General features: G+C 40.9%; 57 protein-coding genes and 3 pseudogenes (1 of these 60 cut by a window edge). 38 read left to right on the forward strand and 22 right to left on the reverse strand.

Translation table 11 applies throughout. The features are described 5' to 3' along the window. From HHO47_RS10725 to HHO47_RS10740, 4 genes are all read left to right on the forward strand, one after another. The coding region (locus HHO47_RS10725) for an HlyD family efflux transporter periplasmic adaptor subunit (protein ID WP_169020306.1) at positions 1–811 on the forward strand (811 nt) is incomplete at its 5' end. A gap of 215 nt (positions 812–1,026) precedes the next feature. Then, positions 1,027–1,239, forward strand: coding sequence for a hypothetical protein (locus HHO47_RS10730; RefSeq protein ID WP_248290984.1), 213 nt, complete (start codon positions 1,027–1,029; stop codon positions 1,237–1,239). A gap of 260 nt (positions 1,240–1,499) precedes the next feature. Then, a complete protein-coding gene (locus tag HHO47_RS10735; protein ID WP_169020308.1) occupies positions 1,500–1,850 on the forward strand; it encodes a hypothetical protein in 351 nt (116 codons plus the stop codon). 221 nt (positions 1,851–2,071) lie between these two features. Further along, positions 2,072–4,207: a peptidase domain-containing ABC transporter gene (locus HHO47_RS10740; RefSeq protein WP_169020309.1), complete on the forward strand. Its 2,136-nt coding sequence runs from the start codon at positions 2,072–2,074 to the stop codon at positions 4,205–4,207. Between the two features lie 48 nt (positions 4,208–4,255). Here HHO47_RS10740 and HHO47_RS10745 read toward each other — a convergent pair whose 3' ends face one another. Both HHO47_RS10745 and HHO47_RS10750 read right to left on the reverse strand, forming a co-directional pair. Continuing rightward, the gene (locus HHO47_RS10745; RefSeq protein WP_169020310.1) at positions 4,256–5,566 is read right to left on the reverse strand and encodes a short-chain fatty acid transporter; all 1,311 of its coding nucleotides are present in this window, start codon (positions 5,564–5,566) and stop codon (positions 4,256–4,258) included. Between the two features lie 165 nt (positions 5,567–5,731). Then, entirely contained in the window at positions 5,732–6,682 is a 951-nt protein-coding gene (locus HHO47_RS10750; protein ID WP_169020311.1) for a chemotaxis protein CheV, read from the reverse strand. 169 nt (positions 6,683–6,851) lie between these two features. On the opposite strand from HHO47_RS10750, the gene HHO47_RS10755 reads away from it, so the two are divergent. After that, a complete protein-coding gene (locus tag HHO47_RS10755; protein ID WP_169020312.1) occupies positions 6,852–7,919 on the forward strand; it encodes a potassium channel family protein in 1,068 nt (355 codons plus the stop codon). Further along, the gene (locus HHO47_RS10760) at positions 7,919–8,158 is read left to right on the forward strand and encodes a hypothetical protein (protein WP_169020313.1); all 240 of its coding nucleotides are present in this window, start codon (positions 7,919–7,921) and stop codon (positions 8,156–8,158) included. Before HHO47_RS10755 ends, HHO47_RS10760 begins: the two co-directional genes overlap by 1 nt. A gap of 46 nt (positions 8,159–8,204) precedes the next feature. Here the strand turns inward: HHO47_RS10760 and HHO47_RS10765 are convergent, their stop codons facing one another. Beyond that, positions 8,205–9,236, reverse strand: coding sequence for a cytosolic protein (locus HHO47_RS10765; protein ID WP_169020314.1), 1,032 nt, complete (start codon positions 9,234–9,236; stop codon positions 8,205–8,207). Positions 9,237–9,320: 84 nt separating this feature from the next. Next, positions 9,321–9,779 (reverse strand): EVE domain-containing protein, encoded by a 459-nt coding sequence (locus tag HHO47_RS10770; RefSeq protein ID WP_169020315.1) that lies wholly within the window; start codon positions 9,777–9,779, stop codon positions 9,321–9,323. Positions 9,780–9,854: 75 nt separating this feature from the next. On the opposite strand from HHO47_RS10770, the gene tesB reads away from it, so the two are divergent. Beyond that, the gene (gene tesB / locus HHO47_RS10775) at positions 9,855–10,712 is read left to right on the forward strand and encodes an acyl-CoA thioesterase II (RefSeq protein ID WP_169020316.1); all 858 of its coding nucleotides are present in this window, start codon (positions 9,855–9,857) and stop codon (positions 10,710–10,712) included. Positions 10,713–10,726: 14 nt separating this feature from the next. On the opposite strand, the gene plsB is transcribed toward tesB, so the two are convergent. Continuing rightward, entirely contained in the window at positions 10,727–13,171 is a 2,445-nt protein-coding gene (gene plsB, locus HHO47_RS10780) for a glycerol-3-phosphate 1-O-acyltransferase PlsB (RefSeq protein WP_169020317.1), read from the reverse strand. Positions 13,172–13,590: 419 nt separating this feature from the next. Here plsB and rpsJ point away from each other — a divergent pair, with 419 nt between their 5' ends. The 11 genes from rpsJ to rpsQ are packed head-to-tail and all read left to right on the forward strand — an operon-like array spanning position 13,591 to position 18,557. Next, positions 13,591–13,902: a 30S ribosomal protein S10 gene (gene rpsJ / locus HHO47_RS10785; RefSeq protein WP_002957900.1), complete on the forward strand. Its 312-nt coding sequence runs from the start codon at positions 13,591–13,593 to the stop codon at positions 13,900–13,902. Between the two features lie 27 nt (positions 13,903–13,929). Further along, positions 13,930–14,565 (forward strand): 50S ribosomal protein L3, encoded by a 636-nt coding sequence (rplC, locus tag HHO47_RS10790; protein WP_054206125.1) that lies wholly within the window; start codon positions 13,930–13,932, stop codon positions 14,563–14,565. Positions 14,566–14,582: 17 nt separating this feature from the next. Next, complete coding sequence (gene rplD, locus HHO47_RS10795; protein WP_077536677.1) at positions 14,583–15,188, forward strand: 50S ribosomal protein L4; 606 nt, start codon at positions 14,583–14,585, stop codon at positions 15,186–15,188. After that, the gene (gene rplW / locus HHO47_RS10800; RefSeq protein WP_054206127.1) at positions 15,185–15,487 is read left to right on the forward strand and encodes a 50S ribosomal protein L23; all 303 of its coding nucleotides are present in this window, start codon (positions 15,185–15,187) and stop codon (positions 15,485–15,487) included. Before rplD ends, rplW begins: the two co-directional genes overlap by 4 nt. Positions 15,488–15,504: 17 nt before the next feature. Further along, entirely contained in the window at positions 15,505–16,329 is an 825-nt protein-coding gene (gene rplB / locus HHO47_RS10805; RefSeq protein ID WP_169020318.1) for a 50S ribosomal protein L2, read from the forward strand. A gap of 15 nt (positions 16,330–16,344) precedes the next feature. Beyond that, positions 16,345–16,623 carry a 30S ribosomal protein S19 gene (gene rpsS / locus HHO47_RS10810; RefSeq protein WP_010561269.1) on the forward strand — a complete coding sequence of 93 codons (279 nt, stop codon included), beginning with the start codon at positions 16,345–16,347 and terminating at the stop codon, positions 16,621–16,623. 14 nt (positions 16,624–16,637) lie between these two features. Next, positions 16,638–16,970, forward strand: coding sequence for a 50S ribosomal protein L22 (rplV, locus tag HHO47_RS10815; protein ID WP_004588690.1), 333 nt, complete (start codon positions 16,638–16,640; stop codon positions 16,968–16,970). Positions 16,971–16,981: 11 nt separating this feature from the next. Then, complete coding sequence (gene rpsC, locus HHO47_RS10820; RefSeq protein WP_054206128.1) at positions 16,982–17,683, forward strand: 30S ribosomal protein S3; 702 nt, start codon at positions 16,982–16,984, stop codon at positions 17,681–17,683. Positions 17,684–17,695: 12 nt separating this feature from the next. Further along, positions 17,696–18,109 carry a 50S ribosomal protein L16 gene (gene rplP, locus HHO47_RS10825; protein ID WP_016709052.1) on the forward strand — a complete coding sequence of 138 codons (414 nt, stop codon included), beginning with the start codon at positions 17,696–17,698 and terminating at the stop codon, positions 18,107–18,109. Then, positions 18,109–18,300, forward strand: coding sequence for a 50S ribosomal protein L29 (gene rpmC, locus HHO47_RS10830; protein ID WP_004588692.1), 192 nt, complete (start codon positions 18,109–18,111; stop codon positions 18,298–18,300). The genes rplP and rpmC overlap by 1 nt, the downstream gene beginning before the upstream one ends. Continuing rightward, a complete protein-coding gene (rpsQ, locus tag HHO47_RS10835; protein WP_016709053.1) occupies positions 18,300–18,557 on the forward strand; it encodes a 30S ribosomal protein S17 in 258 nt (85 codons plus the stop codon). The genes rpmC and rpsQ overlap by 1 nt, the downstream gene beginning before the upstream one ends. A gap of 240 nt (positions 18,558–18,797) precedes the next feature. Here the strand turns inward: rpsQ and HHO47_RS10840 are convergent, their stop codons facing one another. The 4 genes and pseudogenes from HHO47_RS10840 to HHO47_RS19365 form a co-directional block, all read right to left on the reverse strand. Then, the gene (locus tag HHO47_RS10840) at positions 18,798–19,166 is read right to left on the reverse strand and encodes a hypothetical protein (RefSeq protein ID WP_169020319.1); all 369 of its coding nucleotides are present in this window, start codon (positions 19,164–19,166) and stop codon (positions 18,798–18,800) included. Between the two features lie 249 nt (positions 19,167–19,415). Further along, positions 19,416–19,664 (reverse strand): annotated as a pseudogene (locus HHO47_RS10845) (endonuclease); the annotation flags it as partial. Positions 19,665–19,684: 20 nt separating this feature from the next. Further along, positions 19,685–19,954, reverse strand: a complete 270-nt coding sequence (locus HHO47_RS19360; RefSeq protein ID WP_248290985.1) for a hypothetical protein — start codon at positions 19,952–19,954, stop codon at positions 19,685–19,687. A gap of 440 nt (positions 19,955–20,394) precedes the next feature. Continuing rightward, a complete protein-coding gene (locus HHO47_RS19365) occupies positions 20,395–20,811 on the reverse strand; it encodes a M23 family metallopeptidase (RefSeq protein WP_248290986.1) in 417 nt (138 codons plus the stop codon). Positions 20,812–21,115: 304 nt separating this feature from the next. Here HHO47_RS19365 and HHO47_RS10860 point away from each other — a divergent pair, with 304 nt between their 5' ends. From HHO47_RS10860 to envZ, 3 genes are all read left to right on the forward strand, one after another. Beyond that, positions 21,116–21,982, forward strand: coding sequence for an alpha/beta hydrolase (locus HHO47_RS10860; protein ID WP_169020320.1), 867 nt, complete (start codon positions 21,116–21,118; stop codon positions 21,980–21,982). A 140-nt stretch (positions 21,983–22,122) separates the two neighbouring features. Beyond that, on the forward strand, positions 22,123–22,842 hold the full coding sequence (gene ompR / locus HHO47_RS10865; protein WP_169020321.1) for an osmolarity response regulator transcription factor OmpR: 720 nt from the start codon (positions 22,123–22,125) through the stop codon (positions 22,840–22,842). A gap of 5 nt (positions 22,843–22,847) precedes the next feature. Next, on the forward strand, positions 22,848–24,155 hold the full coding sequence (envZ, locus tag HHO47_RS10870; protein ID WP_169020322.1) for a two-component system sensor histidine kinase EnvZ: 1,308 nt from the start codon (positions 22,848–22,850) through the stop codon (positions 24,153–24,155). Here envZ and HHO47_RS19370 read toward each other — a convergent pair. The 5 genes from HHO47_RS19370 to HHO47_RS10885 form a co-directional block, all read right to left on the reverse strand. Further along, positions 24,132–24,359 (reverse strand): hypothetical protein, encoded by a 228-nt coding sequence (locus tag HHO47_RS19370; protein WP_248290987.1) that lies wholly within the window; start codon positions 24,357–24,359, stop codon positions 24,132–24,134. The genes envZ and HHO47_RS19370 overlap by 24 nt on opposite strands. Positions 24,360–24,428: 69 nt before the next feature. Next, complete coding sequence (locus tag HHO47_RS19375; RefSeq protein WP_248290988.1) at positions 24,429–25,037, reverse strand: NAD(P)/FAD-dependent oxidoreductase; 609 nt, start codon at positions 25,035–25,037, stop codon at positions 24,429–24,431. Then, positions 24,997–25,320 (reverse strand): FAD-dependent oxidoreductase, encoded by a 324-nt coding sequence (locus tag HHO47_RS19380; RefSeq protein WP_248290989.1) that lies wholly within the window; start codon positions 25,318–25,320, stop codon positions 24,997–24,999. The genes HHO47_RS19375 and HHO47_RS19380 overlap by 41 nt, the downstream gene beginning before the upstream one ends. A 4-nt stretch (positions 25,321–25,324) precedes the next feature. Further along, positions 25,325–28,345, reverse strand: coding sequence for a LodA/GoxA family CTQ-dependent oxidase (locus HHO47_RS10880; RefSeq protein WP_169020323.1), 3,021 nt, complete (start codon positions 28,343–28,345; stop codon positions 25,325–25,327). Between the two features lie 73 nt (positions 28,346–28,418). Beyond that, positions 28,419–29,831: a hypothetical protein gene (locus HHO47_RS10885; protein WP_169020324.1), complete on the reverse strand. Its 1,413-nt coding sequence runs from the start codon at positions 29,829–29,831 to the stop codon at positions 28,419–28,421. 506 nt (positions 29,832–30,337) lie between these two features. Between HHO47_RS10885 and HHO47_RS10890 the strand changes: the two genes are divergently transcribed. Beyond that, complete coding sequence (locus HHO47_RS10890; RefSeq protein WP_169020325.1) at positions 30,338–31,939, forward strand: methyl-accepting chemotaxis protein; 1,602 nt, start codon at positions 30,338–30,340, stop codon at positions 31,937–31,939. A gap of 65 nt (positions 31,940–32,004) precedes the next feature. Here the strand turns inward: HHO47_RS10890 and speE are convergent, their stop codons facing one another. Continuing rightward, the gene (gene speE / locus HHO47_RS10895) at positions 32,005–32,868 is read right to left on the reverse strand and encodes a polyamine aminopropyltransferase (RefSeq protein WP_169020326.1); all 864 of its coding nucleotides are present in this window, start codon (positions 32,866–32,868) and stop codon (positions 32,005–32,007) included. Between the two features lie 202 nt (positions 32,869–33,070). On the opposite strand from speE, the gene speA reads away from it, so the two are divergent. From speA to HHO47_RS10910, 3 genes are all read left to right on the forward strand, one after another. Continuing rightward, entirely contained in the window at positions 33,071–34,948 is a 1,878-nt protein-coding gene (gene speA, locus HHO47_RS10900) for a biosynthetic arginine decarboxylase (protein ID WP_169020327.1), read from the forward strand. A gap of 36 nt (positions 34,949–34,984) precedes the next feature. Then, positions 34,985–35,860 (forward strand): acyltransferase, encoded by an 876-nt coding sequence (locus HHO47_RS10905; RefSeq protein ID WP_169020328.1) that lies wholly within the window; start codon positions 34,985–34,987, stop codon positions 35,858–35,860. A 147-nt stretch (positions 35,861–36,007) separates the two neighbouring features. Then, positions 36,008–37,267, forward strand: a complete 1,260-nt coding sequence (locus tag HHO47_RS10910) for a mechanosensitive ion channel family protein (protein WP_169020329.1) — start codon at positions 36,008–36,010, stop codon at positions 37,265–37,267. Here the strand turns inward: HHO47_RS10910 and chrA are convergent. Continuing rightward, complete coding sequence (chrA, locus tag HHO47_RS10915) at positions 37,230–38,378, reverse strand: chromate efflux transporter (protein WP_169020330.1); 1,149 nt, start codon at positions 38,376–38,378, stop codon at positions 37,230–37,232. The two genes, HHO47_RS10910 and chrA, sit on opposite strands and share 38 nt — an antisense overlap. 218 nt (positions 38,379–38,596) lie before the next feature. Here chrA and HHO47_RS10920 point away from each other — a divergent pair, with 218 nt between their 5' ends. Continuing rightward, on the forward strand, positions 38,597–39,229 hold the full coding sequence (locus tag HHO47_RS10920) for an OmpA family protein (RefSeq protein WP_169020331.1): 633 nt from the start codon (positions 38,597–38,599) through the stop codon (positions 39,227–39,229). 54 nt (positions 39,230–39,283) lie between these two features. On the opposite strand, the gene HHO47_RS10925 is transcribed toward HHO47_RS10920, so the two are convergent. Beyond that, entirely contained in the window at positions 39,284–41,065 is a 1,782-nt protein-coding gene (locus HHO47_RS10925) for an ABC transporter transmembrane domain-containing protein (RefSeq protein WP_169020332.1), read from the reverse strand. 88 nt (positions 41,066–41,153) lie between these two features. On the opposite strand from HHO47_RS10925, the gene HHO47_RS10930 reads away from it, so the two are divergent. The 3 genes and pseudogenes from HHO47_RS10930 to HHO47_RS10935 all read left to right on the forward strand — a co-directional run bounded on the left by HHO47_RS10930 (position 41,154) and on the right by HHO47_RS10935 (position 42,938). Then, positions 41,154–41,552, forward strand: coding sequence for a DUF3224 domain-containing protein (locus tag HHO47_RS10930; RefSeq protein ID WP_169020333.1), 399 nt, complete (start codon positions 41,154–41,156; stop codon positions 41,550–41,552). A 31-nt stretch (positions 41,553–41,583) separates the two neighbouring features. Continuing rightward, a pseudogene (locus HHO47_RS19780) lies at positions 41,584–41,795 on the forward strand (LysE family transporter); the annotation flags it as partial. Between the two features lie 228 nt (positions 41,796–42,023). Beyond that, on the forward strand, positions 42,024–42,938 hold the full coding sequence (locus HHO47_RS10935) for a DMT family transporter (protein WP_169020334.1): 915 nt from the start codon (positions 42,024–42,026) through the stop codon (positions 42,936–42,938). An 88-nt stretch (positions 42,939–43,026) separates the two neighbouring features. Here HHO47_RS10935 and HHO47_RS10940 read toward each other — a convergent pair whose 3' ends face one another. The 3 genes from HHO47_RS10940 to HHO47_RS10950 all read right to left on the reverse strand — a co-directional run bounded on the left by HHO47_RS10940 (position 43,027) and on the right by HHO47_RS10950 (position 46,090). After that, positions 43,027–44,808, reverse strand: a complete 1,782-nt coding sequence (locus HHO47_RS10940; RefSeq protein WP_169020335.1) for an alkaline phosphatase D family protein — start codon at positions 44,806–44,808, stop codon at positions 43,027–43,029. A 79-nt stretch (positions 44,809–44,887) separates the two neighbouring features. Continuing rightward, positions 44,888–45,232, reverse strand: a complete 345-nt coding sequence (locus HHO47_RS10945) for a rhodanese-like domain-containing protein (RefSeq protein WP_169020336.1) — start codon at positions 45,230–45,232, stop codon at positions 44,888–44,890. A 180-nt stretch (positions 45,233–45,412) separates the two neighbouring features. Continuing rightward, complete coding sequence (locus HHO47_RS10950; protein ID WP_169020337.1) at positions 45,413–46,090, reverse strand: nitroreductase family protein; 678 nt, start codon at positions 46,088–46,090, stop codon at positions 45,413–45,415. 202 nt (positions 46,091–46,292) lie between these two features. On the opposite strand from HHO47_RS10950, the gene HHO47_RS10955 reads away from it, so the two are divergent. From HHO47_RS10955 to HHO47_RS10975, 5 genes and pseudogenes are all read left to right on the forward strand, one after another. Continuing rightward, on the forward strand, positions 46,293–47,174 hold the full coding sequence (locus HHO47_RS10955; protein WP_169020338.1) for an ABC transporter ATP-binding protein: 882 nt from the start codon (positions 46,293–46,295) through the stop codon (positions 47,172–47,174). Between the two features lie 9 nt (positions 47,175–47,183). Further along, positions 47,184–50,762, forward strand: a complete 3,579-nt coding sequence (locus tag HHO47_RS10960; RefSeq protein WP_169020339.1) for an ABC transporter permease/M1 family aminopeptidase — start codon at positions 47,184–47,186, stop codon at positions 50,760–50,762. A 305-nt stretch (positions 50,763–51,067) separates the two neighbouring features. Then, positions 51,068–51,382, forward strand: a complete 315-nt coding sequence (locus HHO47_RS10965) for a Bor family protein (RefSeq protein ID WP_169020340.1) — start codon at positions 51,068–51,070, stop codon at positions 51,380–51,382. Continuing rightward, positions 51,379–51,711 (forward strand): Bor/Iss family lipoprotein, encoded by a 333-nt coding sequence (locus tag HHO47_RS10970; protein ID WP_169020341.1) that lies wholly within the window; start codon positions 51,379–51,381, stop codon positions 51,709–51,711. The genes HHO47_RS10965 and HHO47_RS10970 overlap by 4 nt, the downstream gene beginning before the upstream one ends. Before the next feature lie 179 nt (positions 51,712–51,890). Beyond that, a pseudogene (locus tag HHO47_RS10975) lies at positions 51,891–52,073 on the forward strand (aldo/keto reductase); the annotation flags it as partial. Positions 52,074–52,268: 195 nt separating this feature from the next. Here the strand turns inward: HHO47_RS10975 and HHO47_RS10980 are convergent. Continuing rightward, positions 52,269–53,432 (reverse strand): hypothetical protein, encoded by a 1,164-nt coding sequence (locus tag HHO47_RS10980; RefSeq protein WP_169020342.1) that lies wholly within the window; start codon positions 53,430–53,432, stop codon positions 52,269–52,271. Positions 53,433–53,581: 149 nt separating this feature from the next. Continuing rightward, complete coding sequence (locus HHO47_RS10985; protein WP_169020365.1) at positions 53,582–53,743, reverse strand: helix-turn-helix transcriptional regulator; 162 nt, start codon at positions 53,741–53,743, stop codon at positions 53,582–53,584. 181 nt (positions 53,744–53,924) lie between these two features. On the opposite strand from HHO47_RS10985, the gene HHO47_RS10990 reads away from it, so the two are divergent. The 4 genes from HHO47_RS10990 to rplE form a co-directional block, all read left to right on the forward strand. Further along, entirely contained in the window at positions 53,925–55,865 is a 1,941-nt protein-coding gene (locus tag HHO47_RS10990) for an AsmA family protein (RefSeq protein ID WP_169020343.1), read from the forward strand. Positions 55,866–56,142: 277 nt separating this feature from the next. After that, complete coding sequence (gene rplN, locus HHO47_RS10995) at positions 56,143–56,511, forward strand: 50S ribosomal protein L14 (RefSeq protein ID WP_011329449.1); 369 nt, start codon at positions 56,143–56,145, stop codon at positions 56,509–56,511. A 10-nt stretch (positions 56,512–56,521) separates the two neighbouring features. After that, complete coding sequence (gene rplX, locus HHO47_RS11000) at positions 56,522–56,836, forward strand: 50S ribosomal protein L24 (RefSeq protein WP_016710194.1); 315 nt, start codon at positions 56,522–56,524, stop codon at positions 56,834–56,836. 16 nt (positions 56,837–56,852) lie between these two features. Beyond that, positions 56,853–56,908, forward strand: the 5' end (the start) of a protein-coding gene (gene rplE, locus HHO47_RS11005) for a 50S ribosomal protein L5 (RefSeq protein WP_004589209.1). It continues 484 nt past the right edge of the window; only the first 56 of its 540 coding nucleotides appear in the window; it begins with the start codon at positions 56,853–56,855; its stop codon lies beyond the right edge, outside the window.

Below are 56,908 nucleotides of genomic sequence, written 5' to 3' on the forward strand. Positions count from 1 at the left end.
TATCACTCTCGCACAACCGCTATCAATAAAATTAACTGTGTTTATTCTGGCTTGTGTGGCTATCGCAGTTATTACCTTCTTATTCACTGCTCAATACTCTCGTAAAGAAACTGTGCGCGGTTTTTTATCAAACATTGAGCGTGAGCAGCAACAGCAAGCCCTGCTAGATGCTAAACAAGAAAAACAAAATTTAGCGCGTTTGTTAATGCAGCAAGAAAATCAATTAAGCCAACTTAACTTTAGTATTGCCAACGTACCGCAGCAATACACGCTGCGCATAAATAGCCTTAAACGCCAACAAGCGGATATTCAAAACCAGCTCACACAAATTAAAAGTAACTATCAATACACCATCACTGCAAGTAATAGCGGTACAGTCACCGGTATTCAAGTGGTTGAAGGCGAAACACTCATCCAAGCTAAACCACTGTTACATATTATTCCTGAAGGCTCAGAGCTAGTAGCAGAGTTGCTGCTACCAACACGCTCTGCTGGGTTTATTGCGCTTGGTAACGATACGCGTTTGCGCTTTGATGCTTTTCCTTATCAACGCTTTGGTTTTATTAATAGCAAAATTAGTCGCATCGACAAAGCACTCATTACCCCAAACGAAATACGTTTGCCTATCGCTTTGCAAGAGCCAGTGTACCGTTTGCGAGCAATACTCAGCCAGCAGCGAGTGCAGGCTTATGGTAAAGCGTTTGAGCTAAAAAGCGGCATGTTGTTTGAGGCAGATATTATGTTAGAACAGCGCACACTAATTGAATGGTTGCTTGAACCGCTGTATAGCCTAAAAGGACGAGTAAGTTAATTGTAAATAGTAGGTCGTAATATATTACGATAAAAGAAAAAATTCATCTGTTTAATTTGCTGTAATAAGTGATATTAACCAGAGAATAGAGTGGCTGACTTTAGTCAAACTTTAGCGAGCAGCTAAAGCCAGCCTTATTAACCGCTCACTTTATTTTAAAGTGAGCATATTAACAAACCGACACGAAAAGTGTCGGATACATGGAGTATAACATTATGCGTGAATTAAACGTAAATGAAATAGAGTTTGTAAATGGTGGATATTCTACAAGAGAGTTAGGTGCAGCCGTTTTCGGAGGAGCATTAGCTGGTGGAGTGTTTGGATCTGTTGTCGGTGGTGTCGGTGCTGGTCCTGGTGCTTTAGCTGGAGGTCTTTCTGGTGGTATAGGTTATTTGGGTAGAGAATTATATCTCTACTATACAGCATAATTTAAAAAGACATAACTAGGAGATTGCATTATGACTAATAGACAAACTGCGTGGGTTTTTCTAATAGTAATAACGTCTATTATTGGGGTTTCTGCTTCTATTTTAAGTTTTTTGGAGGTAATTATTTTATCTATTTTACTAGGTGGAATAGGAGCCATTATTTTTCGTAGATTCTTCTCTACAAAAAAAGACACCTAGTTATTGGATACTTTCAAAAAGAGCATAAACGTTATGCTCTTTTTATTGATGTGAGATTAAATATGAATTTTGAAAAAGTAATTGAAAGCTATTATCGTGCTATTAATGACTCATCTTTATCAGGGATAAAAGATTGTATGCACAATAAAAACCCAAATAAAAATAAAGTTTTTGAAATATATGGTCCTGTTTTTAATAAATATAAATTAATTGCAAAGATTCTATCTTGCCGAGTATTAGGTCAAGATGGAAAACATGTAATCGTAAAAGAAAATACTGAAACAAAAAAAATATCAGGTGAAGAGTTTCAAGATAATGTAACCCAAAACATCCATATTTTAGAAAGTAACTCACAATCTGAATGGAAAATAGTTCATTCTCAACTGGTTGGAATTGAAGTGTTAGCTAAATAAAATAGGTTTATTTGGTCATGATAATAAATGAGCAGGTTATTTAATCTAAGGTTGTGTGATAATAATAGGTGATTTCTTAATGAAATATATAGATCCTTTTTGATTTTTAGGTTGATAATTATCCACTTGAATGATAGCTATAATATTTAGTTTTTTAGTTGCCTAAAGGCGTAAGTTCAAAGTGCTCGTTACCAAAAAAAGTAGCAAATATGATTATGTATATGAACTTAGATTTTACCCTATCAAAGTTAACCCCTCTCATCCTTCAATCCGAAATTGCAGAATGCGGCCTAGCCTCTATGGCTATGGTGGCGTGCTATCACGGCCATCAGCTGGACATGCCTGCTATGCGCAAGCGCTTTTCGGCTAATCTAAAGGGGATGAACTTACAGCAGCTGATTGAGCTGGGCGATAACTTAGGACTAGCCAGTCGTGCGCTACAATGCCCACTTGATGAAGTCCATAAACTACAAACGCCGTGTATTTTACATTGGGATATGAATCACTTTGTGGTATTGACTAAAGTATCAGGTAAAGGGGCTGCGGCTAAGTTTGCTATAAACGACCCTGCTGTTGGCAAGCGTAGTTTAAGCGCGGAAGAGTTCAGTAAACACTTTACCGGTATTTGTTTAGAGCTCACGCCAACCAGTAAGTTCGAAGCCAAACAAGAACAAGCAAGAATGAAGTTTACCCAGCTTTGGAGCACCATAAAGGGCTTAAAGGCAGGGTTGCTAAAACTGATTGCGTTGTCTCTGGTATTGCAGCTATTTGCCTTGATGACTCCTTATTATATGCAGTGGGTGGTGGATGAAGTATTAATCAGTTTTGATGAATCGTTATTAACGGTGCTTGCTATGGGTTTTGCGCTGATTGCTATTATTTCGGTGGTGACCAATGCGGTGCGCAGCTGGTTGATTTTACGGCTTTCAAGTTTGCTCAATATGCAAATGGGCGTGAACTTGCTCAGGCATTTATTGCGACTACCGATGAATTATTTTGAGTCACGCCATGTTGGCGATATCGTCTCGCGCTTTGGCTCTTTGGCGCAAATACGAGAGCGCATTACTACTGGGTTTGTAGAAACACTGGTCGATGGCGTGATGGCGATTACCGTATTGATTATGATGTTAATTTACTCGCTAAAGCTCACAGCGGTGGTTGTTGGCGCAATTGTGCTATATACCTTAGTGCGTTTGGCGCTGTATCGGCCGCTACATCAAGCCACCGAAGAAATGATTCAAAATTCAGCCAAAGAGCAATCAAACTTTTTAGAAAACATTCGCGGTATGCAAACTATAAAGCTGTTTGGCAATGAGTCGCAGCGCCAAGGCATTTGGCAAAACCGTTATGCTGAGGTAATAAACAGTGAAATCCGTTTAGGGCGGTTAAACATCAGCTTTGATTCATTCAATAAACTGTTATTTGGTCTTGAGAATGTATTGGTGATTTACTTTGCTGCATTGCTAGTTATGAGCAATAGCTTGTCGGTCGGTATGGTACTGGCGTTTATTGCCTATAAAAACCAGTTAACTAGCCGTTTTGCTAATTTAATAGAGCAAATTATTCAATTTAAAATGATGCGCTTACACTTAGACCGTATCGCTGATATTGCACTGACCAAACAAGAAGCTAATCGTGACGGTGAAATGGCCTATACCGGTGAGGAAGAGGGTAACGTTAAAGGTCAGCTTACCCTTGAAAATATTTGCTTTAGTTACAGTGATGACCAAGCCCCCATTCTAAATAACGTTAACTTAACGCTGGATGCAGGTGATTCTATTGCGATTACCGGGCCTTCTGGTGCTGGTAAAACTACCTTGATGAAAATTATGCTCGGGTTACTACAACCTACCTCAGGCAAAGTGCTGCTTGATGGTAAAGACATTACTCAGCTTGGCCTTAAAGATTACCGCAAACAAATAGCCGCGGTGATGCAGGATGACACGCTATTAGCAGGTTCAATCGCCGATAACATCAGCTTTTTTGACCCACAGCCTAATTACTTAAAAATAGAGCAGTGCGCCCATCATGCAGCAATTCATGATGATATTACCAAAATGACTATGGGCTACAACTCCTTGGTGGGTGATATGGGCTCAAACTTATCTGGCGGGCAAGTACAACGCTTACTTCTTGCCCGCGCACTGTATCAATCGCCGTGTGTGTTGTTTATGGATGAAGCAACCAGCCATTTAGATAAAGATAACGAGGCAAAAATAAGCGAACAAATTCAGCACTTACCTATCACACGGATTATGATTGCCCACCGCCAAGAAACCATCAATATGGCTGGCAAGGTCTATCATTTAAAAGCGGGTGAATTGGTGGATTTAGACCAGCAAAGTGAGAGTGCTTAAAGTGATCAAGGCGTGCATATATTGCACGCCTTTGCATAATGCTTGCAGCTAATAAAAACTCAATACAAACGATTTAAACATCCCTGTAATAATTAGCTGCACTAAACAAAAGCCCATAATGTCCTTGGCTTTTAAGCCGGCAATGGCGAGAACTGGTAACGCCCAAAATGGTTGGATCAGGTTAGTCCAGGCATCACCCCAGGCTACTGCCATGGCAACCCTAGGCATATCTGCGCCAAGTGCCTGTGCGGCGGGTATCACTATAGGCGCTTGTACCGCCCATTGTCCGCCGCCAGATGGCACAAATATATTTACTAAGCCAGCACTTAAAAAGCTCCAAAACGGCAGTGATTCTGCGCTAGCTATGGCGATAAAGCCTTGCGAAATTTGTTGTGCCAAGCCGGTATCAACCATTATTGCCATGATCCCGGCATAAAATGGAAACTGGATAATAATCCCTGCACCGCTGGGTACAGCTTGCTGCAGGCTATTAAGTAAATTATACGGCGTTTGATGCAATAAAATGGCAGAAAATAAAAACAGTGCAATTACACTGTTTAAATTAAGTGAGCCGCCACTAAACACAAAATAATTAACTAAATAAACTAGCCCAAGCACTCCTGTGCCTAATCCTAATAACTTACTGTGTTCAATTTTATCGGCAGGGCGAGTAGCATTGCTAGGTTTAGGTATGGCTTCTTTTAATAGCGTTTTATCAACATAAACGCTGTCTTTGGTGTTGGGTAACATATAACGATTAACCAGTGGCATAATGATAAATAAGCCAATAACTATGGCTATATTAAATCCTGAAAACAGTGTTTCGCTGGTGTTTATCACACCAATGCTTTGCTGTGAAAAATGCCCTGACGTTGCGATAGTTAAAGGAATTGAGCCTGCCAAGCCACCATGCCAAACAATGAAGCCAGAATACGCACTGGCAACCAGTAAGCGATAATCAACTAGTGTGTAGCGGGCAATGGCTTTGGCAAATAAAGCACCAATAACTAAGCCAAATCCCCAGTTAATCCAACTGGCGAGCAATGACACAAAGGTGACTAATAAAATAGCTTTTGGCGCAGTATTGGCAAGTTTCGCTAATTGGGTGAGCAATCGGCTCATAACTGGTGTGCTTGCCAGCATATATCCGGTGAGTAACACCAACAGCATCTGCATGGCAAAACTTAGTAAGTTCCAAAAACCACCGCCCCACGCGCTCAGTACTTGTTGTGGATTTGAAGGTGTCACTATACACGCAATTATAAAGGTAAGCAGTGTGAGTAAAATAACAAAAATAAATGGATCGGGTAGGTAACGTTCTACTAATTTAGTGAACGGTTTGGCAACATGATTTAGCATAGTGATTGTGTGTTTTGATTATTGCTATATATTGCCAATTAATCACGAAAGCGCTTAATTGGCAAATAGAGTTGTAGTGGTGGTGTTAAATCGCGTATTTCTTCGTCATTACAACAAAACGTTATTAAAGCACTAGCGTGGTATAAGCCACGCTTAGATGCAGTGCTATTTCTGTGGTGCTAGAACTGCTTTTAAACGTGTTTGCACTTCTTCTACTAGTAAATCTGGTTGAAACTTAGATAAAAACGCATTACAACCTACTTTCTCGACCATAGCTTGGTTAAAGCTGCCACTGAGCGATGTGTTAAGTACCACATGGAGATTTTTTAAGCGGTTATCGTTTCGGATCTCATGGGTTAAACGATAGCCATCCATTGCTGGCATTTCTGCATCGGTGATCACCATCAGTAACTCTTTCTCTACGTCTATGCCTTTATCAGCCCAGTCTTTAAGCATATTGAGTGCTTCAAGGCCATTGCTTGCTGGGATAATTTCAATACCCAGCTGCGTTAATGTATCGCTCACTTGCTTTCGTGCAGTGCGTGAGTCGTCTGCATGGAGTATTTTTCGGCCAACAAATTCGTTTACGATACTTTGATCAAGTACCTCATCAGAAATTTGTACCTCGTAGTCAATAATCTCTGCTAGTACTTTTTCTACATCAATGATCTCTACTAACTGCTCTTGACCATCACGTTGAATTTTAGTGAGCGCAGTTAGATAATGATTTTTACCGATAGAGGAAGGCGGTGGCATTATATCTGACCATGTCATATTAACTATTTGATCAACCTTACCGATTAAAAAACCTTGTATCGTGCGATTGTATTCAGTGATCACTAAGTTACTATCTTCAGTGTTCTTGGCGGCAGACATGCAAATCGCTTGGCGTAAATCAATAACAGGGATCGATTCACCACGAATATTGGCCACGCCTGATATTTTAGGATGGGCATGTGGAATAATACTAAGATGCGGCAATTTCACTACTTCTTTAACTTTAAAGACATTAAGAGCAAATAAGTGGCGACTGTGCAAATAAAACAATAATAACTCTAAGCGATTTTCACCAACAAGTTGAGTTCGTTGATCAACAGAAGCTAATACACCTGACATAACACGCTCGACTTTATAATTAATAATGCAAGTATAGCTTACACTGTTCTACTTTAAAAAAGCAGCCTAGATAATAATCTTGAGCCTGAAAGGGATTTCAAGCATTGCCTTCATTTCAGCATTACAGTAACTTATCGGATAATTGATAGCTGAATAACCAAGTGTGGGCATGCCTTTTATATTTAAACGATTATTTTTACTAGTCAGAAACCATATTGATCAGGTTAGCTGGCAAGCTGTGGCTATTGCCACTTTATTACATATGATCTTGATCTGGTTATTGTTAATCGTCGCAGAAGAAGTCACACTGAGACCAGTTAGCACCTTTGTTTATTACTATATCGTTACTACCTCAACGGTAGGATATGGTGATTTTAGTGCGAGTACAGATCTGGGCCGATGGATTGTAGCGATACTGCAAATTCCATTTGGTTTGGCTTTATTTGGTGTTCTGTTAGGTAAAACAGGGCAAACAGTTACTTATTTAATTAGGCGCGCTATGACAGGTGATAAGAGTTTTGCACATTTTCACAATCACATTATTATTTTTGGTTGGCATCAAGTTCGTACAAAAAAAATGATTGATTATATTCTCGCTGACCAAAAGCGTTTGGATCGACGAATTTTGCTTGCGGTCACCGAGCCAATGGAACATCCATTTTTAACGAATGCGCATGTTGATTTTGTGCGCTTATCGAGCTTTACCGACTGTGAGGAGCTTGAGCGTGTGGCGATCAAGCAAGCCGATAAAATTATTATTGATGGTCAAGATGACGATCAAACTTTTACCACTGCGTTGCGCATTAGTAAATTAGTTAAAGATGACTGCCATATAAGTGCGCACTTTAACGATGAGAGTAAAGTCGAAATGCTGCTCGAACATTGTTACAACGTTGAATGTTCAACGGCTAAATCAGCCGAAATTCTAGTACGTTCAATGCAAGACCCAGGCTCTAGTCGGGTGCAAGAAGAGTTGCTATCGACTTTACACGGTGATACCCAGTTTAGTTTAGCTATTCCTGACGATTTAGCGGTAATGGAATTTGGTAAATTATTTCATCATTTTAAACACGATCATGATGCTATTTTACTTGGTGTTGCTCACAACCTAAGTGCGCAAAATATGGATTTAAATCCACCGTTAGATTATCCGGTTAACAGTGGTGATATTTTACATTACATTGCAGTTGATCGTGTTTTAAGCAGCGAAGTTGATTGGCAAGGGCTTGCTAATTAATGAATGAAGTAACGTTTTTAATTTTACTTTTGAGTGCTTATATTTTACCAGTAGTAATTGTGCTTAACAGTAAACGCACGCAAGGGCATGAAAAAAATGGCTGGTTAATTGGTATTATCCTCTTCTCATGGCTGGCACTGATTATGTACTTTGCCATTATTCCTAAGCATGGGCGTAATAAGAAGCCGCAAGCTAAAAGTAATAAGTCGAAAGAATCAAAAGGCAAGACTAAAAGTTAAGTTTATACACCTTAATATATTTAGATGAACCTTGAGCCTTATTCCACTACTTTAATTGTTTTAGCTTGTGCTCTACTAAAGGATCATCAGGGACAAGTTGCTGAGCCACTTCGAGCAACTGAATGGCATCTTTAGGGTGCTCATCTTGGTGCTTTAGAGCGACATCAATCAATGGCTGAATATCAATTTTTGCTTGATGTTCTTGCACATGTGCTGCTTTTTCATCAATAAGAATGTTGTGCGCCTTGCTTAATAATGCTTGTCGGTGTGACGATTTAGCATTCGCCTTGTTGAGCCTTCTGTAATAATCTTCTTTAAAGCGCAGGGTTTTGGTTTGTAGGCGAAATTGCGCAATATCGACGTGCTGATGGCTAATAAAGTCGACAGCCACTTGTTTATAAAAGCCAAATTTATTTAAGTATGTGGCATGAGTACTGTGACCCATACCAAATACGCGTAAGTGGTTTAACTGACCGTAACGTTTAGCGTGAGCGCGGTCAATTCGATTAGTAGGGTCATAGATAATGTAGCCTTTAGCATGCCCCAAATCTAAGTCGTGGTAATCTCCTGTCCAATCAAACTTTTGGGCAATCTCGGTACTTGAGCGGTCATCCCAAGGAGCAATTGCTTTATTTTTGGTGCTAACAGGATGAAATAACAGTACCTTATCTAGCTTTAGTAAATTAGCAAATGCACCTACAGCAAAGCCACCTCGGCTTAACCCGTAGCCTAACCGTTCGCTAAAAGGTGTTAGCAAGGGAGCGAGCTGCTCGAGGAAAAACAGTAAGTTACGGTGTCTAAACCAATTACTTATTCCTAAGTGCTGAAATGAAATAACATTAACATGTTGTTTTTGCGCTAGTTGAAATCCCCAAGGGCTAAAATCATCAATGAGATCATGCTCTTGGTAATTAGTACCGGCAGGAGAAAAGGTGAACAATAAAGGTTTATTTATATCAATAAAGTGATATTTAACAAAAACATCGCCAAGTAAATCCCCCCCAGATATAGGCAACCTGGTTTGCTGTTCATCTTGAGGTAGAGTTAACCACTCATCTAACCAATACAGTAACTTCATCTAACCCCCTAACTAAAACAAGCTGTCTATTTTAGCAAACTTGGAAAAAGAAGGAAAACGTGATGTATAAGCAGCAAACTATTATTACTCTGCCATTTTTATAATTGCTTGCCAATCCGATTTAGTCACTGGCATTACCGATAATCGACCGCCTTTTTTAAGGGCTATTTCAGTAATTGTGGCATTTTCTTTAATCGCTTTTAAGCTGACTAGTTTATTTAAATGCTGCTGATAGGTCACATCAACGACAACCCATCTCGGTTTATCACAGGTTGATTTAGGATCGTAATACTCACTGCTTAAATCAAATTGGCAAGGATCTGGGTAGGCTTCAGCAGTCACTATTGCGATACCTGCAACGCCGACGTGTTTACAGCTAGAATGGTAAATCATCACTAAATCGCCGAGCTTTACGCCATCGCGCATAAAATTACGGGCTTGGTAGTTGCGCACACCTTCCCATGCAGTGGTTTGTGAGGGGGCGCTTTTTAAATCGTCGATCGAAAATGCATCGGGTTCAGTTTTAAATAACCAATACGCCATAACTAGGATCCTTGAAATATTTACATCATACTGTCTATAGTATCATTAAAATCTAAATGGGATTGAGGAGCAACTATGAGCCAAGTTTTAGATGATTTATTGTCGTTATTAACGTTAGAAGAAATAGAGCAGGGCTTGTATCGCGGGCAAAGCCAAGATTTGGGTTTTCGTGCGGTATTTGGTGGTCAAGTAATGGGCCAAGCACTGTCTGCCGCCAAAGAAACTTTACCTGAAGGGCGAATTGCTCATTCACTGCATTCTTATTTTTTACGCCCTGGCGATGCTGCAAAGCCAATTGTGTATGATGTGGAAACGATCCGTGATGGTAAGAGCTTTAGTACTCGGCGTGTTAGTGCGATTCAATATGGAAAACCTATTTTTTATATGACGGCATCATTCCAAGGTGCTGAAGAAGGCTTGTCACATCAAGCAACTATGCCTAATGTACCTGCTCCTGAGGAGCTGCGCTCATCACTGGAGTTTTATCAAGAGCACGCAGCTCATATACCTGAGGTGATCCGTAATAAGTTTATTCGTGAAATGCCGATTGAAATGCGACCGGTGAACTTTCATAACCCCTTTAAACCTGAAGCCATAGAGCCAGTAAAACATATTTGGTTCAAAGCCAATGGCGAGATGCCTGATGATCAACGTATTCATAACTATTTATTGGCGTATGCGTCTGACTTTGAGTTTTTACCAACAGCACTACAGCCTCATGGTGTCTCGTTTATGCAGCCTAATATGCAAGTAGCGACCATTGACCATGCGATGTGGTTTCATCGTCCGTTTCGAATAGATGATTGGATTTTATATACCATTGATAGTCCAAGTGCGAGCTCAGGACGTGGTTTGGTACGTGGTCAGTTCTTTGACCGTCAAGGCAATTTAGTGGCCTCAACGATCCAAGAAGGGGTAATGCGTCAGCGCTGATAGGCGACATGTAACTATTTTTGGTTACATTGCCCTTGTACAATATCACTAATCGACTGCCAGACTCGTGCTGGCAGCAATGCTTTAAGATGAATATACACTTCACAAAGTTTAGTACTGCCCTGTAAGCCATTCTCGGTTTCGCTAATTAAGCCTTGCTCGCGCAAGTTGCTAATAAAACCTACCAATACTTTTTTGTCAAAAAACTCAGGGGTTTTAATGCCATGCAAAGTACCTAAGCGCTGAGCTAATACTTGACTTTCGCGTTCAAGTTCTGCGCGTTCAATCTCTTTACTGGTTTGAATAAAGCCAATTACAATGGCATAGCGTTGTAGGGTTAAACTAAGCGCACGACCTAAAATTTCTAGCTTGGCTAAGCAATCATTACTGTTGGTGATTTTTATGTTATCGCCATCAATTTCTATTAAGTCTTGATCTACAAAGCTGGATAAAATACGGGTGATGTAGTTTTCATCAAGCTCATGTAAAAACCATTCTTTAGCGAACATTGGGTAAAAGCAGTTAATTAATGCTTGGCATTGTGCAATGGTGGTTTTATGGCTTTTAAATATATGCAGGGCGAGTAAGCTTGGTACAGAAAATACATGCAAAATATTATTGCGGTAATAGTTAAATAGGGTTTTTTCTTTATCGCTAATAGCAATAATTTCGCCAAACTCATCGCTGATCACATCAAACTTATTCAGTTTTAACGCATGCGCTAATAGTTGCTCTGGGCCTTCATCTGGGATGGTGATTTTTTCACTGTAACTAGCATTGCGTTGTAGGTGTAAGTAAAAATCTAGCTGTGCTAGCAACTTAGGTTTACTCAGTGCTTGTTTATCGTTTACTAGTAAGATCATGGCTAGTAAGTTAACGGAGTTAAGGGCGGCAGCGCTGTTAATATTAACCATGACTTTGTCGGCAAGAGTTGCCACTTGAGGCCCAAGCCATTGTGGTTTCTGTACATCGGTAGGGTGAATAGATTCACGCCAATCTGGCTGCTGCTCATTTAAATATTGGTTGATCGAGATTGGATCGCCAAAGTTTAAATAACCACGGCCATAATTTTTCAAATTTTTAATCGCTTTGAAAATACCTAATATTGACTCGCCTTTTTTATCGTTGCCCGCAAGTTCTTTCAGGTATGTATTGATTTCCATGACGTGCTCATAACCAATATACACAGGCACAATCGAAATTGGCCGATCAATGCCGCGCAGCATAGCTTGTAGAGTCATTGCTAACATACCAGTTTTTGGTGGTAGTAAACGCCCGGTACGACTGCGACCACCTTCGGTGTAAAACTTTACTGAATAACCTTTAATAAACAGCTGGCTTAAATATTCTTTAAATACCGCTGAGTAAAGTTTATTGCCCGCGAATGAACGGCGAATAAAAAACGCCCCTGAGCGGCGGAAGATGCCACCGGCAGGGAAAAAATTTAAGTTAATACCCGCCGCAATATGTGGTGGCACTAAACCTAAATGATAAATAGAGTAGGTAAGAAGTAAATAATCCATATGCGAGCGATGGCAAGGCATATAGATGATCTCATGACCTTTATTGGTTAAGTCATGTAGCTGTTCGGTATATTTAACTTCAATGCCGTTATATAGTTTATTCCATAGCCAAGTGAGCGCGCGCTCTGCAACCCGAATCGTTGCATCGCTGTAATTTGCTGCTATTTCATCAAGCAGCTTTAATGCACTTTGACGTGCTTGTTGTTGGCTAATGTTTTTACTTTTCGCTTCATCATTAATTGCTTTTTTAATAGTAGGTGATGCTAATAGCGAATTAAATAGCTGCTCGCGAGAGGGCATTTTTGGCCCGGTGGCCGCCAATTTTTGACGACGAAAATGCACCCGTGCAACACGTAGTAATTTGTGCGGTAATTCATCAACATCGGCTTTTTCGTTTACTAACAACGATAAATCTAGTGGCTGACTAAAGCGTATAAAGTTATCACGCCCTGAAAACAGTAATACAAAAAACTTACGAAACCAGCTAGGTGTAAGTGAGTGCGAAACCAGCGTGCCTAACCCTGGTTTTTCTTTGCCTGGATTACGACCCCATAAAATAGTGACCGGAATAACTTGCACGTTTTTCTCACCACTGGCAATTAACTGATCAATGATTTGCTTACCTTGATTTAACGCGTCTGTCGGTTTGGCTGTATCGCCAAACAGTGGTGGTGGATTTTGTAGGCCAATAAAACGGTCTAACTCTGTATTACCCAACAGCTGTTGTTCAGTTGGTCGGGGCAGGTTGTACTTCTTACAAACTCGGTCAAGGGCAGCTAAATCTGAGCGAGCATTAAGTTTAACTATATAAAAAGTAGGGTAGGCGGGGTTAAGACTGTATTGCTCAATTGGGTTCTCGGGCAGTACTTTGCTTTTCACAAATAGGTGATTCATCATCATAGACACAAAATTCAAGCAATAATTAAAAATACGCATCAACTCACCAAGGTTAAGGGTTAATAGATAAAAGCAAAATAAGGATGAATAATAACAATTAAAAACTAGACTGACCATTATCATTAGTGCCAAGTACGATTGCTTGGCTTTCTAACTATAATAAATCCCCAGTAATGACGACATAGTGACAACCCTTTTTGACAGTACAAATAATCCCCACTCTGGTAGTTTAAAATAGTTGTTGCATTTATCACCAATATCACTATAATACGCAGGCTTTCAAAATTCCCCCGGGAACTTGGAAGGAACATTAAGCTTGGATTTCAAGCTAATAAAACAGGAGTTCCGATTTGGAACTCAACGTAGATATAAATCAACAACCGGCATCTTATATTTATAAGATTGTTTCGGTCGTTTTTTTATGCTCTTTTAAATGCTCTTTATATTGAGGTTTAAGAATGTCAAATCAACGCATTCGTATTCGCCTAAAAGCTTTTGACCACCGTTTGATTGACCAATCAACGGCGGAAATCGTGGAAACTGCGAAACGCACTGGCGCACAAGTACGTGGTCCAATTCCACTACCTACACGCTTTGAACGTTTTACTGTACTTACATCACCGCACGTTAATAAAGACGCGCGTGATCAGTATGAGATCCGCACCCATAAACGTCTGATCGACATCGTAGAACCAACTGACAAGACTGTTGACGCACTTATGCGTTTAGATCTTGCTGCTGGTGTTGATGTTCAAATCAGCCTGGGTTAATCGAAAGATTAGAGAGGTTTTAGGAAAATGGCATTAGGTCTAGTCGGTCGTAAAGTGGGTATGACACGTATCTTCACTGAAGATGGTGTATCTATCCCTGTGACAGTTATTGAAGCGACACCTAACCGCATTGCTCAGATCAAATCTGACGCAACAGACGGTTATAACGCGCTTCAAGTAACCGCAGGCACTAAAAAAGCAAGCCGTGTAAACAAAGCAACAGCGGGACACTTCGCTAAAGCTGGTGTTGAAGCGGGTCGCGGTCTGTGGGAATTCCGCCTAAATGGTGGTGAAGGCGATTTTGAAGTAGGCGCTGAGCTTACTGTTGAATTATTCAACGAAATCAACAAAGTTGACGTAACCGGTACTTCTAAAGGTAAAGGTTTCCAAGGTGGTGTTAAGCGCTGGAATTTCAGCATGCAAGACGCTACACATGGTAACTCTCTATCTCACCGTGCTCCTGGTTCAATCGGTCAAAACCAATCACCTGGTAAGGTGTTTAAAGGTAAGAAAATGGCCGGTCATATGGGTGCTGAGCGTGTAACGACTCAAAACTTAGAACTAGTACGCGTTGACGCTGAGCGTAACTTGCTTTTAGTTAAAGGTGCAGTACCTGGCGCTATCGGCGGTGACGTTATCGTTAAACCTGCTGTTAAAGCATAAGTCCTGGAGATTTAGTGATGGAATTAGCAATTAAAGACGCTTCTGGCGCTCTTGAAGTTTCTGAAGCTACTTTTGGACGTGAGTTTAACGAAGCATTAGTACATCAAGTAGTTGTTGCATACGCAGCAGGTGCTCGTCAAGGTACTCGTGCTCAGAAGACACGTTCTGAAGTAAGCGGTGGTGGTAAAAAACCATGGGCTCAAAAAGGTACTGGCCGTGCACGTGCTGGTACAATCCGTAGTCCAATTTGGCGTTCAGGTGGCGTTAGCTTCGCAGCTAAACCACAAGACCACAGCCAAAAAGTAAACCGTAAAATGTACCGCGGTGCGATCAAAAGCATCTTATCTGAATTAGTTCGTCAAGAGCGTTTAATCGTTGTTGAAAGTTTTGCTCTAGCAGCACCAAAAACTAAAGAACTAGTTGCTAAGCTTAAAGAGCTTGAGCTTAAAGATGTTCTAATCGTAACTGAAGAAGTAGATGAGAATCTATTTTTATCGGCACGTAACCTGTACAAGGTTGACACGCGTGATGTAGCTGGTATCGACCCTGTAAGCTTAATCGCTTTCGATAAGGTACTTATTACAGCAGCTGCTGTTAAGCAACTTGAGGAGGCGCTAGCATGATCCGTGAAGAACGTCTTTTAAAAGTGATCCTTGCTCCACATATCTCTGAAAAAAGCACAATTGCTGCTGAAGAAAACAATACTATCGTTTTCAAAGTAGTAAATGACGCAACTAAAGCTGAAGTTAAAGCAGCTGTAGAGAAGCTTTTTGAAGTGGAAGTAACTGGTGTTCGCACACTTAACGTTAAGGGTAAAACAAAACGTACTGGCGCACGTTTCGGTCGTCGTAGCGACTGGAAAAAAGCTTACGTTACTCTTAAAGAAGGCAGCGAACTAGACTTTGTCGGCGGCGCCGAGTAATAAGAGGAGTTAGAATTATGGCACTTCAAAAGTGTAAGCCAACTTCTGCGGGTCGTCGTCACCTAGTTAAAGTGGTAAACCCAGATCTACATAAGGGCAAGCCATACGCACCACTATTAGAGAAAAACTCTAAGTCAGGTGGTCGTAATAACAATGGTCGTATTACGGTTCGTCATATCGGTGGTGGTCATAAGCAGCATTACCGTGTAATCGATTTTAAACGTACTAAAGATGGCATTCCAGCCACTGTTGAGCGTTTAGAATATGATCCAAATCGTAGCGCAAACATCGCACTTGTATTATATGCAGACGGTGAGCGTCGTTACATTATCGCACCAAAAGGCTTAAAAGCTGGTGATGCAATCCAGTCTGGTGTTGATGCACCAATCAAACCTGGTAATGCATTACCTATGCGCAATATGCCTGTAGGTTCGACTGTTCACAACGTAGAATTAAAACCAGGTAAAGGTGCTCAAATCGCACGTTCTGCTGGTGCATACGTTCAAATCCTTGCGCGTGATGGTCAATATGTAACATTACGTCTTCGTTCAGGCGAAGTTCGTAAAGTTGAATCTGATTGTCGTGCAACGCTAGGTGAAGTAGGCAATGCTGAGCATATGCTTCGTTCACTTGGTAAAGCAGGTGCAAATCGCTGGCGTGGTATTCGTCCGACAGTTCGTGGTGTTGCCATGAACCCGGTAGATCACCCACACGGTGGTGGTGAAGGTCGTACATCTGGTGGTCGTCATCCTGTGTCTCCATGGGGTAAGCCGACTAAAGGTGCTAAGACGCGTAAGAACAAGCGTACGGATAAATTTATAGTACGTCGTCGTACTAAGTAATATTGAGGAATAGCCATGCCACGCTCTCTCAAGAAGGGTCCTTTTATAGACCTACACTTGCTGAAGAAGGTAGAGAAAGCTTTGGAAAGCGGTGACAAGAAGCCAATTAAAACTTGGAGCCGTCGTTCAATGATCATACCTAACATGATCGGATTGACCATTGCTGTCCATAATGGTCGCCAGCATGTACCAGTTTTCGTTTCTGACGAAATGATCGGTCACAAACTAGGTGAATTTGCACCAACTCGCACTTACCGTGGCCACGCTGCGGATAAGAAAGCGAAGAAACGTTAAGAGGGGAATGATAAATGCAAGCATTAGCTAAACATAAATTCGCCTCTGGTTCGGCGCAAAAAGCACGTCTAGTTGCAGATCAGATCCGCGGGTTACCTGTCGATCGCGCACTAGAAATCCTGGCGTACAGCCCTAAGAAAGCGGCTGTATTAGTTAAGAAAGTACTTGAGTCTGCTATTGCTAACGCAGAGCATAACGAAGGTGCTGACATTGATGAGCTACGTGTAACAACGATCTTTGTGGACGATGGTCCAACAATGAAACGTATTATGCCACGTGCTAAAGGACGCGCTGACCGCATCCTTAAGCGTACAAGCCACATCACTGTTGTGGTTTCAGATAGCTAGGAGTATAAGTAATGGGACAAAAAGTTCATCCTACTGGTATTCGCCTAGGTATATCTAAACCTTGGGTTTCTACCTGGTACGCGAGTTCAAAAGATTTCTCTGCACAGCTTTTTGGCGATCACAAAGTACGTACATTCCTTACTAAGGAATTGAAAGCGGCTTCTGTGTCTAAAATCGTTATTGAGCGTCCAGCAAAATCAATCCGCGTAACAATCCACACGGCTCGTCCGGGTGTTGTTATCGGTAAAAAAGGCGAAGACGTAGAAAAATTACGTCAAGCGGTAACTAAGATTGCTGGTGTACCTGCTCAGATCAATATTTCTGAAGTACGTAAACCAGAACTTGATGCACAACTAGTAGCAGACGGCATTGCCTCTCAGCTAGAGCGTCGTGTTATGTTCCGTCGCGCTATGAAGCGTTCGGTACAAAATGCAATGCGCATCGGTTCTAAAGGGATCAAAGTTGAAGTTAGCGGTCGTCTTGGCGGCGCAGAAATCGCACGTTCAGAATGGTATCGTGAAGGTCGTGTACCTCTACATACTCTTCGTGCTGATATCGACTACGCAACTTCTGAAGCCTTAACCACTTATGGTATCATTGGTGTTAAAGTTTGGATCTTCAAAGGCGAAGTTATTGGTGGTTTACCACTAGTACAAGAGCAAGAGAAGCCAGCTAAACGCGCACCAAAGAAAGCCAAAAAAAGTGCTAAGTAGAGGTAGCGAGTAATGTTACAGCCAAAACGTACAAAATTCCGTAAAATGCACAAAGGCCGCAACCGCGGTTTAGCGCAAAACGGTAACAAAGTAAGCTTCGGTACTTTCGGTTTGAAAGCTACTGGCCGTGGCCGCATGACTGCTCGTCAAATCGAAGCAGCTCGTCGTGCCATGACGCGTCACGTGAAACGTCAAGGTAAAATCTGGATCCGTGTGTTCCCAGATAAGCCAATCACGAACAAACCGCTTGAAGTTCGTATGGGTAAAGGTAAAGGTTCTGTTGAATATTGGGTTGCTGAAATTCAGCCTGGTAAAGTACTTTACGAAATGGAAGGTGTTTCTGAAGAGCTTGCTCGTGAAGCATTCGACCTTGCTGCTCGTAAACTGCCATTCAAAACAACTTTCGTAACTCGGACGGTAATGTGATGAAAGCAAGCGAACTAAAAGACAAAAGCGTAGAAGAGCTTAATGCTGAACTTCTAGGACTTCTTCGTGAGCAGTTTAACCTGCGCATGCAAGCAAGCACTGGTCAGTTAGCTCAAACTCACACGCTAAGAACAGTACGTCGCGATATCGCGCGTGTAAAAACAATTATTAACCAGAAGGCAGGTCAATAATGAGCGATAAAATCCGTACTCTTCAAGGCACTGTAATCAGCGACAAGATGGAAAAATCTTTCACTATCGCTATCGCACGTTACGTGAAGCACCCAATCTATGGGAAATTCATCAAACGTACGACTAAATTACATGTACATGACGAAAATAATACAGCAAAAGCGGGTGACGTAGTTACTATCCGTGAATGCGCGCCAATCTCTAAGACTAAGTCTTGGACATTAGTAGACGTTATTTCTAGTCCAAAACAAGCTTAATTTTTAATTAAGTCTGTTTTATAAAAAGCCCCGGCATTAGCTGGGGCTTTTTGCGTTTGGAGCTATCAGTTTTAAGCGGTAAGCCGTCAGCGCGGAGTAAATTTGACCCCCGTAGCTTGGGTTGAGTCTAGGATACCCGAGGAGAAAAGAACGTTATAAATACGTAAGAGTGGCTCACACCCACAAAAAATCATGTTCATAAAGGAATCGATGAGTATCTATGCTTGCAAATCAACCATCTTATATTTTGTTGTGATAAAAACTTCCTGATTCATAAGAAGTGATAAATGATAATATACCATCTTCATTTTTTCTTATGGCTAGATTTGGTACTTGGCTGCTGTTTTTATCTATTTCAATAGCTTGACTTATCCTGCTAGAGTTTAATCCTAATTGTTTACCTAGCTGTTCCATCTCTTCTTGTATTTTAGGTAGGATTTCAGTTCTAAGTTGCTCTGCTGCTTGAGCATATCGCTCTCTTTCTTCAGGAGAAGATGCATTTTGAGCTCGTTGTTCAAACTCTGTTATACCATCTTTAGCACCCTTAACATCACCAACTCTGCCATTATAACCAAAAAATACATCCATTAAATTGTTAGATAGCTGCATAGTACTTCTTCCTTGTTGATAATTTTAGGTGCAATAAAAGTTTAGAGCAAGCCTTTAGGTTTGTACAAATATGGTACATTTTAATTCCCAAAAGGTAAACAAACGGTTAGGTATACGAAAAGCCTTTGCAAGTGCAAAGATTGATGTTTTTTTGCGCTGACTGCTGACTGCTGACTGCTGACTGCTGACTGCTGACTGCTGACTGCTGACTGCTGACTGCTGACTGCTGACTGCTGACTGCTGACCTTTTTACCAAATCATCTCTACAAACTCAGGGTGATCGATATATGGGTTGCGATTTCCTCGATGTTCATAAGCGGCTTGATTTCTATCTAGCTCTAATTGACTGACAGGATCCTCGTTATGCCAATTAACCAACATAGTCACGACCCAATTCTCAAAGACTTGGTTACTAGAGCCGTTAAGTACGGCATTACTAGCCGTGGTGTTGTTTTGCCAACTATCAATTACGTTTTCGTAGCGGGTTGCCATATAAAACACAAAACTAATATAAAATACTACTGAAGCTTTTTACGTTTGAGCCACGCTTTAACGGGTACTATCCATTCTTTTCTCGGAGTGAAAAAAGCGCCATGTTCTTTACCCGTTGAAATCGAAATTTCTTTGTAAGAACTAACCGTATTAATGTTTCTGGCAACTACATTGTCACACGAACCAACAGAGTCAGAGGTTTCATACACTGAAAATAAATGACCATAAATAGCTATTTCTACTTTTGTAGCTAATCCGCTGGTACAAGCCGCTAAGATCACAACGTCAATATCCATGTTTTTTAAATGACTCGATGTAATTGCCGTAATAAACCCACCACGGGAAAAGCCAACTAACGATATATTGCTTGCAGGTACGCCATTTTTTAGTAATTTAGTTACTTGTTTATATAGCTGTTGAGCGTACTTAAAAGGGTGAGTTTTCGCTGGCCGATGAGTAGCAATTAAATGATAGCTTGAGCCGGCAAGTTCCTGTTTAATCGCTGGAAAGTTATATTGCCCCCAGCGCCCATGAATAGGTGTAGGATCTGTGCCCTCTACAATGAGTCCATGAGAATAGAAAACATATTTATCAGCTGAATTTATTTTGTCAGGGAAGCTCTCAAATATTTCACCACCATAGCTAGATGAACTAAAAAGAAAAGTAAAAATAATAAAGAGTTTTTTTGCAACATATCATGCCTTTTTAACACTATAAGTATTTGAAATAAAATACGTTATCTTGTGGTTTTAGCGCCGTTAACTAAACTAGGGTCAACTCTTTGCTTGTCTTTAATTACTTCAAAGTGAAGATGAACACCTGTCGTTTTACCAGTATCACCAATAACGCCAATAACCTGCCCAGCTTTAACCCAAGAACCTACTTTGGCATCACTCGATTCTAGATGCGCATATAACGTTTGGTAGCCACTTTTATGTTGGATTAATACAGTGTTCCCATAGTTCGAATGCAATGTTTTGTTATCTGAAATGACTATAATTCCATCAGCAGCAGACAGCACAGGGCTTCCTCTTTGGGCAACATAGTCTATACCTCGGTGTGGCTTATAATCTCTGACCTTGTTTACGCTTCGGAATGTTGAGCTTATCGTATGGTTAGCAAGTGGGTGCTGCCAAGTTAGCTTTCTCGTCATTACAGGAACGTTTAAAAATGTATGTAGGCTAAAAATAACAAGTATCATTGAAGAGACAATATTTGTAATCATCAGCGCAAAGCACACCAGAATTAAATTGAGCGACTGGATTGGCGTTATCAAATTGAACGTTTTTTTAATGATTGCAACAGTGCTTTGGCATAATCATGCTTGTTAATATTAAAGCGACATATTGTCAGATTGTCGCATCTGTGTTCCATCGCTCGAATGAACTGATAATTTTATCAATGCCAAACGTCTAAAAGCTAAAGAGCTAGACTTATAAAAACCTTGGAGAAATTACATGAAACTATCTTTTGTAAAATACTTAGCTTTAATTTTTATGCTCAATATAGCCTGCAATAGTGTGGTACTGGCTGAAGAGCGTAGTTTTGAAATAGCTAACAGTAAAGTAGTTACAATTGAATCCACAGTACTAGGTAAAAAGTACGATTTATTTATCAAAGTACCGCGTAGTTATTTCTTGGCAAAAAATAAATCTAAAAAATATCCTGTGCTTTATTTAAATGATGGACCTTATACATTCAAAGTGGCTGCTGGTGTCACTCATATGCGAAACATGGATAACGTCATTGTTGTTGGGATTTCATTTGCTCACGGAGAAGACGGTCAATTTAGCCGAGTTAGAGATTTAACACCTGTCGTTGATCAGAGCTGGACAAAATACACCACAGGTGGAGCAGCTGAGTACTTAGCGTTTATTGAAAAAGAAATCTTTCAGTACATTGAGCACAATTACCGAGTTAACACTGAACAAAGAATATTGTCTGGGCAATCATTAGGGGGGTCTTTTGCCGCTTGGGTACTATTAACCAAGCCTGAGTTGTTTTCTACTTACATCTTAACCAGCCCTTCACTCTGGTTTAAAAATAATTGGATATTTGAATTAGAAAATAAATATGCAGAGAAAAACAAATCGTTAAAGGCCAATGTGTTTATGGCAACTGGCGCATTAGAAACTTTAGAAAATGGTATGAAAGAAGATATGGTCGCAGGTCATGTAAAGTTTGCTAATCGTTTACGCTCACGTAATTACCAAGGATTAAAACTAGCGGATGAAGTGGTAGAAGGAACCGATCATTACTCAACCTTTCCTGTTGGGCTGTCAAAAGGCTTGGTAGAGTTTTATAAACATATTTCTGCGCAATAATGTATTTCGTTGGGCGATATTTTACGCCAGTTAGCGTGTTTGAAATGTTGTGTAACAATCTAATTCAGCAATTAGTTTTTTATTCGTAAAGTTTCATTTATATTAATCAGTAACAGTACAAAACAATAAGAATTAAAATCATGGGACACGAAACCACAAAAGTATTAGTCGTTGATGATGATATGCGTTTACGCAGTTTGTTAGAGCGCTACCTAGTAGAACAAGGATTTATTGTACGTACAGCTGCTAATTCAGAACAAATGGATCGGCTGTTAGAGCGTGAAAACTTTCACTTAATGGTGCTCGACTTAATGTTGCCAGGTGAAGATGGCTTATCTATTTGTCAGCGGTTACGGCAAAAAGAAAACGAAATCCCCATCGTGATGTTAACCGCCAAAGGTGATGAGGTTGATCGTATTATTGGTTTGGAGCTGGGTGCTGATGATTACATCCCGAAACCATTTAACCCGCGTGAATTATTAGCGCGTATTAAAGCTATTTTGCGTCGTCGTTCAAAAGAAGTACCAGGTGCTCCATCAGCAGAAGAAAATAAAATTTCGTTTGGGGAATTTTCACTTAATTTAGCCACCCGAGAAATGAACCAAGGTGATAAAATTATGTCGTTGACCAGTGGTGAGTTTGCGGTATTAAAAGCGCTTGTTACCCATCCGCGAGAGCCGCTAAGTCGTGATAAGTTAATGAACTTAGCGCGAGGTCGTGATTACAGTGCATTAGAGCGTAGTATTGATGTACAAGTTTCACGTTTGCGGCGCATGATCGAAGTTGATGCTACTAATCCACGTTATATTCAAACTGTATGGGGCTTAGGTTACGTATTTGTTCCAGATGGTGAAAAGTAGCCATAATGAGTGTGTTTCCCAAAAGTGCATTTGGACAAACGGTGTTTTTAGTTGCGGCACTGTTGTTGATCAACCAAGTTGTATCCTATATCACGGTTAGCCTTTACGTCGTTAAACCTACTATTGAGCAAGTTAACCTTATTCTCGCAAAACAAATCAAAACTGTGTTTATAGATTGGGAAGATGGCGTTGAAATAAGCGGTGGTGTGTCTGAAAATTTTTTTGAAATAACCGGTATCGAAGTGATGACCCAGCGCCAAGCAATGAGCGAAGGTTTGGCGCAAACTCGTGAATATTCGATGTTATCGCGCAGTATGTCTGAGCAACTAAATGGTTCAGCCAGGGTACGTATTAGCCAAACTGATCCGCTTGTATATTGGGTAGAAGCACCGCAAGCACCAGGTTACTGGGTTAAAGTGCCGCTCACTGGTTTTCAAGAAAATAATCTCGAATTTCTAACCTTCTATTTATCTAGTATCGGCTTTTTAAGTGTACTCGGTGGTTGGTTGTTCGCACGTCATTTGAATCGACCTTTAAAAGCGCTACAGCAAGCGGCGGTAAAAGTAGGGGTCGGAGATTTTTCTACAAAACTGGAGGAGCACGGCTCAACTGAAGTCATCGAGGTAACCCGCGCGTTTAATCAAATGTCACGGGGGATTGCAGCGCTTGAGAACGACCGCCGTTTACTCATGGCTGGGGTGTCTCATGATTTACGTACGCCGCTGACGCGGATTCGTTTAGCGACCGAAATGATGTCGGATGAAGAAGATTATCTGCGTGAAGGGATCATCTACGATATTGAAGATATGAATGCCATTATTGATCAATTTATTGAGTATTTGCGTCATCACAAACGCGAGGAATTAGCGCTTGAAGATCTCAACGCGATAGTGTCAGAAGTGGTGCATTCAGCACAAAAACATCAACGCACTATCACTTTTAGCGAAAATCCTAGTATTAGTAATATTCCTTTAAGTATGGTGGCAATCAAGCGAGTTATTACCAACATGATAGAAAATGCTATTCGTTATTCGGATGGTGATATTGCTGTTGAAACTACGCTAAGTCGTGATAGAAAATACGCTATAGTGATTGTAAAAGATCATGGCCCAGGTATTCCTGAAAGTGAACTTGAAACGGTATTTGAACCTTTTAAACAAGGTGATGCAGCGCGAGGCAGTGAAGGCAGTGGGTTAGGGCTTGCGATCATTAAGCGCATAGTTGATATGCATGGCGGTAAAGTAAAACTGGTTAATCGCTCTGAAGGTGGTTTAAGTGCTGAGGTTTATTTACCAGTCAAAGATGCTATTTAGCTGCTGTCTGCGCTGCCAAAAAGGATTGTTTGACCAGCGTTGCTCTTGAGCATAAAAATAGCGTTTGTGATCTAAATAACGGTGCCAAATCTGTTCTATTTGTTGCTGGTATAGTTTTTTAAATTGTAGCTGGCTATCGTGTTCTATTTTATTGACTATACCGAGTTTTTGCATTAGATCGGCAAGTTGCATCGCACTTGCCATAGCATTAAAAATTCCTTGCGATGAGATTGGGTCAAAGCTCAGTGCAGCATCACCTAAAGCAGCCCATTGTTAGCCTGCAAAACACTCCAAGCGAGTGGAATTCGCGCTGACGATACCATGCAGTGTTATTGACTGTTGGCATACATCGAGAATCTTCGCTTGATTGGCATAACATTGCGCGTGTTGAGTAAATAACGTTGCATCACGGTGCAAGCCTTTGATGAGTAAATCCGGATCCGTTTGAAATGATAAAACACGACGCTGGTTTGGTAATGGTGCACTGTACCACCAGCCGTTTTGCGTGGCACAGATGCTGCCTAGTTGATTTTCTATCGTATTAGCTAGAGTTGCCCAGCAAGATATTAGACGGTCATGCTGTTTGCGAGCGGTGTAGTTTTTTGCAAAATGAGCCTCTCGGCCAGTGGCATCAATTACGAATTGACTCGCAATGTTGATTGTTTGCTCGTGTTGCAACTGCGTTAGTGTTATTTGCCAGCGTTGTCCTCGGTATTCACTGTGTGTTAATTTGCCAGGCCAAATACAGCGCACACCCCGTTGTAGTGCTTTTTCGCGTAAAAAGCTCTCAAATACTTGGCGATCCAAACGCCAACCAAAACCATCAGGGTTATTTAGGTTATCAGTAATATAGGGCGTTGCTTGGCCCCAACTGATCTGCAATCCTGCGTTGTGTAAATGTTGTGTAAATGTTGTGTAAATGTTGTGGGGTTGTCAGGTTGGCTGCTAGTTGGTGTTCAAATTCAGTTAATAAATCTAACTGCTGTAAAATACGTCGTGCCGCAGGCGCTAAGCATTCACCAATTCGCTCTTCGGGCATCTCAGACTTATCAATCAAAGTAACTTGATATGAGTCACATAAAGCAAGTGCGGCGATACAACCTGCCACACCTGCACCAATGATCACAACATCCGTTTGTAATTCGCTCTTTTGAACTATCGCCATTGGCTTAGCGTCCTTTGTTGCGGTGAAAACGGCTGGCTTTTTCAGTAACGCCTAAGTTGCTTTGACTGCGATGTGAGGCGTGCTCAGCGGAGAGTGTGGCTTTGGTATGCTGCATCGCTTTACTTACTAAGTTAACTTGTGCCTCACCTTGTGGATTGTTAGGCAATATACCAACCTGCATTGCGCTAGGAAATTGTGCATCGTCTATTACGCCGATATGAGGTTGTACAATCGCAAGTTTAGCAAAGTTATCTATCATACTATTGATTTGGTTCGTATAAGTGGCAGGATTACCATGTAAAGGTAAATCATCAAGCCAATCAGTACGATAAGCAAAAGCCTGCTGGCGTGTATTGTCAGATAATGAGGTATCAAGCACTTGTTGATAGCGCAACTGATTCATTATTTGATTTGGCACGCGAGCAGGCCAAAATGTCGGTAAAAATGGGTCGTACTCAGAGCTGTAACCATCTCTACAACTTGCGGTATCAGTTTGCCAAGGAATAGCCATCCAGCGTGTTATTCCACCTGCAACTTGGCCACCAAACAAAGGTCCTTGCGCTAGGGTATAAACGTCGCTATTCATTACTGGGCCGTAATAGCAACGGTCGCTTGGTAAGTCCGCTTGGGCGTGCTTGAGTCGAAATGCCGACATATACATGCCTGCGGTTCGCATTGGCCAAGTCATTTCACAGCCTGGATGAAATGCATCAGCAAGGCAAAACTCCATTGCGCCGCGAGTAAGCAGTTCTGGCTGCTCAGCAATAGGGTAATCATCTAACGCGGTTACATTTGCATGTGCTGGACACGCTGACTGAGGGGTGTAATCATTAATAAAATCACCTTTCACCCATTGCTCTAAAAAGCTCAACTGCAAATTTGATAGCGTTGCATGTTGGCGTACTGAGCCCGTGGGAGGAATGCTAATCGCATCGCCATACAGCCAAGGCCACAGTTGTGGAGCTTGCGCACCGGGAACATCAAAACGGCGAAAGTTATTAGACAGGGTACGGCGTAATTCTTGATAGGCAGGAGAGGGATCGCTAAGCTTTTCTAGCCATTCATTCGTGGTGTAATTAAACTGACCTCCCCAGCCAAATGCGCCAGCAAATCCGTCATTAACCCATTGTAAGTCCGTCATTCGGGCAAATATGGGTTGAATATCGTTGCTAAATGAAGGTCGCTGTGGTCTTGCCAGCATACCGGCATCTACAGCAACATCGCGCATCAAATCCCACATGGTGCGTACTGATTTTTGCATTGGTGCATAATCTGGTGGCGCGCAAATAACCCAAGCGGGTTCTACTCTTAGCGATACTCCCTGATATACAACCTCAGCGGTAATTGGGCCATCTGAGGTGTCATCATACCAACCTTCATTGTTTGCAAAGGTAATGGCTATATCGCCGTTTATGTTACGTGACACGCCATGACCACCGAGCATTAGTAAGCGACCGTATTGATCGCTGTGCATTTCGCCTAAGTACACATCCTGATCCATAAATTGGCCAATAAACTCATGCTTAGATTTTACGTTTTTGCGGCTTATACTGTGTTTGCCTCCTTTGATTAACAGCTTGCTACGATCGGCAATATTGTTATTGCGCAGTAACGATGGCGGCGCATCGGCGGCTTCTGGAATATCTAACGCAATTTGAAATTCGTACCAAGAGGCTTTTTGATTGGCTAATTCAGCGTGCCAAGTAATCTCTGCATTATCGAGGGTTAGTTCTTTTATCGCTTTACCAGCGGCATTAAAGCCGTAAATTCTAAATTCAGCCGCTTGGCGCTTTAATGCTCCTGTTTGATCTCGATAACTGTGTTCATCAGTATGAGCTATGGGCTGCGGTTGTTGTGGGCCAATAAAGTAGTCTTTTTTACTATTACCCACGCGCATTACACCAATGGGTGGATAAATACCGGCATAAACAATACATTCAGAGTCAGTATCTTGATCCTGCAGTGGCTTAAATTCACTTAACTGTTTAGGCTCTTGTAGTTGCTGGCCATTGGCTGTATGTCGGGCATGAGCACTGGCCGCATAGGCTGACTTTCGAGCTAGTGCAATGCTGCCTAGAGGCTCATGGGCGGCTAAAGTACGCCAAATATTAAATGCTAAGTTGTCACCAAGCTCAGCTTGGCCAATGGCAGTAATATTTTGTTGCGCTAAGTGTAGTCGAGCAATACAAACAAATGGACTTCCTTCTGGAGCAGCTTCACAGCTCCACACGGCTTGCGCATCATCAAGTGGCATTGTTTTAGGGTTTGTTCTTAATTGTACTTCAAAGCGAAATGTTGCACTGCTTTGACGTAAACGTTGCTGCAAATCTAAAGCTAGGTAATTATTATCGACACTTGGTGCGCCAAGTTCACTGTCTTCAGGTACTAAACGATATTTCACAATTTGTTGTTCGCCTAATTTGAACGGTAATATTGCCCAATAATTGGCGCTCAAACAGCTTGCTTCAACTTTTTGCATAGCTTGTAAAATATTGGCTGTTTGTATGTGTTTTGGGTTATTTAAATAGGCATCATAGTTTTTATCGATCACCCCAGCTGTGGTGAATTGGCACATTTGCTGTGCATCTTTGGTAAAAAACCGATCCATATTTTGAAAAATAAAATCTGCGGTTTCGCCCTCTCCAATCAGTTTTGGCCCATCGACTCCAAAAAGCTTTACCGCCAAACCTAACGTAGTGTGTAAATCTGGAGAGGATGGCAACGTATCACTTGAAAAGCGCACTGCACATTCGTATTCTTTACCTGCAAAAATGCCAACCTGAAATTGTGGATCTATATCTGGGTTGATAATAAAGTGACCGTAAGCGATGCCATGTTGCTTTCTAAACACCGCTCGTTGTGCTGGCTGCTGACCTTTGTCTATACGCGGCACTTGACCAAGGCCAACAAACATTTCAGTTAACCGCTGGCAGGCTAATTCAACATCTTTGTCATTTGACCAGCACGGCACATTGTTAGCAGTTGCTGGCGTTTTGATACTGTTTTTTTTAGATTTCTTAGCCATTATTATATTCCTTATAGTATTGAGGCGGCTCTAGAGGTATTAGCTCTAAAAGTCCTTTTACGCAAGTTCACCTTTATTGAGCTGACTGCACATTGAGTTGTTTATTAGCGCTGCGTAATTTTTCAAAATTATTAAATATATGGCTCACAGCCATGGTTGATTTGCCCGCCGTTATGCCGTGACACGCAAAGCAGTTGTTAATTGAATAATTAGCTGTTTGATTAGGATCGCCATAGGTTTGGGTGTAGGTTTCCATCGTTATATTGGCAAGAGCCAGCGAACCACGAAGTTTATCGTTAGCATTAGGCGGGACAATATTGCCGCTAATGCCATTACTAAATTGATAATCTAGTGTGCTTAACCAAACGCTACCTGCGTAGAAATAGTGTTGCCATGGAGATGTTTGTGCAGCTAAAGCTTGTTGTACGCTGTGATTTAGTTGTTGAATGTTATTAAAATTTTCGGCATCTTGGTTTTGCTGGGTGGCTGTGGCGACTGTTGTATAAGGTGCGCCATTGGGTGCGCCAAATTGATAAAGTCTAAATGTATTAGTGGTTGTTTCACCTTGTGGATAGCTTAGGTTGGCGTTGCCAGCAGTGGTATTTTTTCTATAAAAAATAAAGTTATCGCTATCGCTTACCACTTTATTTACATCGTAAGCCGTAGTGACTTTTTTAAACGTACTCATTGAACCGTAATAATCAGGCGTTGATGCTTGATGTTCAAAAGTGGCCCAAATAAATTCAGGGTGATTTTCTACTACCCCAACAACATGCATACCGATTAATGCGACCTTACTACTACGCATAGTTTTATTATCCGCTTTGATCAGTGCTTGACGAGTATAAAACTGCGCGTCTATTTCTTGTTCAGAATATAACGTGCGCAGTTGATCTGTTGCCAGCCAAGCTGCTTTTATTTCAACCGAGCCCACAGCAAACTGATCACTACTGGTAATGGGGGTTTTAGCTGCCGACTTGATAAATTCACGATTGATATGAATCGAATAGTAAGCAGGCTGATTACCGTATTTTGTAAATAACTCACCATGGCTGCCAGCTTGGGTGGTGTCTTCTAAAATCAGGTTAGAGCTTAATTTAAAGCCTGTCGGGTTGAGTAAATCATTCCAAGGCTCGAAATAGGGCATCATTTCATTATTTACCTGCAAGTAATCATCGCCAAACATCACTAGTTGATTGGTGTTTTTATCGATTTGCGTTAAATACAGAAACTTTTGCCAAGACCATTGATGAAAGTCACAGTTAGTTGATGAGTCTTGACCTTTTATAAATGCAAACGGGCTATCTTTACCTTCTTTAGGCGGTTTAACTGGAGAGTTAAACCAATCACTTTGAGCACGACAATTAGTTTGTGATGCATATTGAGCTGTTGATTTTTCTGTTGATTTTTCTGTTGAGTAAGTAGTGAGAGAGCTTAAACTGATAAATGTTAAAGCGACGGTTGTGACAAATTTTAAACGTTCCATGACAATGTTCCTACAGTTGCTAATTGAGCTAAATAGTACTTATCAATAAAAGTAGGGTAGTGAGGGAAATAAAACTATTACACGGTATTTCACCTGCTATTTATAGGATTGATGCAACTTAAAACGGCAAATGTCATTATCTTTTTCAATGAATTGCCGCTTACAATTTACTGCTAGTAGCTCAATTACACGGTGTACCTAGTGGTTGCACTGTGTTTGCTCTATGCAATCTAAAATATCATCCAACCCAACCAGTGATTCTGCATCTTGGGGTGGTCTGGGTATAATTACACTAACTCAGCAATAAATTCATGGGTAGGTGAAGAGGTACGCACCGTTGGGGGCTCAGTATTGCATAACCAAGCAGATAATCGCACTGCAATGAATAACCTCAAAAACCTATTACAGCAACAAGTTAGCTTAAATGTTTAGTGGCTCTTTTAATGGTAATTTAGATCGTTTGAACTATATTAAGTTGTGGTTGATGTTGTATGTAAAGGTGAAAAATGAACTTACAGAGTATTCGAATCAAGAGCTCGCTACCAATTATGTTACTTGGGATTGCGATAATAGTATTGATAACAGGCTATACGCATCTGGTTAATTTACAGAAGGATGCACTTGATGATCAATCGGAGCGGTTTTTAAATGCTATTTCAGTAGTGATTAACGGTGACCGTGATCTCTATCAAGCCAAAGTAGCCGAACTACACCTAGTAACTAATAAGGTCGGCAGTGCCGAAGAGCTGCAAGATCACCGAGAAAACGCAGAGCAAGTGACCGATCGCTTTAATCAATATTTATATTTTTTATCAGCCTACCCGCAAGTGACTGCGCAGTTTACTGGCTTTGATAGTGCCTTTAATAAATGGTTATCAGCATCAAACGCATTTATCAACGATCCGCAAAACGAGCAAAAGAGTCAGTTGGCCGATACTGAGTTTGCAGCGCTGCGCGATATTTTAAATAAAGCGGGTGAACAAGCTGAATTGACATCGATACAAGAAAAGCAAAACTTGCTTGAGAAGATCGCCACAACGAAATTGTTTTTACTGACAATGGTGGTGGTGCTGTTAGCTATTTCAGCTTGGTTTAGTTATATGATCCCACTTCAGTTAACGAAGCAAATGTATTACGTGACTACGCGAATTAATGATATTGCCTCCGGAGATGGTGATTTAACAGGGCGTATAGCGGTAGAAAGCCAAGATGAATTTGCCGAGCTGGCAACGGCATTTAATCGTTTTTTAGATAATTTGCAGCAGCTGATCCGTGATATTTTAGGCCAAGCTAATGAGCTTAACCATTTAGGGACTGATTTAAGTCAGTTCGCAAATCAAAATAATCAGATCACTCAAAAACTTAGCCAAGCCTCTGAATCAATTGTCAGTGCGGTTCATCAAATGAGTGTTGCTAGTCGCGAAGTGGCTAATGTGGCGCAGCAGTCTTCAAAAGAAGCTGATAACTCAAAGGAACTGGCTAAGCAGGGTTTAACGGCTGTGGCTAATTCGAGTGATAAAATAGTCGCGTTATCTGAAAATATGGAACATGCCAGTAACAAATCGACCGAACTGCAACAAAGCTCTGATAATATAGCTAAAGTACTGGAAGTGATCCGCGCGATTGCAGAGCAAACTAATCTACTCGCGCTTAATGCAGCTATCGAAGCTGCGCGTGCTGGCGAACAAGGACGGGGGTTTGCGGTGGTCGCCGATGAAGTACGCACTTTGGCAACGCGCACTCAAGAAAGTACCAACGATATTCAAAAAATGGTTGAGCAATTTGCCAATAGTGTCGAGCAATCTTTAACTGCAATTAATGGTGGCAAACGCTTTGCGGATGAAGCTGTAGACTCGTTTACGCAAACTAATGATGTACTGAATGCAATGCAAGAGTCATCAGTAAAAGTGAATGATATGGCTATGCAAACAGCGCAAGCTACCGATGAGCAAACAGCAGTAGCGGAAGAGATCAGTCATAATTTATCATCATTGAACGATCAAACCATGCAAGGTGGCGAGCTGGCACACTCAACCGAAGAAGTCGCGGTAAGAATGAATCAATTAACCGATGAATTAAACCGACTAGTGCAGCGCTTTAAAGTTTAATTATTTGCTGTAGGCAATAAAAAGGGCTCGATAGAGCCCTTTTTTGCGTTGTTAGTATCTAACGTTTACTTTTTCTCGAAAGCGCGTTTCATAAAGTTCGGTGTTGCTAATGCACCATGGTGAATACCATTATTGTAATACTCTGTAGTTTGCGCAAGCTCTGCTGCCACGTCTTCTCTAAAACCGGCGAATACTTCATCTTTACGAGCAAGTGTTACTGACCATAAGCCACTTGGATAAATAGGCTGTGGGAATGGTAGTGTTTGTAAGTCGTTAAAGCCTACATCTGTCATCGCATCGCGCATTTTAACTAGTAATGGCATATGCATAAGCGGTGATTCACTTTGTTGTACCATAATGCCACCAGAGCGTAGTGCATTTAAACAGCTAGTGTAAAACGCATGGTTAAACAAACCTTCACCAGGACCGATTGGATCAGTGCCATCAACAATCACGATATCGATTGATTCTGCTGCTGCTTCACGCATGTATTTAATCCCGTCGTCAAACATTACTGTAGCGCGAGGGTCTTGGTTTGCTGCACATAACTCAGGGAAGTACTTGAGTGACATTTGCGTCACTACCTCATCTATATCTATTTGTGTAACCGACTCAACGCTCGGGTGCTTGAGTACCTCACGTAAAGTACCGCAGTCACCACCACCAATAATAACTACATTTTTTGGGTTTGGGTGCGCAAGTAATGCAGGGTGGCTGATCATTTCATGGTAAAAAAAATTTTCACGGCTAGTTACCATAGTACAACCGTCAATAATCATTAGATTACCGAAGTCTGTTGTTTCGTACATTTCGACTTTTTGAAAAGGCGATTGCTTTTCTTCTAACTTTTTGTTGATGCGCAGAGAAAACGCACTGCCGTCACGTTCACTGATTTCGGTAAACCACTTACTTTGATCTAAATTTGCCATATTGCTAGTTACACTTTTGAGTTGAGTATGAAAAAGGGGCAATTCTGCCAGTGCTTGGCGTTTTGCTCAATGAAATTTTAACCAGTATAGCGAATATTTTATCCCAGCTTTGGTTTAAAGGTCATTTTTTGTTAGCGTAGGGAGTTATGACGTATTAAAATGCGTGATTCCGCGAAACTTGTTAACTATAGAAGAATTTGCCATGACTTGGGGTTTAGATACAGCACGCTCTACATATAACGTTGCTCATTGGAGTGATGGTTACTTTGATATCAATAGCCAAGGTGAGCTGGTTGCTTTTCCTGATGGCGATCAAACTAAAGCCGCTATTTCATTAACCGAGTTAACGGAACAATTTAAAAAGCAGGGTTTAACGTTACCTGTATTAGTACGCTTTACCGATATCTTGCAAAACCGTGTAGATACTATGACCAGCGCATTTAGTAGCGCGCGCAATACCCGTGCCTACCAAGGTCAATATACTTGCGTATATCCGATCAAAGTAAACCAGCAACGTTCAGTAGTAAGTAAATTATTGGCGCACCCAAGCGGCTTAGTCGGCTTAGAAGCCGGTTCAAAACCTGAGTTAATGGCGATTTTAGGTGTGGCAGAACAACCTATCACTATCGTTTGTAATGGCTATAAAGACAGTGAGTTTTTACGTTTGGCATGTATTGGCCAAGCGATGGGCCACAAAGTTAAAATTGTAGTTGAAAAGCTAACTGAATTAACAACCTTATTAGCTGAAATTGAAGATTTAGGCATCGAGCCTGCCATTGGTATTCGCATCCGCTTAAACTCAGTGGGTAAAGGAAAGTGGCAAAATACCGGTGGCGAAAAAGGTAAATTTGGCTTAACAGCTGGGCAAGTATTAACGGCCGTCGATGTACTCAAAAAACACAATAAGCTGCATTTAATGCAAATGGTGCATTTTCATATAGGCTCACAAATTGCCAATATTCGCGATATTCACCGTGCTTTACGTGAGTGTTCACGCCATTTTGCAGAGTTAAGCCAGCTAGGTGTGCCATTAAGTACCGTTGATGTAGGTGGTGGTTTAGGCGTTGATTACGAAGGTTCTGGCTCGCGCAGTGCCTGTTCAATGAACTACACAGTCGAAGAGTATGCCCGTAATGTGGTGAATGCGTTCGCAGAGGTGTGCGAACAGCATGACTTATCGCATCCGGCTATTATTACTGAATCAGGCCGTGCATTAACTGCTCACCACGCAGTGCTGATCACCGATGTGATTGATGTTGAGCAGGCGCCAAATCACAGCAACCCAAGTGCGCCTGAGCCAAATAGTGCATTAGTGTTAGATGAAATGTGGCAATGTTTACAGCGTTTAAACCCACGTATGGCATTAGAAATCTACCATGATGCAATGCATTTATTTAGTGAAGCGCATGATCAATACGTACATGGTTTGGTCAGCATATTGGAGTGGGCGAAAATAGAGCAGCTATATTTTACTATTTTGCACCGCGTGCGCGCGTCATTGAGCAATGCGCGTGCTCACCGTGAAGTACTGGATGATTTAAACGAAAAATTAGCCGACAAACTATTTGTGAATTTTTCATTGTTTCAGTCATTGCCAGATGTCTGGGGGATCCAGCAATTATTCCCGGTAATGCCGATTGAAAATCTTGCTAAGCCCTTAACACAACGTGCTATCATTCAAGATATTACCTGTGATTCAGATGGGCAAATTCGTGAATATGTTGAGGGGGCAGGGATCGAAACAAGCTTACCTATTCCACAATATATACCTGGCCAACAATACCACATCGCGATGTTTATGGTGGGAGCTTACCAAGAGATTTTGGGTGATCTACATAACTTATTTGGTGATACTGATTCAGTTCATGTAGAGCTCACCGAACAAGGTTATCAACTAACCAATGCGATCAAGGGTGATAGCGTTAAGGATGTATTAAAGTTTGTTGATTATGATGGCGATATTTTCTCGGATAACTTTGCTACCACAGTACAACAACTCGACATTAGTGACTCTATTAAGCAGCAGTATTTAGCTGAGCTAAATGCGGGTCTTGAAGGGTATACATATTTTGAAGATTGATTGCCAAACAGTTTTAATGAAAGGAATTAAGTAGTTATGTCTTGGATCCGTTGTGTTTTTAGTATTTTCTTTTACACCATAAATACACTAATTTGGTTTGTTCCCATATTTATTTGTGGTCTAATTAAACTTATCCCTATCAAACCGTTACAAAAGTTAATGAGTTGGACGGCTAAGCAATGCGCTTCTATTTGGGTTACGTTTAATACGTTAAATCAAAAGTTATTAACACCTACCAAGCTAAGTGTAACCGGCCTTGAAGAGCTCAAACTAAAAGATTGGTACTTAGTGATTGCCAATCACCAGAGTTGGGTGGACATTTTAGTTTTACAGCGTGTGTTTAATCGTAAAATTCCATTTTTAAACTTTTTTTTGAAAAAAGAATTGATATACATTCCTATTTTGGGTTTGTGTTGGTGGGCGCTCGACTTCCCTTTTATGACTCGTACCAGTAAAAGCCAATTAAAAAAGAATCCTAAATTACGTGGTAAAGATTTAGAAACAACCCGTAAAGCCTGTGAAAAGTTTAAAGAAATGCCAGTTAGCATTGTTAACTTTGTTGAAGGCACCCGTTTTACGCCGCAAAAACATGCACGTCAAAATAGCTCGTTTCCTCATTTACTTAAACCTAAAGCGGGTGGAGTGGCGTTTGTGATGCAAGCGATGGGTGAGCAAATCTCTAAAGTGGTAAATGTCACTATTCAGTATCCTGATGGCATTCCTACTTTTATAGATTTTGCCTGTGGGCGAGTAAAACAAATTAATATTCATGTAGAAGTGATGCCGGTAAGTCAAGAGTTGATAGGTGATTACACCGGGGATTCAGAATTTAGAGTACGCTTTCAATCAGAATTAAACCGCTTATGGCAAGAGAAAGAACAACAGCTTAGTGAGTTTGAGCAAAAAAATTAAGTCATAATCGCAGCTATCAACAGGTAGCAGCCCAAATCAGTACTGTTAAGCTTGTATAGGTTTTGGGTCTGTTACAGTGTTAAGCAATAATCAATATAGCTAAAATGACTGTTATTGAGCCTTTCGCAGCAAGGAATTAGAATTACCATGACGACTCCAACTCATTTACAGCAGCTTGTGCAGCCTTGGTTTCAGGGCATGCCAGACACAGCATTATTCAGTTCACTTACAGCCACTGCAATTGGTGTGTTCTCGCTGCTAGTGGTGTATTTATTTACCCGCCGTTTAATGCTACCGGGCATTCAAAAGGTGGTGACTAAACTATCCCCTGAGCGAATTGGGCTATTGGCGCCTATGCTGACAAAACTTAACCGTCGTTTTGCCGGAATGTTGTGCTGTGTATTATTCCTAGCAACATTTGATAGTGTTTATCCAGTTACTGAATTTGTTGCCGAAGTGCTGAAGACGATTGGCCAAACTTTATTAATAATTCATATTGGCTTTATCATCAGCAGCATAGTAAGTATTGCGGGTGGCATTTATAACCAACTAGAGTTTGCTCGCGAGGTGCCGATCCAAGGGCTGATCCAAGTAGTAAAACTTATTACCTTTATGATTTGTGTGATTTTGATTGTCAGTATCGTACTGGAAAAATCGCCAACCTATATTCTTTCAGGCTTTGGGGCAATCGCTGCGGTGACTTTGTTAGTATTCAAAGACACTATATTAGGCTTTGTAGCCAGTATCCAAATTGCAGCGAATCGTTTAGTAACCTATGGTGATTGGATCCAAGTAGATAACTATGGGGCTGATGGCGAGGTAATTGACCTTGGGTTAAATACCGTAAAAGTACGAAACTGGGATAACACTATCACGACTATCCCCACTTATATGCTGGTGGCTGGCTCATTTAAAAACTGGCGTGGTATGCAAGAATCTGGAGGTCGTAGGATCAAGCGCTCACTCAATATAGATATGAATAGCATTCGTTTAGCTGATGACGAGTTGACTAAAACGATTTCTCAAACTATCGCGTTAAAAGAATATATTAAGATGAATACTTTACCTGATCCGGTATCAAATTTAGGGTTATTTCGTCGTTATGCTGAAGGGTATTTAAAGCAGCATAGTAAAATAAACACGTCACTGACATTAATGGTACGGGAGTTACAACCGCTAAATCATGGCTTACCGATAGAGTTTTATTGTTTTAGTGAAGATAAGCGCTGGATATCATATGAACATCTGCAAGCAGAGATCATGGATCATCTGCTTGCGGTATTACCTATTTTTGACCTACGGGCTTATCAAAGTGTCTCGGGGCAATTTAGTCCTGCAGCAATAACCCCTACCGCTAGTAAGCCTACCATTAAAGTGGCAAATAATACTGAAGTAGGCCAAGACTAACAAATACGATTAATAGCCACCAAATCGGTGGTTTTGCTAATCTTAGCCATGCAAAAGCTGCAACAACAATTACAATATGCCAAATGTTGTGAACTGCGGATGTCCAAATTGGTGAATACAATGCAGCCGCTAAAAAACCCACCACAGCCGCATTAAGCGCGGCAATACAGCTGGCAAAGCGAGGGCGTTCAGCTAATTGTAGCCAGCTTTTTTGAAATGCTAACATCAATAAAAAACCAGGAGTAAAAATCAGTAAGGTTGCAATCACCGCACCAACAAGCGGCTGCTCGCTATTAAGCTCGGCACCTAAATAACTAGCAATGGTGAACATTGGCCCAGGCACCGCTTGTGCGCTAGCGTAAGCTGATAAAAACTGCTCAGTGTTTAAACTTGGTAGGCCAGCTTGAAGTATCGGCAATACCACATGACCGCCGCCAAAAACCATAGCCCCAGCTTGATAAAAGGGTGTAAAACCTGCAAATTGAGAACCTAGTGGGACAAAGCTCACTAGCAATAAGAGTGCAAATAGAATGAGTGCAGGCCAGTTAACTGTGCGCTGTTTAGTTGCTGTTTGATTACTTTGAGCGAGATTAAGCAATGGCCATATTGCACCAATAGCAGCGGCTGCTAATAGAACCAGTATTTGACTGCTCAGGCTCGGTAGTAAGATCAGCACTAAGGTACTTAACACAGCGAGCGCTTTGAGTACCCAGCTAGTGCAAAAGCTTTTTGCCATACTCAGCGTAGCATCGGCCACAATTACTACGGCAAATAGCTTTAAACCAGCAACTATTGCAAAGTAAATAGCATCAAATTGGTGGGCGCTAATGGCGAGTAACGCCATGATTAAAAACGAAGGCAATGTAAAGCCAACAAATGCTGTAATACCGCCTAATACGCCCGCTCGCTCCACACCAATAGCAAAACCCACTTGGCTAGACCCAGGTCCAGGCAGAGCCTGACTAAGACTGATTAGTTGCGCATAACGCTGAGCATTGAGCCATTGCAAGTTATCAACAAAGTGACGTTTAAAATAACCTAGATGTGCCGCAGGCCCGCCAAAGCTCATGCAACCAAGCAGAAAAAACTGTTTAAAAATAACAAACAACATAAACTTATCGCTCTTAATATTGAGATTATCATATTATGACAAATTTTCGTTACATTTAGATGGTTTATCATGATTGTATCTCAACACAAATAAAGTCATGGCTAAATAATGACTCTTTAGAATTAGACGCTGAGCTTTTAACATCTTCTTCATATTTTGTTCATTGCGATTTTTGCATACTAGATGTTAATGAAAGCAATAATAACCAAGGAGATATTATGACTTTAACCAAACCATTACTAACGGCAACAATTGTTGGGCTATTACTAATGGGTTGTGAAACCACCAATACAGGTATGGGCGCTGGCATTGGTGCAGCTACAGGAGCAGTACTTGGTAAAGCTACGGGAGATCATGATGATAAACGTATCTTCATTGGTGCTGCTATTGGTGCGTTAGCTGGCGCAGCTGTTGGTGATTACATGGATAAGCAAGAGGCCGCTTTTCGAGATGAGCTAGCAGGCTCAGGTGTTGAGGTTGTACGTGAAGGCGATAACCTGCGTTTAGTGATACCATCAAATATTACTTTTGCGACTGATCAATCATACATCTCATCGGGTTTTCATAATACCCTTGATGCCATTGCTACCGTAATGAATAAATATGAAAAAACGTATTTAAGTATTGAAGGCCATACCGATAGTACCGGTAAAGATAGCTACAACATGACGTTATCACAGCAGCGTGCGCAGAGCGTGAAAGGTTACTTAGTGAATCAGCAAATACTAGCTGGGCGTATTAGCACGCGTGGTTATGGCGAACATCGCCCAATTGCCAGCAATGACAGCGCCAACGGTCGCGCGCAAAACCGCCGCGTGGAAATTCAAATTGTACCAAATACTAAAGGTTAATGTTTTATCTCAATCATTTGCTACCTAAGCAAATGATTGAGATTATTTACCGCTTCAATCCTTATTAAACTGCAGCTCACATAATTTTTGATAAAGCGGATTACTCGCTAGCAATTGTTGATGAGTACCTGTTGCGATTATCTCTCCGTGCTCCATTACCACTATCATATCAGCATGTTTTACTGTGGCGAGGCGATGGGCAATAATTAGCGTAGTACGGTTTTGCATTAAATGTTCAAGCGCGGCTTGTACATGATGCTCACTTTGCGCATCTAAAGCGCTGGTTGCTTCATCGAGTAACAGTATTTCAGGGTCTTTTAATATCGCTCTTGCTAATACAATTCGTTGTTTTTGGCCGCCTGATAAGCGCACCCCTTGCTCACCTAAAAAGCTCTCGTAGCCGTTAGGTAATTGTGCAATAAATTCATCCGCGTGAGCATGCTTAGCGGCTGCAAATACTTGTTCATCGCTGGCATCGGGGTTGCCGTAGCGAATGTTGTGCATTACATCAGAGCTAAACAGGATTGGGTTTTGTGCCACCATACCCATACTATTACGTAATTTATTAAGTGATAGATCTTTGATGTTAATACTATGAAACTTAATATCGCCGGTGGCTGGGTCATAAAAGCGCTGTAGTAATTCAAATAAGGTGGTTTTACCTGCACCAGAGGGGCCTACAATTGCCACTGTTTGCCCTTGCTTAATGGTTAGTGATACATCTTTAAGCGCACTTACATCAGGGCGAGACGGGTAATTAAAGGTAATATTACTGAGTTCAATAGCAGCAGCATCAGTGTTGCTTTGTAACTTTTCATCAAGCGGCTGGGCAGGGTTAACTATTTCGCTTTTAACGGCTAATAACTCTAGTAGTCTTGCAGCCGCACCCGCCGCGCGTTGCAGCTCGCCATACACTTCGGCAACAGTTGCCACTGACATTGCCACCATAATAGCGTAAAACACAAAGGCTCCGAGTTCACCACCACTCATAGTCCCTGCGAGTACATCACTACCACCAACCCACAGCATCACGCTAATGGCACTAAAGGTTAAAAATATCACTGCGGCAATTAAAAATGAGCGTTGCTTTATACGACTTTTAGCAACCTTAAAGGCTTTTTCTGTCTCAAGTGCAAAGGCCTGTTGCTCACGGTGTTCATGGCTATAACTTTGTACCACTTTAATATTTTGAATGATCTCTCCTGCATAAGTGCTGATATCGGCAATCGCGTCTTGGCTGGAACTGGCAAGCTTGCGTACTTTTTTACCAAAAACCATCATTGGCACGAGCACCAAAGGTACACAAGCAACCACCACTAATGTGAGTTTTAAATTTGTGAACAATAACATAGCTAAACCACCAATCAACATCAGTGCGCTGCGCAGTGCCATTGAAAATGACGAACCAATAATTGATTGCAGCAAGGTGGTATCAGTGGTTAAGCGCGACATGAGCTCGCCGCTGCGGTTTTCTTCAAAGTAACTCGGGTGCAGGGTGACTATGCGATCAAATACCGCTTTACGAATATCATTACTGACTCGCTCACCAATCCACGACATTAAATAAAAACGGCTGAATGTTCCTACCGCTAATAAACTGATCAGCCCTATCAGGACTAGCACCGCTTGTTTTAATTGCGCTTGGGATCCGGCAATAAAGCCATGATCGATGACAAACTTAACCCCTTGGCCTAGCGATAAATTAACTCCAGCGGTGACAAGTAGCGCCACAAGCGCCGAAAATACCACCCATTTATAGGGTTTAATAAACTGAAAAATCGGAATTAAACTACTAAAAGCAGCTTTGTCTTTTGGCTCGGCTTTACTGGTGCTCATGCTGGATTCTTTTTGTGCAATAGGGTATAGATATGGTTACTTAAATTGTAATTTCAATAACTAACTTAATAACAACTAAGGGACTAACATGGCAACTCATAAAGTAACCGGTGAATTTAACGTTAAACTCAACCCCATTGAAGGCTATGCAAAAGGCATTGATGGTGTAAATTTAGGTCGCATGTCGATTGATAAAACCTTTACAGGCGAGCTTGATGCGACCAGCACTGGCGAAATGCTCAGCGCTATGACTACCACCCAAGGCAGTGCAGGCTATGTTGCTATTGAGCAAGTGGTTGGCACACTTGCAGGTAAGCAAGGCAGCTTTGTATTGCAGCATTTTGGCACTATGGATAAAGGCCAAGATTCATTAATTTTAAATGTGGTGCCAGATTCTGGTAGTCATGAACTTACGGGTCTTAGTGGTAAAATGGCAATTCGTATTGAGGCTGGTATACATTTTTATGATTTTGAATATCAGATTTAGATGACGCTTTCACTGTGGTATTGAATCATAAATTCCTGGCAGTATGAAAAATGGTATGCTGGTCGCTGTTAGTGATGGAGTAGGCGTTGGCTTTTATGCGTGGCATCCTTGCTTGGTCTTGGCGCACTGATGTTACAGTCTCCCCACTGTGTATCAAGTGTTAGTTTGCTTAGGAGCTGCGCATTTAGTATATGTGGATCTTAAACCTTATTAGCAAAACCAAGCGCTGATGAGCTACAGGTTGCCATTAAAAATAACCGATGTAGGATCGTGAAATTAATATAGTACGTCCTATGTGATCAACTCAAATTATCTCTAAACCCCTTGCTTCGTACCTTTTACGGGTGTATTTTAAAGCGAGTCTATCTGAAAAGGATACAGTTTCATTAGGGTTCAAAGTGTTTGATTTCTAATGAGGCGCTAATTTTGTAGCATATATTTGTGCTACACAAACACAGGGAGAGAAGTTAAATGGCTAGCAAAGAGGCAACAGCAGTAATTTGGATGTTGTCAGATTCACTCATTTTAAGTGTGATGCTACTAATTGGTGGCTTTCTAGGTAAAGCAATCAGCCCATTCCAAGTTGTCTTTTTGGTTAATGTAATTGCTGCTTTTGCGGCCATTATATTATTCTCGAAAGGTAAATGGGAAAACATCAAACCTCAAAAAATGAAGTTGCATATTTTCAGAGGACTGCTTGGGGTTAGTTCAACAATCTGCTTGTTTTATGCGCTGCAATATTTAAGTTTAGCGGAAGTAACCGCGATTAACTTTTTTGTGCCACTTATAACGTCCATTTTATCGGTGTTTATCTTTAGAGAAAAACCAAAAGCCTACGTCTATATCGCTATTATTTTGAATTTAGTTGGAGTAATGATGTTACTTTCACCAAACCTAATGGCGAGTCAAGTAGCGCAGCAAAACCTCTACCTAGGATTGATTTTTGCACTGTCAGCAGTAGCTATTCTAGTCATTTACAATATTAACTTAAAAAAAATAGGCAATGCAGAGAAAGTTGTGCCTCAAATGGTTTTTGCTCCCCTCTATTCGGCGATTATCTTATTACCTGTTGCTATTTTTGTGTGGAAACCTTTAGATACAAATAGTGCTCTACTAATTATGCTATATGGTGGGCTCCTTATTACTAAACTTGCAGCACGTTTTTTAGCGTTTAATAAAAGTGACTTATCTAAGCTAATGCCGCTTGAATATGCACAAATTCTATTTTCTAGTATTTTGGGCTATATTTTTCTTCAACAAACTCAAACTTTATTGGGTATCGCAGGCATTGTATTGATCGTGTTATCAAGTATCGCTCATGTTTTATTCATGCACTTTGAGAGGAGTAGCGACACTAAGAATATGAAAGGAATTACAAATGATTAAAGCCGTAACGCAAAAGTTCCGGCGATCAACTGATCGCCGGGCTGTTTTAATCTTTTACCTAGAACCTTTTCCCTTGCACCTAAATACTTTACCCTTGAATTACTGGCTGACCTGCTAGTATACGTAGTTCTTTACTGCGCTTGGTTAGCATTTCATAAGAGGCGGTTTTAATGCTGCTGATGTAATTCCATTTGGCTTCGGCTTGCTCTGGTGTAAAGGTAACGGTTAAATAACCACGATCGACGAGGTTGTTATAAACTAAATCATTAACCAATAACGCGATTACTTGCTCCATTTGTGCTGTAACTTCAGGCCCTTGGGTGTTCAGTGCTAAGTACTCTTCAAGACCTGGCGAAGACACTGACGATGTTGCAAATTCAACACCGGCATTTTGTGATGCGGCAATTGGGTTGCTGGCGTCGGTGGTTAATTGTCCCGCCCACGCATTATGAGTATCGCCAGCTAATACAACTAGGTTTTTTTGCGTCGCTATCGCAGTGCCTAGTAATACTTCACGTTCATAAGCATAACCGTCCCATGCATCTAAATTGTATGGTGCAGTAGTATCAACACGTGCGCGCTCCGCATCAGTTACCGTTGGATCACCGGCTAGAATACGGCCTTTAATTTGTGCAAGTTCAGCAAATAATACCAATGCTTGAGCAAGTAGAGCGCCAGTGTCTGTGCCATTTGCTTGACTTACTTGCAGGCTCACTAAAAGCTGTAGTACCTCAAGTGGTAGGTGCATCTTGGTCATCAACACTTGTTGGCCAAGTACTTGCCATTTTGAACTTGAGGTTGTCATGCCATCGGTTAACCACGTTAGCTGCTCATTTCCCAGCAATGCGCGTGTTGGCGAGCTAACAGCACTAACAAAATCGTTTTGCCCTTGTGCACTGGTTAGGTCAAAATCAGCATAGCTTAGCTGCTCATCACGGGCGAGTACACGTGTGTCTAGCATGTATAAAGAGACTAAATCACCAAACTCAAAGCGACGGTAAATTCGTTCTTTATCAGCAACGTTACGGATTGGCATCCATTCAAAATAAGCTTGTAGGGCATGTAGCTTACGTTCGCTAAATTCACCTTCGCCTTCATTGTGGTTTTCTGCGCCATTTCGCCATGTGTTATTGGTAATTTCGTGGTCATCCCACACGGTAATAAATGCACAGTTACTATGCGCAGCTTGTAAGTTTGAATCAGTGCGATAGTGAGCATAGCGGTTGCGGTAATCAGCTAAGCTAATTATTTCGTCACTATTGTCTTCAGGTAAAAGGCGACCAAGTAAAGCTGCGTCTTCACTGGCATAGCCACCATTGCCGTATTCATAAATGTAATCACCTAAATGCAATACAGCGTCTAAGTCTGTTTGTTTGGCTATTTCACCATACACATGAAAAAAGCCTGCGGGGTAGTTGGCACACGATATAACAGCAAATTTCACTTTATCAATATTGCCTGTTGGTAGTGTTTTACCTGTACCAATAGGCGAGGTTTTGCCATTCGATTTAAAGCGATAATAGTAAGTGGTGTTGGCGTTTAAGCCTTGTAAGTCGACTTTTAAGGTGAAGTCTGTGGCTGCACTTATATGTGTTTCACCATTGTGGCTGATATTAGCAAAGTCAGGATCGGTTGCTACTCGCCATTGTACTTTAATGCTGGTGGTTGTTGGATCTAGAGGGGTTACACGAGTCCACAGAATTAGGCTGTCAGCTAATGGATCACCACTGGCAACACCATGAGCAAAGCTCACGTCAAGAATGTCGTCATCTTCATCGTCAAACCGACAAGCTGTTAATCCTAATGATAAAACGGCGACACCAAACCCTGCCGCCGAGGCTTTTAAAAAATTTCTTCGTGTAAACGTCATTACTCTGTACCGCTAAATTTAAAAGTAAGAGCTTATCCGACCAGTATGACTTTTATGTGAAGCTGTTATGCCAATTACATTAAAATACTTGGCAAACCTGTTCTGCATTACAGGTAATAACGGTGATGTTTTCATAACCAACGCGGGTAAGTGCTTCAGCGCTTAATGTTGCGCGTGCGCCACTAGCACAGTGTAAGTAAATTGGCCGAGCTGGGTCTTTCTCGATTTCCATTAACTTCATTTCTAGTAAACCTCGGGGAATATTAATTGCGCCGATAGCTGCTTTTGCTACATGTTCGGCGGGTTCACGTACGTCAATTAATAGTCCTTTGTTGTCAGCAATTTCTTGCTTGGCCTGTGCAGCCTCGATACGGCGTTGATTTGGAGTAATTATTTTCATTAAATCTGGGATTGAAATAAGCATTAGTCTGTAAATCCTCGCTTGCGTAAAAAATTTATAAGTGGGCACCATTTAGTGAGTTTACGTAAAGCGAGTATAGTGGCTACACGCCGTGATGGGCAAACAATCTATTATTATTTGACCGACTCAAAAGTTGAGTCGATCATAACAATACTATATCAATGGTTTGCAAAGCGGAAGACGCTAAATAAACGTAGCGACTTCATCCAGTGATTTTTTCACCAAGGCATGATTAGGCACAGTAGCATCATCACTTGGGTAACCTGCAATAAGCAGCATGTAAGGGCGTTCGTTATCTTTATCGCGGCCACAAATATCGGTTAAAAAGCTCATTGGTTTAGGTGTATGAGTCAGTGTTGCAAGCCCCGCGCGATGTAATGCTTGAATTAAAAAGCCGGTGGCAATTCCGACTGACTCATGCACATAGTAGTTGGTGTTTTTATCATCTGTGTTTATACCTCCTTTTTTTTGACTGAATATGGCAATTAGCCAAGGCGCATGCTCTAAATAAGGTTTGCTGGCATCAGTGCCTAGTGGTTTTAACGCATCTAGCCACTCTTCTCCTGCGCGGCCTTGATAAAATGAACGCTCTAACTTTTCAGCCGCTTCACGAATTTGCTTTTTAATATCGCTGCTATTAATTGCCACAAAGTGCCACGGTTGGTGGTTTGCACCGCTTGGCGCTGTGGCTGCGGCTTTAATGCAGGTTTGAATAATTTCTTTTGGCACCGATCGGTCGCTAAAACTACGAATAGTATGACGACGCTGACTCGTCGTTAAAAATTCGCTAGCGCGTTCTATCATCTGCTCATGTGAGTATTCAATGAAGTCTGTAAGTGGTTGATGATCATGTTGCTGCATGGCTTTTTGTTTCTTATTAAATGTTGGTAACTATTTTTATACCGATTACTGGAACTCGGTGCAAGTAGTATCTACTTTACAGTTTAGCTTTTCTGTTTTCATTCTGTTACAAATTTATAACTCACAACTCTTGTTCCTAATCTAGCAATAATGTAACTTGCTTGTATAAATAATTACAGAAATCAAATACTAGGAAGTAATAATGCTATCAATAAACGGGCTATCAAAAACCTACGATAATGGTGTACAAGCACTGCAAGGCGTTGATTTAAAAGTTGGAAAAGGTATGTTTGGGCTGCTCGGGCCAAATGGTGCGGGTAAATCATCACTTATGCGCACAATTGCAACTTTGCAAACAGCAGATGCAGGAAGTATCGAATTTGATAGCATTGATGTATTTAAAGATCCACAAAAGCTACGTGAGCGCTTAGGTTATTTGCCGCAAGACTTTGGTGTATACCCGCGTGTTACTGCTTATGATTTATTGGATCACATGGCGGTATTAAAAGGACTTGATAATAAAGCGCAACGTAAGGAGTCCGTTGAGGGTTTATTAGCGCATACTAATTTGTACCAACACCGTAATAAAGCGGTAAGTGGTTTTTCTGGTGGTATGCGTCAGCGTTTTGGTATAGCACAAGCATTATTGGGCGACCCTGATTTATTGATTGTGGATGAGCCAACCGCAGGCCTTGATCCTGAAGAGCGTAATCGCTTTCATAACCTACTAGTAAGTTTAGGTGAGAAGAAAGTCGTTATTTTATCAACTCATATCGTTGAAGATGTAGCAGAACTTTGCCCAAATATGGCGGTACTCGCTGGTGGTAAAATATTACTTGAAGGCAACCCTATCGCGCTGACCGATAAGCTCCAAGGTAAAATTTGGCACAAAACAATGAGCCAAACAGAGGCGCAAGAGTTAGAGCAGCACCTGCCTGTAATTTCAAAGCGCTTGTTTGCTGGGCAGACAATTTTAAATGTCTATAGCGAGCAAGCGCCAGAAGGGTTTAGCGCAAGCAATGCCAACTTAGAAGATGTGTATTTTTCTACTTTGCATCAGCATCGTAACACCAGTGCAGTGTAGGGGAATATCATGTTTTTAAATATGCTTACCTTTGAGCTGCGTTATTTTATACGTCAGCCTTCGTTTTATGTGACTACGCTAATTTTCTTTTTAGCGGCTTTCTTTGCAAGTAGCAGTGATAACTTCTTACTCGGCGGCAGTAATGTCAATGTAAACTCGCCATTTAGTATTTTGATGTTAATGAGTGGCTTACTTCAGTTTGCAATTTTTCTGGTGGTAAATTTTGTTGCCGGCTCTGCGATTCGCAATGATGAAACGAATATGGCGGAGCTAATATTTAGTAAGCCATTTAAACCATTCATGTATCAACTAGGGCGATTCTTAGGTGCCTATAGTGTTGTGGCAATTATTTTTGCGTCTGTACCGCTGGGAATATATTTGGGTTCAAGTTTTGGTTTACTGGTTGGTTGGCTAGACCCTGAGCTGGTGGGTGCTAATAAGCTACATTATTACTTAACTGCTTATTTCTATATCGCAGTGCCGAGCCTGTTTGTTTTAGCAGCTATTTTCAATGGTGTGGCCACGTATTTTCGTTCAATGATGGCGGTATACCTTACCGCTGTGGCCTTTTTAATCGCTTATTCAACAATATCAGTTTACTTTGATGATTTAGCATTTCGTTGGATTGTGAGCTATGCCGATCCTTTTGCCAGTGGCTCATTACTTGATGTGACACGTTATTGGACCGCAAGTGATAAAAATAGTCAAACGTTAGAATTGACAGGTGTACTGCTATTTAACCGTTTATTGTGGATTACGCTCGCCATTGTTATATTTTTTGCATCTGGAAAACTGTCGTCACGAATTGTCATTAAACGGGAAAAGAAAAAACTAGCTGCGTCTAATTTCACTAAACAGAAAGAGGCCGCATTGATTGCCTATTCGGTAAATCACAAAACAAGCGCAAGCTCGATCAAGCAACAATTATTATTACGCTGTGTGTTTGAATTTAAGCATGTTGTGATCAGTGCGCCATTTTTGATTTTAGGCCTTATTACTTTAGCTGTACTAATGGTGCCTTTATTCGCCCCAATTGGTTGGTATGGCACTGTTAACTGGCCTGTTACCCAAAATATGGTAGGCATCATTCAAAACGCCATTGGATTATTAATCACCATTGTCATTGTGTACTACAGTGCTGAATTAGTGTGGCGTGAACGCAGCAGTGGGATGGGCGATATTGTCGATAGCTTCCCGGTACACAACAGTGTGTTTTGGGTTTCTAAGTTATTAGCTTTAGTCAGTGTGATTGGTTTGCTTTATACTTTTAGCATGATACTGACAATTGTTGTGCAGTTAGTTAAAGGACAGTTTAATTTAGAGTTTGGGCAATACCTATTTAGATTGGGTTATTTCTCTTTCTTGCCTTTTGTGATGCTCGCTATTTTGGCCTTTTTTCTACAAATAGTCAGTGCAAATAAATACATTGGGATGGGATTATTTGGACTGTATTACTTAGTTTCAATCGTGCTGAGTAATTATGGTTTTAGCCATAATATGTTCCACTTTGCCCAGTCAAGCCCAGCTCCTTACTCGGATATTAATGGTTATGGCCATTACTTAACTGGCGTGGCGTGGTACACACTTTATTGGAGTGGTTTAAGTGTGATGTTAGCTGTTGTTGGGCTTGCATTGTGGCACCGCGGTCCGTCACAAAGCTTACGTAATCGCTTCGCGCAGTTAAAATATAACTTAGGTCGAAAAGGGCAAATGGCAGCGGTACTTGGCTTAGTGGTATTTATCGCTGTGGGTGCACAGATATATTACAATACCCGAGTGCTAAATGATTTTTATACGCATGACCAGTTAGAAGACTTGCAAGTTGAATATGAGCAGAAGTTTGTACAATATAAAGATGATCTGCTGCCGATAATCACTGATGTAGATCTTAATGTTGAGATATATCCACAACAGCGCAAAATGCTTGCCACTGCCAATGTGCTCATCACTAATACTAGTGACCAACCAATCAAGCGCTTTTTAGTGAGTAAACCTGGTCACAGTCCGCAGTGGAATGTAAAAATTGTCGGTGGCGAAATTGCTGAACAATTACCTGACTATAATTCAGCATGGTTTGAATTTACGCAACCATTAATGCCAGGTGAAGTGCGCCAAGGTGAGATTTCAGTCGAGCGCAGCCACCAAGGTTTTGCCGATAGTAACACCGATACGAAGCTTGTTGCTAATGGCACTTTTATTGATAATTGGCACTTATTTCCGCGCTTTGGTTATAACGACAATTATCAATTAACGGATAAACATGAGCGTCGTAAACGAGGCTTACCTGAGCTACAGCGTGCTAATAAGCTTGAAAACACTCAGTATTACAAACAAAGCATGTTTGGCGCGAATGGTGGTTTTATCAATTTTGCTGCAACCATTACTACTGATGAGTCGCAATTTGCAATTGCACCAGGTTATTTAAAAAGTGAAACAGTGACTGATGGACGACGCACGTTCCGTTATGAAATGGATTCACCAATAATAAACTTTTATGCCATTTTATCTGCTCGTTTAGAGTCTAAAAAAATAACGCATAACGGAGTAAATGTTGAAGTCTATTACCATCAAGATCATGCATGGAACGTCGATCGTATGATTGAGTCGGTTACTGATTCAATTGATTACCTTTCTGCTGAATTTGGTCCTTACCAACATAAGCAAATGCGTATTATTGAGTTTCCTGGTTATGAGTCTTTTGCGCAAAGTTTTGCTAATACTGTACCTTACTCAGAGAAAATAGGTTTTATCACTGATAACCGAGATAGTAGTAAGATTGATGTGCCGTATTATGTTACAGCTCATGAAGTAGCGCACCAATGGTGGGGGCATCAGATTATCGGAGCTAATGTGCAAGGTGCTGCGGTATTGTCAGAAAGCCTATCGCAATACAGCGCAATTATGGTACTTAAGAAAAAATACGGTGAGCAAAAGCTACGTAAATTCTTAAAGTATGAACTTGATAAGTATTTGCAAGGACGCTCGGTTGAAGCATATCAAGAAATGCCGTTGTATAAAGTAGAAACTCAAGCACATATTTATTACCAAAAAGGTTCTGTGGTGATGATGGCTATGCATGACCTGTTTGGTGAGGAGCGTTTAAATCGTATCTTAAAAGAGTTTGTTAGTGATTTTAAATATCAAAATAATCCTTATCCTACCACGCTTGATTTACTTAGCTATTTAAAGCGTGATGCAAGTGCTGCAGAGCAAGCGTTTATTGATGATCAGTTTATGTATATCACTTTATATGAGCTGACCATGAAAAAGGCAAAAGTATCTGACGAGGCGGATAGTGATGGCTTGTACACTGTCACTCTAACTGTCGAGGCCGCTAAAAAGCGTGCTGATGGTCAAGGTGAAGAAACCGACCAAGCACTTGATGAAATGATTGATATTGCATTATTTAACGATGATCCTGAAAACCTACTAGCTGAAGATTTTGTGATTTATTCACAAAAGCACCGGTTAGTAACCGGCACTAACACCATTGAATTAAAAGTGAAAGAAAAGCCGCTTTTCGCAGGGGTTGATCCTTTTGTTAAGTTAATTGATAAAGATAGTATTGATAACTTGGCTAAGTTTTAAAGTTCGTTAGCTGAGACTTGGTTTATATCCACTTTCACAAGGTGAAAAGCCGCATTTATTGCGGCTTTTCTATTGCTCTAAAATGTATATATTATGGGGTAAGTGTTTCATCTATAACCTTAAAGCAATTTGACTAAAAAAAGAATGTTACTGCATTTTAGGCGCTCTAAATAAGATAAAGTTCCTACAAAAGCTTGCCAAGCTAATGAATACAGTTTATTTCTACATTTTCAATACAGTTTCTTACTTTTGTTAGTACGCATTTATTTTACACTCTACCCCACTAAATTAATCAGGATCAAGTTATGCGAATTTTTTTAATTAGTTTGTTATTTATTGTGCTTGGGGGATGTTCAGCTGTAACAATCCAACCACAAAAAATGGCTAAACTTAGCTCAAAACCAACTTATCAAGATAGCCGTCCATTTTTTATGTGGGGACTGGTTGGTGAGCAGCGTGTTGATGTAAAAAAGCTATGTGGCGATCAAACTGTGTTGCAAATGCAATCACAACAAACATTTACCGATGGTGCGCTAGGGTTAGTCACGTTAGGTATTTATGCACCACACACAATTAAAGTCTGGTGTCAGGAGCAAGGTAGCGAAGGAGTTGGAATATGAAAAAGTTAACGGGGTTGTTCACTATTGTATTTATTGTCGTGTTAGCGGGGTGTACTAATATTCATTTTGATAACGGTGAATATGATGACTTAGCTGAAAACCATAAAAGTGAGCAATGGCATCACAACTTTGCCGCCGCTCTTTATGAGGGCTCGAATGCGGTTGATTTATCTGAGATTTGCCCTGATCAGCAATGGCAAAGTGTGCACACTTATAAATCATTTACTAATGGCTTAGCAGAATTGATTGTTGTTAACGAAGTTGGGCCTATTTGGTCCCCAAAAACAGTTGAGGTGAGCTGTGCACAGGTACCGTATAAAGTGCAGTAATTTTTAATAATCAAAGTTCATGTTAAAGTTGTACTAGTTAAGTATCTTAACCTTATTTTAACTCAATCATATAGTTAGCATAGCACTCACTTTTTAATGGGTGCTTTTTATATGCTGGATATATTATCTTCTTCTCTCTATTAAAAGTATATTAAGTTAGTAGAATATAGTCCATTCGTATAGAGGCTGGCGTAAGGCACACCGATCACGCTGACATTTACGGTGGATATGGCTGTGAAGCGCAGTTTGGTAAGGCGTTGTTATTAAAGCCAAGCATTCGTGATGATATTAAAATTATTACCAAGTGTGATATTAAGCCCGCATTTCCAAGCTTGGGGTTGGCGGGTCAGGCAAACCATCATTGATTGTTTAGGTGAACAGTATCAGAAAATTTATTCTTAAAGTGGGTGCGGAAGATCGGCTTTATAAACAAAGATATAAATATTCATAGTGAAAGGAGAGTATTGTTTTGTACGAAGCTTGCGCACTTTATTGGTGCGTAAAAAGCCCGCGTGCACAACTTGGTTGCTGCGGGCTTTTGTATTTTTTACTGTGGTTTAACCAAAAATAGTACGCATTAGGCTGATGGTCTCAGCAACGCCACGGCCTTTTTGTACTTCACTAATAATAGAGTCACGTTTATCACGAATATGCTCAGGTATATCATCGACAGCTAGGGCGCGGTCAACTAATATTTCAGCTGATTCTTTACCACGACGCACTTTTTTAGTAGTGGTACTGGTAGTACGTTTTGGTTTACTCAATAACTTAATGTAATTTGAGTTTTCAGCACTGTTGCTATCTGCATAATAGAAAAAGCACGGGATTAACGCTTTGATAGCAACAAGTTGTTGATCCAGCTCGCTGTCACCATTGGCCATTTTAAACCAAGACATCGCATGAATCGCTTGTACAATATCTTGCCAGTAGCGTGCAAAATCACGATTGTTTAGTTTGGTGATTGCTAACGCAGAACATAAGGCGTCTAAACGTGAGTTGCTTAATGGTGTAAATACATCAGGGCGACGCATTGCCAATAAACGAGTTGCAGGTGCTAAGGTTGGCTTTTCATTGTTGTCAGTAAAAGCGTGTACGTATTTGAGTACAAACTCTTGGTAATCAGCTTCTGTTACTTCGCCTTCAAGAGGAATATGCGCTAACGCTTCATCAAATAGAGCGGGAAGGTCAGCAAGCATTTGATGAAATGCTTTGGCGCTCTTGGTTGAGCTGAACCATTCAACATCAAAGTTATAGCTACTTGGATCAAGTGCTGAAGTATGTTTACCAGTAAAGGTTAATAAGTCTTCAGGGATCATGTCTTTTAAAGACTGTTCACGAATACCAGTAATATACTGAGTCAGACGTAATTGCTCATCAAGCGCTAAAACGTCTTTGTGCTGCTCAACAAATACACTGACGACTGGCCAAGGGGCTACACGTAGTGTTTTTAATTGCAAAAAGCTAATTGCTGAAATTAATAAGTCATGAAGTTTCTTTAAAATAGGTAACTGGTTGGTTTCTAGCAAATCAAGATTGATACGGTCACGACTAGCATTTAGTAGTTCGTAACACCAACCTAAGAAGTCTTCAGGATGATTTTCTATTTTCACCGCCATTAGATTTAAGCTGATCTCAGAAGCCTGTTTTAAAATATTTTGATAAATCTGGCCTTCTTGTTCGCCTAATGCCATTTGTGAAGGTGAAATGAGCAGTTTTTTCATGCCTGATGGTACTCCGATTAGATACATTTTTCATGTTGTTTAATTTTAGCGCAAAACGCCTCAAAACAACAGGGCTGTGCATCATACCTAAGAATAGAAGGGATGCAATCAAGATAGTTATGAAATCTCAAGATTGCGACCTTACTGTATTAATCGTGCTCATCGAGTATAAATAGCCGCTCAACCGAGGTACTAAAGTGTTGTGCTATCTTCAATGCAATGATCACCGACGGAGTAAAGTGTGATGTTTCGACTGTGCAAATGGTTTTACGTGAAACATTAATCGCATCGGCTAGTTCTTGCTGCGACAGGCTAGCTGCTTTGCAGAAATTCTGCTATGTGGTTTGCGTTTAAAGGTATCAAAATGTTTCAGTAAGAATTTATATTGCAGGTGTTACTGCTAGAAAATGGTTTTTTTATAGCTCTAGCAATGATTTTAGTATTAACTCCCGCTATGATAAGAGTATTATTTGCACATTTGAAAGGATCATCATGAAAACCTTATTTAAAGTTATTGGCGTTATACTGTTATTGCTTGTTGCTTTAATTGTTGCCGCGCCGTTTTTAATCCCTACCGATGCAATCTTTAATAAAGTTTCGCAACAGGTAGAGCAAACTACAGGTCGAGCTCTGACCATTAAAGGTGATAAAACCTTATCTGTTTTTCCATCATTAAAACTTGAACTTGAAGATGTGCACTTTGCCAATATGAAAACAGGCTCACGTGCAGATATGGCAAGCATGCAGCAACTTGCAGTTCATATTCCTTGGCTTTCGCTATTTGGTGGTGAACTTAAACTAGAAAAGTTTGTGATTAATGAACCAAATATTCTGCTTGAAACAGATAAAAATGGTAAAGCTAACTGGCAGTTATTTGATGCAGTAGCTAAGAAACCTGAGCAGCAAACTCAATCAGGTGAGGCAGTCAAACTACCTGAAAACTTTGATATTCAATTAGGTGAAGTAGCTATATATGGTGGGTCGTTTACTTATTTAGATGGTCAAACGGGAGCTAAACAGCAAATTAGCGATTTAGAATTAGCTATCTTACTGCCTTCACTACATAAATCACTCGAAGTCAAAGGTGGGATCACTTATATGCAAGAGCGCTTTGAGCTTGATGTAACGGTTGATAACCCAGCTAAAGCAATAGAAGGTGATACATTTAATGTGACAACTGATGTCACTTCAAAGTTAGTTGATGTTGAGTTTAAAGGCTTAATAGCCGGTCAAGGTAAAGATATTCAAGGTCAATTAGCGCTCAGTGGTGATTCAGTCAAAGACATTGCTAAATGGCAGGGAGTCGAGCTGAACGCTAAAGAAAGCGCCTTTAATGCATTTAGTGTTAGCGGCAAAATGCGTATGCAAGGTGATAAATTTAACTTAGCTGAATTGGTTGCGACATTAGATGCGTTAGAAATCAAAGGTAAAAGTGAGTTAAATCTTGGTAAGCGCCTAGCTGTGACTGCTGATATAGATTTAGGCATGCTTGATTTAAACCCATACCTACCAGAAACGGTAGCGCAAACAGATACACCTGAACCTGCAAGTGATGAGCCAGCGCAACCAATTGTATGGGATGACACAAAAATAGATTTAAGTGGCTTAAATGCCCTTGATGCTAATATCGTGATCCGTTCAAGTGGCTTAAAAGCAAATGAAATCAAACTTGGTGCTAATCAATTCACTGTAAACCTAAACAAAAGCGTAGCAAAAATCAGCCTCGATAAGTTTGCTGCCTATGAAGGTAATGGTAAAGGCACAATAACGGTTAATGCGAAACAAGCTCCTTATAAAATTAACACTAACTTCTCGTTAGATAAAATAGATGCACAACCATTGCTAACAGATGCTGCAGGCTTTGATAAGCTAATGGGCAAAGGTTCACTCAATTGGGACTTAGTGACATCAGGTCAGAGCCAAAAAGATTTTATGGACGCCCTACAGGGTAAACTAGCATTTAAGTTTGCTGATGGTGCCGTAAAAGGTGCCAACATTGCTGAAATGGTTCGCAAAGGCAAAGAGCTAATTAAGGGTAACTTTGGTGCAATATCACAAGGGCTAGATACTGGCTTTGATAATTCCCAGCAAACTGACTTCTCAGCACTAACTGGCAGCTTTAACTTTACCAATGGCGTAGGTAAAAACACAGATCTGAGTTTGTTAAGCCCGTTAGTGCGCATCAGTGGTGAAGGAGATATAAACCTTCCTGCTACGACTGTTAACTACCGCTTAGTAACAGGAATTGTAGATTCACTTGAGGGGCAGGACACGACAGATGACAGTACGGGGTTTAAAATACCGGTGCGCATTAAAGGGCCATTTCATGATGTTGGCATTAGCTTAGATGTAAGCAAAGCGGCAGAAGATGAAGTAAAAGAAAAAGCGAAAGATAAAATTAAAGATAAGTTAAAAGGTTTGTTTGGCAATTAATGCCGACTTTATTCGGTGATAAAACAATCAGGGCATAAAATTACCCTGATTGTTTTATAATCAATGCTAAAATAGCAAAATAGATTGCATCGACAAAACAACCATCCTCGTTATTCTAAATTAATTAAAAAATAACCTACCACTCCCCCCGCAATGCTGATACAATTGCCCGCCCTTATGAGACAACTAGATTGTTTTTTGAGTGGTTTTTAACCTAAATGCTTTGATTTTAAACAAATTTAAAGCAGTTGTAATAACTACACCGGAGGTCATTAACATGATCCAAATGCAAACTCAGCTGGAAGTTGCTGATAACAGCGGCGCTCGCAAAGTGCAGTGTATTAAAGTCTTAGGCGGTTCGCACCGTCGTTATGCAGCGATTGGTGACATCATTAAAGTTTCTGTAAAAGAAGCAATTCCTCGCGGTAAAGTGAAGAAAGGTGATGTTAAAAACGCGGTAGTTGTGCGTACTAAGAAAGGCGTTCGTCGTCCAGATGGTTCTTTGATCCGTTTTGACAGCAATGCGGCTGTTATCTTAAATGATAACTTGCAGCCAATTGGTACACGTATTTTCGGCCCTGTGACTCGCGAACTTCGTAATGATAAGTTCATGAAAATCGTTTCACTAGCCCCAGAAGTACTGTAAGGAGTCAATCATGGCAGCAAAAATCCGTCGTGATGACGAAGTAATCGTTCTAGCAGGTAAAGACAAAGGTAAGCGCGGCAAAGTGCTTTCAGTTGTTACCGAGTCTGGTCGAGTATTTGTCGAAGGCATTAACTTAATCAAGAAGCACCAAAAGCCGGTTCCACAATTGAACCAGCCAGGTGGTATTGTTGAGAAAGAAGCGTCTATTGACGTATCAAACGTTGCGATCTTCAACTCGGAAACGAGTAAAGCAGATCGTGTAGGTTTCAAGATTGAAGATGGTAAGAAATTACGTATCTTTAAATCTACTGGTAAAACTATCTAATAGTTGGAGTAGAATGATGGCGAAACTGCATGAAGTATATAAAGACAAAGTAGTTGCTGAACTTCAAGAGAA

Source organism: Pseudoalteromonas arctica, assembly GCF_012927645.1.
In the GTDB taxonomy this organism is placed as follows: domain Bacteria; phylum Pseudomonadota; class Gammaproteobacteria; order Enterobacterales; family Alteromonadaceae; genus Pseudoalteromonas; species Pseudoalteromonas arctica_A.

What these genes read in the sequence shown, in the direction of transcription:
- HHO47_RS10955 (WP_169020338.1), top strand. Translation starts at nt 46,293, where the DNA reads ATGCTATCAATAAACGGGCTATCAAAAACCTACGATAATGGTGTACAA.
- rplW (WP_054206127.1), top strand. Translation starts at nt 15,185, where the DNA reads ATGATCCGTGAAGAACGTCTTTTAAAAGTGATCCTTGCTCCACATATC.
- rplC (WP_054206125.1), top strand. Translation starts at nt 13,930, where the DNA reads ATGGCATTAGGTCTAGTCGGTCGTAAAGTGGGTATGACACGTATCTTC.
- HHO47_RS10760 (WP_169020313.1), top strand. Translation starts at nt 7,919, where the DNA reads ATGAATGAAGTAACGTTTTTAATTTTACTTTTGAGTGCTTATATTTTA.
- rpsQ (WP_016709053.1), top strand. Translation starts at nt 18,300, where the DNA reads ATGAGCGATAAAATCCGTACTCTTCAAGGCACTGTAATCAGCGACAAG.
- HHO47_RS10890 (WP_169020325.1), top strand. Translation starts at nt 30,338, where the DNA reads ATGAACTTACAGAGTATTCGAATCAAGAGCTCGCTACCAATTATGTTA.
- HHO47_RS10965 (WP_169020340.1), top strand. Translation starts at nt 51,068, where the DNA reads ATGCGAATTTTTTTAATTAGTTTGTTATTTATTGTGCTTGGGGGATGT.
- rpsC (WP_054206128.1), top strand. Translation starts at nt 16,982, where the DNA reads ATGGGACAAAAAGTTCATCCTACTGGTATTCGCCTAGGTATATCTAAA.
- HHO47_RS10925 (WP_169020332.1), bottom strand. Translation starts at nt 41,065, where the DNA reads ATGAGCACCAGTAAAGCCGAGCCAAAAGACAAAGCTGCTTTTAGTAGT.
- rplB (WP_169020318.1), top strand. Translation starts at nt 15,505, where the DNA reads ATGGCACTTCAAAAGTGTAAGCCAACTTCTGCGGGTCGTCGTCACCTA.
- HHO47_RS10730 (WP_248290984.1), top strand. Translation starts at nt 1,027, where the DNA reads ATGCGTGAATTAAACGTAAATGAAATAGAGTTTGTAAATGGTGGATAT.
- HHO47_RS10940 (WP_169020335.1), bottom strand. Translation starts at nt 44,808, where the DNA reads ATGACGTTTACACGAAGAAATTTTTTAAAAGCCTCGGCGGCAGGGTTT.
- rplN (WP_011329449.1), top strand. Translation starts at nt 56,143, where the DNA reads ATGATCCAAATGCAAACTCAGCTGGAAGTTGCTGATAACAGCGGCGCT.
- rpsJ (WP_002957900.1), top strand. Translation starts at nt 13,591, where the DNA reads ATGTCAAATCAACGCATTCGTATTCGCCTAAAAGCTTTTGACCACCGT.
- HHO47_RS10930 (WP_169020333.1), top strand. Translation starts at nt 41,154, where the DNA reads ATGGCAACTCATAAAGTAACCGGTGAATTTAACGTTAAACTCAACCCC.
- HHO47_RS10950 (WP_169020337.1), bottom strand. Translation starts at nt 46,090, where the DNA reads ATGCAGCAACATGATCATCAACCACTTACAGACTTCATTGAATACTCA.
- HHO47_RS10740 (WP_169020309.1), top strand. Translation starts at nt 2,072, where the DNA reads ATGAACTTAGATTTTACCCTATCAAAGTTAACCCCTCTCATCCTTCAA.
- HHO47_RS10860 (WP_169020320.1), top strand. Translation starts at nt 21,116, where the DNA reads ATGAAACTATCTTTTGTAAAATACTTAGCTTTAATTTTTATGCTCAAT.
- speE (WP_169020326.1), bottom strand. Translation starts at nt 32,868, where the DNA reads ATGGCAAATTTAGATCAAAGTAAGTGGTTTACCGAAATCAGTGAACGT.
- HHO47_RS10765 (WP_169020314.1), bottom strand. Translation starts at nt 9,236, where the DNA reads ATGAAGTTACTGTATTGGTTAGATGAGTGGTTAACTCTACCTCAAGAT.
- rplD (WP_077536677.1), top strand. Translation starts at nt 14,583, where the DNA reads ATGGAATTAGCAATTAAAGACGCTTCTGGCGCTCTTGAAGTTTCTGAA.
- HHO47_RS10750 (WP_169020311.1), bottom strand. Translation starts at nt 6,682, where the DNA reads ATGTCAGGTGTATTAGCTTCTGTTGATCAACGAACTCAACTTGTTGGT.
- HHO47_RS10920 (WP_169020331.1), top strand. Translation starts at nt 38,597, where the DNA reads ATGACTTTAACCAAACCATTACTAACGGCAACAATTGTTGGGCTATTA.
- speA (WP_169020327.1), top strand. Translation starts at nt 33,071, where the DNA reads ATGACTTGGGGTTTAGATACAGCACGCTCTACATATAACGTTGCTCAT.
- HHO47_RS19365 (WP_248290986.1), bottom strand. Translation starts at nt 20,811, where the DNA reads ATGACGAGAAAGCTAACTTGGCAGCACCCACTTGCTAACCATACGATA.
- HHO47_RS10885 (WP_169020324.1), bottom strand. Translation starts at nt 29,831, where the DNA reads ATGGAACGTTTAAAATTTGTCACAACCGTCGCTTTAACATTTATCAGT.
- ompR (WP_169020321.1), top strand. Translation starts at nt 22,123, where the DNA reads ATGGGACACGAAACCACAAAAGTATTAGTCGTTGATGATGATATGCGT.
- rplX (WP_016710194.1), top strand. Translation starts at nt 56,522, where the DNA reads ATGGCAGCAAAAATCCGTCGTGATGACGAAGTAATCGTTCTAGCAGGT.
- HHO47_RS10755 (WP_169020312.1), top strand. Translation starts at nt 6,852, where the DNA reads ATGCCTTTTATATTTAAACGATTATTTTTACTAGTCAGAAACCATATT.
- HHO47_RS10980 (WP_169020342.1), bottom strand. Translation starts at nt 53,432, where the DNA reads ATGAAAAAACTGCTCATTTCACCTTCACAAATGGCATTAGGCGAACAA.
- rplP (WP_016709052.1), top strand. Translation starts at nt 17,696, where the DNA reads ATGTTACAGCCAAAACGTACAAAATTCCGTAAAATGCACAAAGGCCGC.
- HHO47_RS10990 (WP_169020343.1), top strand. Translation starts at nt 53,925, where the DNA reads ATGAAAACCTTATTTAAAGTTATTGGCGTTATACTGTTATTGCTTGTT.
- HHO47_RS10945 (WP_169020336.1), bottom strand. Translation starts at nt 45,232, where the DNA reads ATGCTTATTTCAATCCCAGATTTAATGAAAATAATTACTCCAAATCAA.
- tesB (WP_169020316.1), top strand. Translation starts at nt 9,855, where the DNA reads ATGAGCCAAGTTTTAGATGATTTATTGTCGTTATTAACGTTAGAAGAA.
- rpmC (WP_004588692.1), top strand. Translation starts at nt 18,109, where the DNA reads ATGAAAGCAAGCGAACTAAAAGACAAAAGCGTAGAAGAGCTTAATGCT.
- chrA (WP_169020330.1), bottom strand. Translation starts at nt 38,378, where the DNA reads ATGTTGTTTGTTATTTTTAAACAGTTTTTTCTGCTTGGTTGCATGAGC.
- rplV (WP_004588690.1), top strand. Translation starts at nt 16,638, where the DNA reads ATGCAAGCATTAGCTAAACATAAATTCGCCTCTGGTTCGGCGCAAAAA.
- HHO47_RS10970 (WP_169020341.1), top strand. Translation starts at nt 51,379, where the DNA reads ATGAAAAAGTTAACGGGGTTGTTCACTATTGTATTTATTGTCGTGTTA.
- rpsS (WP_010561269.1), top strand. Translation starts at nt 16,345, where the DNA reads ATGCCACGCTCTCTCAAGAAGGGTCCTTTTATAGACCTACACTTGCTG.
- HHO47_RS10735 (WP_169020308.1), top strand. Translation starts at nt 1,500, where the DNA reads ATGAATTTTGAAAAAGTAATTGAAAGCTATTATCGTGCTATTAATGAC.
- HHO47_RS10770 (WP_169020315.1), bottom strand. Translation starts at nt 9,779, where the DNA reads ATGGCGTATTGGTTATTTAAAACTGAACCCGATGCATTTTCGATCGAC.
- envZ (WP_169020322.1), top strand. Translation starts at nt 22,848, where the DNA reads ATGAGTGTGTTTCCCAAAAGTGCATTTGGACAAACGGTGTTTTTAGTT.
- HHO47_RS19380 (WP_248290989.1), bottom strand. Translation starts at nt 25,320, where the DNA reads ATGGCGATAGTTCAAAAGAGCGAATTACAAACGGATGTTGTGATCATT.
- HHO47_RS10880 (WP_169020323.1), bottom strand. Translation starts at nt 28,345, where the DNA reads ATGGCTAAGAAATCTAAAAAAAACAGTATCAAAACGCCAGCAACTGCT.
- HHO47_RS10905 (WP_169020328.1), top strand. Translation starts at nt 34,985, where the DNA reads ATGTCTTGGATCCGTTGTGTTTTTAGTATTTTCTTTTACACCATAAAT.
- HHO47_RS10910 (WP_169020329.1), top strand. Translation starts at nt 36,008, where the DNA reads ATGACGACTCCAACTCATTTACAGCAGCTTGTGCAGCCTTGGTTTCAG.
- plsB (WP_169020317.1), bottom strand. Translation starts at nt 13,171, where the DNA reads ATGCGTATTTTTAATTATTGCTTGAATTTTGTGTCTATGATGATGAAT.
- HHO47_RS19370 (WP_248290987.1), bottom strand. Translation starts at nt 24,359, where the DNA reads ATGGCAAGTGCGATGCAACTTGCCGATCTAATGCAAAAACTCGGTATA.
- HHO47_RS19360 (WP_248290985.1), bottom strand. Translation starts at nt 19,954, where the DNA reads ATGGATATTGACGTTGTGATCTTAGCGGCTTGTACCAGCGGATTAGCT.
- HHO47_RS10935 (WP_169020334.1), top strand. Translation starts at nt 42,024, where the DNA reads ATGGCTAGCAAAGAGGCAACAGCAGTAATTTGGATGTTGTCAGATTCA.
- HHO47_RS10840 (WP_169020319.1), bottom strand. Translation starts at nt 19,166, where the DNA reads ATGCAGCTATCTAACAATTTAATGGATGTATTTTTTGGTTATAATGGC.
- HHO47_RS10745 (WP_169020310.1), bottom strand. Translation starts at nt 5,566, where the DNA reads ATGCTAAATCATGTTGCCAAACCGTTCACTAAATTAGTAGAACGTTAC.
- HHO47_RS10960 (WP_169020339.1), top strand. Translation starts at nt 47,184, where the DNA reads ATGTTTTTAAATATGCTTACCTTTGAGCTGCGTTATTTTATACGTCAG.